The organism is Natronincola peptidivorans (genome assembly GCF_900111615.1).
Lineage (GTDB): Bacteria > Bacillota > Clostridia > Peptostreptococcales > Natronincolaceae > Natronincola_A > Natronincola_A peptidivorans.
On the sequence record NZ_FOHU01000005.1, the window covers coordinates 148,305 to 205,975 of the forward strand.

The following is a 57,671-nucleotide window of genomic DNA, read 5'->3' on the forward strand; positions in this document are numbered from 1 at the left end:
GTCAAAACATGCAGTAAGAAAAAATAATTATCAGCCTTCATTTCACTTCGTTACACTCACAATGACAAGAATCTAGAACTTTTGCTACGCCCTCAATCCTTTGATATTTACATATCTCTGCCTCTTAAATTATATTTTTTTCTCCAATGTGATGTTGTAATTATACAAATAACAGACATAAAAACTTTCTTAACGTATGTAAGTTTTTTTAGAATTTTGTTTTAATTATGAAGGATTTAATAGATAATTTGTCTAAATATGTACTTATACTATATATGCTACCACACCATGGTGTCTTAGTGGTTTAAGAGAACTTTAAGAAAAGTTAAAAATTTCTTTACATTGAAACTATTAAAATGATCTTGGGGGTTCCCTATGTCTAGAAAGCTTATTAAAACTTTTATTATTCTTTCAATATGCTCTTTTCTGTTCCTATCCGCTTGTACTTCTAGCGACCTTATATCTATGGATTCACCTAAAGCAATTGATGGGGAATTGGACTTAACTGGATGGGATTGGGAAAAGGACGGGATTCTTTCATTAGACGGTCAGTGGGAATTTTATTGGCAAGCACTTTTTACCCCAGAAGACTTTAATGCATCTTATACACCGCCAGAAAAGGAATTGATTATGCTTCCTAGGGCATGGAATAAACTTGTGATTGATGAAGGCGAGCTCTCTGGGGATGGTTACGCTACCTACCGATTGGTGATTCATCATCCAGAGGATGAGATACTAGGTATTAAGGTCCCTAGAATCTTTACTTCCTATTATCTTTGGGCCAACGGTGAGTTAATTGCCTCAGCTGGTAAGGTGGATATAGATCGTACGCAAATGGTACCTCAATATTTACCTCAAGTAAAATACATTACACCGGAAACCGATAGTATTGAGCTAGTGCTGCAAGTGGCAAATTTCAGGCATCGCAGTGGTGGCCTCTTGGAAAGCATCCAACTAGGTACCGCCTCGCAAATTAGTGAAATGCGTATGAGAAATCTTGCTCTTGAACTTTTTCTGTTTGGTAGTCTATTTATCATTGGTTTTTACCATCTTGCCCTTTTTATATTTAGAACAAAAGATAAGTCTACCCTTTACTTTGGTATATACTCCTTATTGCTCAGCACAAGAACCTTATTGGTTGGGGAAATATTTTTTATTCATATTTTCCCAAGCTTTAATTGGGAAATAGCTCATAAAATGCAAACCTTAGCTTACTATTTAGGTCTGCCTTTATTGTATTTATTCCTTGATGCTACTTTTCCTAACGACATTCCAAAGAAGTCTAATTCTTTTATACAGATTGTTGCGTCAGGTTTTGCTTTGTTGGTGTTGCTAACCCCTGTTAGAGTCTTCAGTCAATTTAATCCCCTTTATCAGATATTTTCTATTTATGGATTTGCTTATACAATCTATATTATTGTTCGTGTCTGTAATAGGAAAAGAGAAGGCTCTTACTTAATTGGAATAGGCGTCATTTTCCTTATCCTATTTACCTTGAATGATATTATTTTTCTCAGTATTCTATTAGCAGATGCAGATAATCATTTTTTGCGGAATTATATTACAAGGGGAAATCTATCTTCTTGGGGGCTGTTGATTTTTGTATTTACTCAGTCTTTAGTAGTAGCTAAGAAATTTTCTAAAAGTTTTTCTAATGTAGAACTATTGTCAATGCAGCTTCAACAGGTAAATGTAAGCTTAGAAGAAAAAGTAAGGGAAAGGACGCATGCCCTAGAGACTTCACGAGAAGAGTTAAAGGAAGCATATCAAGCTGTTTCTAGGTCAGAAAAATCCCTTAAGGACCTAGCTCAAAATGTATCTCATGATCTGAGGACACCTTTATCTGCTATCAAAGGCTATGTGAATGCTATCTTAGACGGAGTTGTAAAGGAACCACAACAACAAAAAAAATATCTTAAAAGAGTTACTGATAAGGTCAATCATTTGAACCATATGGTTGAGGAATTATTAGATTTGTCTCAATTACAATCTCGACAGCTAAAGCTGATGTTTACTGAAGTACCAGTAAAACTTTTAGTGGAAAATATTAAAGAAAGGTACAGCTTAGATATGATGAATGAGCATGTACAGTTCAATGTTAATGATCCTCCTAACTGGCAGAATACCAATGATGCTGGTATGTCTTTACATGTCATAGTGGACTGGGAAAAACTTGAGCGTATTTTTACAAATCTTTTGACTAATGCTCTAAAACATACATCCGATGGTGATACAATCCAAATAAGCTTTGACTTTACTAATGAACAAAGAGACCTCATTGTCAAGGTCTCTGATACAGGAACAGGGATTCCAAAAGAGGATTTACCCCATATCTTTGATCGTTTCTATAAGGTCTCAAAGGCACGACAAACCAATAGCAGTGGCTTAGGTCTAGCTATTGTTAAAGAAATTGTAGATTATCATGGAGGTAAAGTATGGGTTGAAAGCAAGGTTGATAAAGGAAGTGATTTTTTCTTTACACTCCCTATTTATAGGATGAAACTTGATTCAGAGGAAATTGCTGTATCCCTTGAATTGTAACCCAAGCTATTTGAAGGATCTACTACTTAGAAAATCAGTGATAAAGTCAAAGGCTTAACCCAAAGCCAGAGGACTATAATAAAATAACAAAAGAGGGTTTTGTATTTAGTCAATATGAAGGAGGTGGAACCATTGGCAGGAGAAACGATATTAGTTGTAGATGATGATAATGATATCAGAGAAATTATTACCTTGTACTTAGAAAAAGAGGGTTATCAGGTAATTACAGCTTCAGATGGTAGGCAAGCTATAACCTATGCGTTTTCAATTAACCCCGATTTAATCATTCTAGACATGATGCTTCCCGTTCTAGATGGCATAGAGGTATGCCAAGCATTGCGTAAGGAACTCTCTGTACCCATCCTTTTTTTAAGCTGTAAGTCTTCACCAAGTGATAAATCTATAGGTTTAATAGCAGGTGGTGACGATTATATGAGTAAACCCTTTGATACAATGGAGTTGCTGGCAAGGGTTAAGGCTCATCTACGCAGGAATCGAATATTAGAAAATGCAAATGATACGAATGCAAAAAACAATCTGTTATGCTATCCAAATTTAAGTATTGATTTATATAGTCATTCTGTAGCAGCAAATGGACAGGAGGTTGTTTTATCTCCGAAGGAGTTTCAATTACTGGTGCTATTAGCCAAAAACCCTAATGTGGTGTTTAGTAATGAGCACTTATTTGAATCTCTTTGGGGTGCAGGAACCTTTGGTGACCACAGGACAGTGATGGTCCATATCAGCAATATTCGAAAAAAAATAGAAAAGGATGCTAAGAATCCTATATTTATCCAAACTGTTAAAGGAGCTGGCTATAAGTTTTGTTTAGTTTCAGAATAAAAAGTCAGAATAATAAAGGGTTGAAAATAAGTTAAAATCAGCGTCAAAGGGTAAAGTGTATTTATAACATTCCTATGAAAGATTAAAAACCACTAAGTGACTATTTACTTTTGTATAGCCTCTTAGTGGTTTTTAAATTGAAAGTTCCTACGCTATATTCTGTCGTTTCTTGTTTCATCACTATAGTGATAATGTAAATCTGCTATCATCAGCTTTCTATTACTACATCTAACCCTAGAACTGCTATAACCTCTTCTTTATAGTATACTGGGGATGCTATAGTTAAAACGATTTCATAGGTATCAGTAGTTATATATAAATCTGATACAAAGGTTTTTCCTTCTAATGCACCAATAAACCATGGGCGATTTCTCAAATCTATAGGAGGTATGTCATCAAGATTACAGCCTATTCTAGTGCTGTCAGGTGTATATGTATAGAGAACTATCTTATTATTGTGCTCCTTTGACAGCTTCTTAAACAGCTTTGTATGTTCAGTACTATTTAGATTAATGATTTCATCTTTTTCTGCTAAATTCTTAATAAAGTTCATCCATTTACTTTTTATTAAATCCATCGTTTCCTTTGGAACCTTAATTTGTGAGTGTTCTTTGATAAGCTTCGTCATTGTTTCGCTCATTTTTTCAAATTTGGATGTTTGAGATGCCATTGTTTCTATAATGGATGATTGTTCTTCTATTACTGATGCTACTTCTTCTGTTCCTGCGCTAATCTCCTCAGCTGCAACAGTTACTTTATTTAGATGAGCATTCATCTTTTCTATTTCTTTTTCTTGCAGTTCAATATCTTCACAGGTTTCAATCATCGTATTGACTGTTAATTCACCTGCTGTAACCATAGATTGTCTGAGTTCATCCCCACTTGAGCAAGAACCTTTCTATAATTGTAGAGTAAATTGTTAATACCATCGGCAAGTTCATTTAGCTTTACATCCTTACTAGAAATTTTTTTACTTAAATTACCTGAGTTAACTTCTTCTATTCCTGAAACAATTTCATTGTAATTCGACCCTCTACCTACTAATCTCCCCAAACCCACCACCAAACGCCTCCTTTGGTAAAGATACTATCTCTTACTTTATATTTTAATTGTTGTTAGTTCATCTTACGTTTTATTGATTGTTTTAAATTGGAGTATTTTGCAGAATTTTCTGTAATATTTGTTATAAATACCTTTATTCTATTCAGAAATATACCGCTATTTTTTTAACAGTATTCACATCTCTATCTGCTCAAGAGTTATAGACATCAAGCAAAAAACTCTATACAATACTAAAGCACCCATTCCTCGCATATAGGTGCTATGATATCGTTGTATTTTCTAAGCCAATAGTATTTGTACGCTGTATTATTTTTAATGTGATGAAAATATTATTGCTATCCTATTATTTCCATCTGTTTCTTTTTGCTTAAGGAAGATAAGACTGATTCATAAGACATATCAATCATTTGCTTTAATATATTATCAGGTACATCTCCGTCTAGATACACTGAGTTCCAGTGTTCCTTGTTCATATAATAACCTGCTACGACATCTTTATAATCTTTTCTTAAACTTCTCCCAAATTGAGGATGGCATTTTAAGGTGATGATAGCTTTTTTGTTCTTATCTCCACCTTGCATAGCAAACATTTTTCCTCCTATAAGATATCTTGTTGCATCCCATTCAACCTTAAAATCCTTTTCTGCACCTAATTTTGATTTGCAGTATTCATCCAGCCATGGATATTTCATTGTAATCCTCCCTTTTCTTAAGAATAAGTTTTTTTCTAACTAGTAAAAATATAATACCCTACTATGGTCGTCTCATCCCTGTTTAACTATATTTTAATACCAAGCCAACTCCCATCTCCTTTATGGTAACAGCTTTCGATAAGGCTATCTTTGATTTTAAATCCGTGCAATGTCCTGCATGCATTTGATTTATATTCCTTTGTTCTATATATTCAGTAGTATATTTAAGTAATTCCTCTGTTGGGTCTAGCAAATGAAAGCCTCCAACTATATCAAAAATCCTATCCTCTTGACAAACCTTTTTTGCATATTCAATAATATTACATATCCCTGCATGTGAGCATCCTGTTATAATCACTAAGCCCTTTGTAGACTTGTAGGCCAGTGCAGAGTCGTCCAGCAAATAATCATCTACTTCTTTGGCATTATACTGAGTTTTTCCAATAGGCTTTTTATTTTCAAAATGATTCGTTCTTTCTATTTCTCCTAGAAAAACCAGCTTGTCTGTTATCCACACTGGTTCTTTGCTTAATGTCATATGAAAATGCTTTGCTAGTTTCTCCTCTGTAAGTATGGAGCCTATCTCTTCCTTGTCTGATATTTGCTTATGTTTAAATGCTAGTGGATGCGCCATAAGCTGAGGTTTATTATAATTTATATTTTCTATCGTTGCTTCTGTATAAAGCTTTATCAAATCATATAATCCCCAGGTATGATCAATATGCCCATGGGAAATCACAATAGTATCTATGTTCCTTAAGCTTATATTCATTTTTTGTGCATTTCTAATAAATGCATCAGAGTAGCCTGCATCAAATAAAATATTCATATCCTCTAATTCAATGAAATAAGAAACTCCTGGTTCACCGTAAAAATAACGATCGATCAAGGTATTGTTATCTAGTAGTATTGTCAATTTCATCTTTTGTGCTCCCTTCATTTTATCTTAGCTACCATAATTTGTGAAATACCTGCAGCAATATTCATGATGGCTGCTATCAACCCAAGATACAGGGTAAATCTCCATCGACCTTTGCTGGCCTCCCCTTCATCAAATTGTATTTTCGTATTATATACTAAACCTAACATTACTACTGCTAAAGAAAAAGGTGATAGTCCAGGGATCATGATTTCTTTAGCTAAATACAGTACAGATGTAACAATTGTAATGATAGCAGCAATCATAGTAACAATATTAATAACTTTGTGCTTCATTTTTTTCACCTCACCACATCTATTATAGAAGATATTTGTTAAAACTATCAGCTAAAGCTAGTAGCTGTGTTTAACAACATAAACACTATCAGTAAAACTGAAAAAGTACCCAAGCCTATCAAATACTAACCATTGAAAAATTTTATTTATACTATTCATCTTTCTAAATCCTTATATTTCTTATTTAACTCTGTATGGTTGTTTAAACTATACAATTCATGCTCCTGCTCTTGGAACAATACTTTGGCCTCCAATGTCAAACCAGTCTTCAATGCTACTCTTTTAGAAGGAATATTATCTGGACGTATTAAAGAGATCACTCTATTTTTTCCTAGCTGATGAAATGCATAGTTTTTACAAGCTATTGCTGATTCTGTAGCAAATCCTTGATTCCAATAGTCATCTAAAATCCTATATGCAATCTCGGTTTCCACACGATGATTAATTTTTTGATGTAATAGACCACACATACCAATAAATGTATCACTGTCCTTCAAAAACGCTGCCCAAAAACAATGGCCATATAACCCATAGCTTTCTATTATTCTATTTAATAATTCTTTTGTTTGCTTCACATCAAGTACTTCAGGGAAAAATCTCATAACATTCTCATTTGAGGATAAAAGATATAAATTATCAAAATCATCCTCATAAAAATGTCGTAGATATAATCTTTCGGTCTGTAAAAGAATATCCTTTCTATTGGTCATATCTATTGCACCTCGTCAAAATAATCATTAAATACTCTTAAGCATTAAGATCATATTTTCCTCTCTAAAATAGTCATTCTTCTTATAAAAGCTCTCAGCTAAACTGTCTTTTGCTGTTAAAAGATAAATACAGGAGATATCCTTCTTTTTTAGCTCATCATGGAGGTAATTGATTAATTCTCCACCAATACCCTTGTTTTGGTAATTGGTTTTTACACACATCTCCTTTAAATAAAACTTGTTACCATCGTGCCAATACTCCATATGTCCAAAAATAAAACCAATGATTTCTTCTCCATCTAAGTAAACATATCCTAAAAAATTAGGCGTATTGATAATATCAGAAAGCATTCTTCTTGCGGTATCATCCGTCCATTTGTCTCTCCAAGGTGCTTCATTAAATACTGAGATAAATAAGCTTATACATTGATCCAAATCTGTCTGTATAAATTCCCTTCTCATCATTTTCTTAGCTTCTTGCATAAACTACGCCTCCTTGTATATACATCAATTCACTACATAGAAGAACCTGCTTTAAATCTAGAATTGTTTGCAGGCATAAAATAATACTTTCTTCAAAATATTGTAAATTCCTCTATTTTTTTCATATTCATGAATAAAGAGATTTGTTTTCTTATCCTCCCTAAGAATCTTCAAAGTGTTTAATCCTCCATTTCTTCTATAACTATGCGGTTTATCAAATCTCCTTCCTGCTCTCATCTTGTGTTGCTAACTCCCTATATACTTCCTTTATTATTATTGCAGTGAAGGTGATAGAGAGAACTAATATCCCCATAAACATCATCACCATGGCCCATTCATCCATATTGCCATAATATCCTGATGAGTTAATCACTGAATAAATGACTAAGCCGTTTGATAGAATAAACATTAAATTGCCCCAGCTTTGCTTTCTAAATAAGCCTATGCCACTAATGCATAGTAGTATTCCCATGAGCACCTCAGCAATTAAATGAAAGTAGATAGTGATTGGCTCAGTTTCTAATTCTGGTACAGTGTCGGTGGTTAATAGCATGATCCATAAACCTATAATGCATATTCCTAATAATATTGAATAATAGCCCGTTATTTTTTTTATCATCTTATCTCTCCTCGTTTTCTTAAAATACAAGTTGTTAAAACTATTGAATCCTTTCCAGGAATTTCTTTATACTATCCCAATATAGACTATGGTATTGGATTGTATTATGAACTACCCCATCAAGAATCTCTATATCAACTTCGCCCCCCCACTTTTCTGCTAAATTGGTAGCATGTTGTGAAGGTATTACTTTATCATCTTTAGCTGCTAGCACTAACAATGGTTGCTTGATATTTGGAGCCTTCTCTATAGAATCAAATCTATTTCTCAATATCCAATCTGCTGGGATTATCCTCATCTTATTTTGAACCACCTTGATTAAGCTATCAAATGGCGTTATTAATATCACACCATGAATATCCTTCTTTTCCGCAATAGCTACGGCTACTCCAGTTCCTATGCTTCTGCCCATCACAACAATGTTTTCTTTATCGATATCCTCCCGTTTAATCATCTCATCAAAAATCACCACTGCATCCTTGTGTAAGTGTTTCTCCTTTGGCCTGCCTTCACTTAATCCATATCCTCGATAATTCACTAATAATAAAGAATAACCTGAAAAATGATCCCAATTTCTAACCATATGAGACACTTCTTCTGCATTCCCGCCATAATAAATAATCAAAGGAGATTTCTCCACTTCTTTATTCTTAACCAGCCATCCATGCAGTAATGTTTCATCATAGGAGTTTATGATAATCTCCTCTACATTTGAGCTTTCTTTAATTAACTCCTCAGAATAATCCCTAGTTATTTTTTGTGGGAAGTAAATAAAGCTCTCTTGAAAAACAAATAAAGCAATTAATACCACAATATATATTAAAATTAAATAAATAGCCAAATTAATTAACCTCTTTTCTTGACCCCTGAACATATTTTTATCCCTCAAATCACTTATTTCTTTAATGCTGTTTTACAGAAACTATATCTATTGGGAAAGGCTTTTTTTGCTAATTGTGTAATCTTGTTTAAAAAGCTTGTCTTAGCTGAAGTGTATCCATCTCTCCTTTTACTCAGTCCAGCAGAACTTCATCAAGTATATTTGTATTTAATTCTATACCTGCATTGTATATCCTCTTCTAAACTAACACAAAAAAACCGTACAAAATGTACGGTGGTGATTGAAAAAACATCTATTTTCTTTGCTTTTACATGATGGATTGCCATATTTTTTCATCTGGATTTGGAATAACAGAATGATTTAATAAGGTTCCATCCTTTTCTATCGTTTTGCAAGCTGCTTTTATGGCTGCATCAACTGCTGCAACCTCTCCTGATAAAAACAAATAGCTTTTTCCACACATCCCTCTAGCAACTCGGATTTCAATGATGGATACATGAGCTGTTTTTGCTGCTATATCCGCTGCAACAATGATGGATGCTGCAGAGAAGGTTTCAATTACTCCTAGAGCACCTGCTTCCTTTATTTCCGACATACCATACATAGCAGGAAAAATACTGTCATGGGGATTTCCTAATATAAAGCTGTCTATCAAATCTTGGTTTGATTCTTTTTTTCCATTTTCTATCGCTGTATTTACAGCGCTTAGCTTTCCAGAAATAAGTACAATATATTTTCCAGGGCAAACTGTTTGAGCCTGCAGGATCTCTACATCTGCACTTTTTACCATTTTATCTGCTGCTGTAATTCCTGTAGATACAGTTTTATATTCTATTAATCCTATCGCTTGCTTCATGCATGATCACCCCGGACACGTATATTTATTGTACTGCTATTGACATCTATTATTTCACCGTCAACACTGGCATGGATCTTTGCCCCCAGCTTCCCTTCGGGAATGTCTCCAATTAATTCTCCTGTTTTTACCTGCATCCCTCTTTGTACTATTGGTATAGCAGGCTGACCTATATGCTGTTGAAGGGGTATCCTTACAACATCTGGATTACACTGCTGAAAATCCAGTGGCGCATGTACATCATATTTCTTTAATCCTAAGGCTTCAATTAATCTTTCCTGTGGAATCAGTCTGCTATTTCTCATGAAATGAAGCTTTTCTTCATGATAATCAGATGTATGTGGCTTAATCCCCTGTTGGCTCAATTTCTTTTTAAAGGGCTCCATAAGTTTTTGTGGTGATAAGCCTTGATGACAGGCTATTTTTTCACAAACACCACATCCACAGCAAGCTAAAGTCATGGTAAAGGCTTTTGCATCCTTTGTAATACCATGTGCAATTTGATTCATAAAGCGATGGGGCTCTATACTGTGGCCTAAGAGATATCTCGGGCACAAATCGGTACACATCCTGCATTGAGAACAAACTGACATTGCTCTTTTAATATGGAAGGATGGACGTATTTTCCGTGATAATACAAGCTTATGGTTTGAAGGCAGTACAATTAAAGCCTTTGTAGTCTTGGTAACAACCTCCTGACCATGAAGGAGGGTTCCTGTCATAGGTCCCCCCATAAGAATACTATAATCCTCTGTTTTAGCTCCTCCCCCACAGGCGATGGCTTTTTCTACAGTAGTGCCTATAGGAATAGGGAGGGTACAGGGTTTTTCTACTTCTCCTACTACAGTAACATAGGTGTGGGTCACAGGTTGGTGGTAATTTAGTCCGTGATATAGGTTTAAAACAGTTTCTACATTTAGAACCATTGCTCCTACTTGGATGGGTAATCCCCCTTGGGGAACAATCTTGTTTGTTACTTCATAAATAAGATTTACTTCATCACCAGCAGGATAGATATGGGGTAAAATCTTTATCTTTAGTGAATCATAAGTAGATATTATGGCAGTTACTGCATCTAAGGCATCCTTGTAGGTGGATTTGATGGCTATAATTCCTTCCTCTGCCTCTAGGGCCACCACCATATGGGATAGGGCCTCTAATATTTCAAAGGTATATACAGCCATCAGCTGACGGTCTACTCTTAATAAGGGTTCACATTCTGCACAGTTCAAGATGACTGTTTTTACTTTATTGTTCAGTTTTACATGAGTAGGAAAACCAGCTCCTCCAGCTCCTACGATGCCACATTCAAAAGCAGTCTCTACAAGTGTTGTCCTATTCATAATATCACCTTACCCATCTCTATTTTGCTAAAACAATATCCTTTTCATCGTCTACAATACCCACAATAGCTGCATCCACGGGAGCTTCCCTCATGTCGCATCCTACCCTAGCCGCGCTTCCAAGAGCAATCAACACTATATCACCTGTCCCTGCCCCTACATTATCAATGGCCACAATCTTGCTAGCTTCTCTATGCTGCATCTTTTCCAAAGGCTCTACAATTAAAAACTTATTCCCAACCAAGTTGCTATTTTTTCTCGTGCATATTACGGTTCCAATTACCTTGCCCAAAATCACTGTTTTCCCCCCTATTAAGCTTTCATCTTTTTCTTTAACACAACATGATCCCCAGATATAATGCCCATGCCATTTGCTTCATCTGTATCAAGATGCATCTCAAGGGTGAAGCTTTCATCAACTCTTACTTGTACATCGTCAAATGTACCGCCTCTTTTTCCAACAATCTCCACAGTTACAATTTCCTGATCTCTAACACCAAACCTAAAAGCATCTTTAGGAGACATATGGATATGACGATTAGCAATGATGCAGCCCTCCTCTAAATATACAACACCCTTAGGTCCTACAATTGCAATAGGGGCGGAGGCTTTAAGATCACCAGATTCCCTTACAGGAGGGTTAATACCTAATTTTATTGCATCAGTTCTTGCCACTTCCACTTGAGTTTTAGAACGTATTGGTCCTAGTATTCGTACATTCTCTATTGCTTTAAGCTTTGTGCCAACAATAGTAACCATTTCTGCTGAGGCAAACTGCCCCCCCATTAACTCTTTTTTCTTTTTTAATTGATAATCTTCTCCGAATAGTGTATCTAAATCTTTTCTACTGATATGAATATGGCGAGCGGAAACGCCTATAGGTATTCCGCCGCTTTCTTTACTAGATAATTCTTTCATTACTGTTTTAGTAATAAGATCTATGATTTTTTCTTCCACAATGACCACACCCTATTTCATCTTAGGAAGAATTCCTTCTACATCTCCATGAGGTCTTGGAATAACATGAACAGCTACAATTTCTCCTAATCTTTCTGCTGTACTTGCTCCAGCTTCTACAGCTGCCTTTACTGCTCCTACATCTCCTCTTACCATTACACTTACTAAACCTGAGCCTATTTTTTCTGTCCCAACTAATACTACATTTGCAGCCTTTACCATAGCATCTGCTGCTTCAATTGCCGCTACCAACCCTCTAGTTTCTACCATTCCCAATGCTTGTCTTTCCATTTTAATTTCCTCCTTTAATAATGGTTTTTTTATTTCTTTAGAAGCTTTTTCTTTATTCTCTTTTTTTAATTCTTCTTTTTCTTCTGTCTTTACATTTTCTTGATTTTTTTTGGTTTTTTCAGACATTTTCTTCACCACTTTTCTATTTGTTGCTTTTGTGCACTTTTTTCTATCATTTTGATTGTCTCCTCATGAGGATTAGCAATTACTCCATGAGCGGCAACGGGATAAAGCGTATCCCTTGTCCCATGATCTATAGCTTCCTGCACAGCCGATACACTGCCTTTAATGATCATGGTTACAAGTCTTCCTCCCAATTTCTTTTCCCAGGTTACCAATTCAACATCAGAGGTTTTCAACATCCTATCTAAAGCTTCAATAGCAGCCGTCAACCCCTGAATCTCTAAAAAACCAACCGCATACATAACTTGCCCTCCTATAGACCTATAATCTTATTTAAACATAGGAAGAATTTTTTCTACTTCTGTGTTTGGTCTTGGGATTACATGGGCAGCCACCAATTCTCCTAATTTCTCTGCAGCACTAGCCCCTACATCCACCGCTGCTTTTACTGCTCCTACATCCCCTCGCACCATTACTGTTACAAGGCCAGAGCCAATTTTTTCTGTTCCAATTAAAGTTACATCCGCTGCTTTTACCATTGCATCAGCTGCCTCAATGGATGCTACTAATCCTCTAGTTTCCACCATACCTAATGCTTCCTGTGCCATTATCAACGCCTCCTAAGAATAATATTTTAAATTATATTTTTTCACCTTATTTTTTGAAACACTGTAGTTTCAGTAATTTTTCTGTATCCTTTTCTGGTCTGGCAATTACATGACTGCTTACAACGCCGGATACTTCGCTAGCAACTGTGATCCCAGCTTCTATCCCCGCCTTAACATCTTCTATACTTCCTCTAATTTTTACTATTACAATTAAGGGAACCTTTAATTTTTCTGCATTCGCAGGCTTGTTATTATCAAAAGCTTCTATGGTTATATTGCCGGCTTTGCAAGCAGCATCCGCTGCCATGAAAGCTGCCGTAAGTCCATAAACCTCTAGAAATCCTACCGCCTCACCCATTTAGGTCACTCCCTTACCTATTGTTCACATAGGCCACTTTGATTCCTTCCAGCCTCATATTGACTTCCATCGCTTCGTTAAGTTCCTCAAGAGAAAAACGATGGGTGATTAACTCTTCAACTGGAAGACCAATTTCATTTGCTCTTTTTAGGAAGTCAAAAGTGGTTGGATAATCCTGAATTGTATAAATCCAAGAGCCCACTACTGTAATTTCTTTTTGACAAATGTCCCAATGAGGATTAATGGTGCAATCTCCATTATCTACGAAAAAACCTACTTCGCAAAGTCCACCGCCACGCTTAACAAATTTCCATATATTTGAAGCTGCTTGTGGAACCCCAGTACATTGGAAGGCAAAGTCACAGCCTTTACCAGTAGTAATCTCCTTGACTGCTGAGATCAGTTCCTCAGTGCTTCTATAATTTTTAAAGTTTAGTATTTTAGTAGCTCCTAAGCCCTTTGCCATGGCTAATCTTTGGTCATCTCCATCGATGGCAATGATGTTTAATACTCCCATGGTTTTCAGTACTGCAATTAGTAGCAAGCCTATGGGGCCACAGCCTTGGACCAAAGCTGTGCTATTAAATTTTAATAATCCTGTAGTCTTGGCTCTCTCTACCGCATGGATCACAACTGCTGCTGGTTCAATTAATAGTCTTTGATTTAGATTCATATCGTTTACTTGGAAGAAGGTAGAATTTTTTCTAAGAACAATATATTCTCCAAACCAACCATTTAAATGGTACTCATCATCAGGCAATAGTCCATATACATTGGTATCCTCCAGGAGATTACTTTTACTCGGGTCTACTGCCGCGGCATCCTCTGGTGCTTTATTGATGACACTGGTAACAATTTTATCTCCAATTTTTACTGGCTTTCCAGCACTGTCAATTTTCACATTTTTGCCTAGCTTTACGATTTCTCCTGTTCCTTCATGTCCAAGGACAACTGGTATTAGGTTAAAGGGATCTCCTTTGTATTCATGGAGGTCGGTACCACATACCCCACAACCCTCTACCTTTACAAGAATTTCATCCTCTGATATGGTTGGAATAGGAAATTCCTTTACTTCTATTTTCTGTATATCTGTTAACACTGCTGCTTTGCAGGTGTTTGGTATCCTTTGATTATTGTTGATTCCTTCTTTGCTGTTAGAGGTTCCCTGCATTTCCATTAATACTTGTTTTATAATGGCTTCAATTTGCACTTGATTTGTCTCCAACTTTTTCCCTCCTTATCTTATAGATAAATTATCTGACAGTACACATCTCCTGCTTTTGGTAAAGGTTTTGGTGGAGGTTAATCCTTCCCCTGTTTTGCTAGCAATTGTGAAGCTGCAATATCCTTCGCCGCCAAAGCCTAAGGCTGCATAGGAGGGCGCGTTTTTCACGAAAATTGCTGTGTCTATTGCTTTCCCAAACCTTGTAAGATTGTCTACATTTTTTGAATGTATGTGGGCAGAATGACGATTTCCATGCTCCAGCTCCTTAGCTATATCCATAGCCTCTTGAAAATCCTCTGCCCTGATAATCCCTAGGACAGGCATCATTAGCTCCTCTACAACAAAGATATGATCTCTAGGGGATTCAAAGATGATACATCGAATATCTTCCTCAACCTCTACACCGATTCCCCGCAATATCAGCTTTGCATCCTTACCTACCCATTCTCTTCTTACCATTGGATGTCCCTTAGATGTATCTAAAAGCAGGTTAGCTAATTTCCCAACTTCCTGCCAGCTTGCTTTATAGCATCCATTTTCTTGCATATAGTAAAGGAGTTCATCAGTTATTTTATTTACTGCAATCACTTCTTTTTCAGCGATGCAAGGAAGATTGTTGTCAAAGGTTGCTCCATTTACGATATCTTCCGCTGCTTTTTTTATGTCGGCGGTTTCATCAACCACAACCGGTGGATTTCCGGCACCTGCACCGATTCCCCTTTTACCTGAGGATAATACTGCTTGTACAACTGCTGGGCCTCCGGTTGCTACTAATAAAGGGATATCTATATGATGAAAAAGTACATCTGCTGTTTTTAAGGTAGGCTTTGTAACAGAGGTAGCAATATTGGCTGGTCCCCCTACCTCCATAGATGCTTCATTCAAAAGCTTTACTGCTTGATTAGAAACCTGTATGGCTCCTGGATGAGGATTAAAGACTACAGTGTTCCCTCCTGCAATCATTCCTATGGTGTTGCATATCACGGTTTCACTGGGATTGGTAGACGGAGTAACAGCTCCAATAACACCAAAGGGCCCCTGCTCTACCAAGGTAAGGCCTCGGTCTCCTGACCATACACCTGTAGTAAGATCCTCTGTTCCTGGTGTTTTTTCTGCCACCAGCTGATGTTTCAATACTTTATGACCTACACGCCCCATCCCTGTTTCCTGTACCCCCATTTCTGCCAACAACTGGGAGTTTTCAAGGGTTTTCTTTCTAATATTGCTAATAATCTTTTCTCTAAATTCTAAAGACATTTCCCTAAGCTGTTCTTGTGTATATTTAGCTGCCCTTATGGCGTCCTCCATGTCTTCAAATATTCCAAGTTCTTTTTGGATTGGAATTTCACTGGTACTTTGCAGCTTTTTTAAGACTTCCTTTACAATTTCCTGGATTTCTCTGTCTGCCACTGCCATTTAAGCACCTCCTCTACTTGTTCTATGCCATATTCAGCCAGTAAGATATCCTGCTCTGCACTACCCCCGCTTACTCCTAGGCCCCCAATAACTTTATTTTGAGCTTTTATGGGACAGCCTCCTCCAAAGGTTACAATTTTACCTTGGTTTGTATTTTGAATCCCATATAGGGGTTCTCCTGGTTTACAAAGCTTTCCTAACTCTTTCGTAGAGATTCTTACTGCTGCAGCTGTATATGCTTTGTTTACGGCAATATCGTAGCTTGCTGGTAAAGCATGGTCCATCACATGGACCCCTATCATATTTCCCTCACTATTTGCCACAGCTACAACTACTGGCAGTCCCATTTTTTTTGCTTTTATTTCAATCTTATCCATTAGTTTTTTTGCTGTCTCTAGTGTTAATTTTATATCCTTTTGCCCTATACCATCATGATGTTGAAGTACTTCAACCACTGCTTCTTCGATGATAGATTGAAAATCAACATATCGAGCAATGGTATAGAGATAATCTGATAATCGATTCATATACTGTTTTACTCTAGGTTCTACTGCATCCCGCTTATCTACAGTGATCAAATATCGCTCTCCACGCCTTGCAACAGTCCTAGCTATGTCCAGCATGGAGGATAATACAGTTTTTCCAGGTAAAACAAATTTTTTCTGTTTAGGAAATTGTGCTTGCAGTTTATCAATTTCCTTTTCTAAATACGTAATCTCTTTTTGTTGTATTTGCCATTCTTTTTTTTCGTCATTAGCCAAATCTGCCATAAGAAGCATTAGATTATTTTGTATAAGCTTTAAGGATTGAAGCCAGGGGGCATTTTTTTCAAAGCTAATGATCCAACCTATATAACTGTTCAATTCATCTAGGGTTCCTAAAAGATGAATTTTATCATCATCCTTTGTTAGGAATTTGCCCTGTAAATTGATTGTATTTCCTTCATCTCCACTTTTTGTGTATATTTTCATAACATCACCTTGCTTTAAAAGGGATTTTTTTTACATACCGTGCTGCATTGCTTCCCAATAGTCTAAATTCTTTCTTTTCCTTAGTATTAATTAAAAAAACAGGCGTGTTCTTTTTCATATGAACACATTGAAATAGTGCATGATAACCTTTTACAGCGATCCCTGCTCCTAATAGAGAATTATGAGCTGCATTCCAACCTAAATCGAATACATCCTTGTCTTCATTATAGGCAATTTCATATAAGCAGCCTTCTTCTTCTATTCCTGCGGTAATTTCCTCAAGCAATTCTTTCTCTGGATTATATACTGCAATATGAATCATAGGTTTTCGATATTCCATGTTTATCCTCCTACATAATGCATTAAAAGTCCGGTTGCTACTGCATTTCTAGGTCCTTCCTGCTGTCGGATATTCCCTCTTCCTGATACGATTTTATAATGAGAAAGTTCTTGAAGAATCATTTCAGGTATTTCAAAATCTAAGGCAGAACCCCCCACTAATACTACATTGGGTATGGTCCTGACTTCTTGCTTGGGAGCAATTTTTTTCAATGCCCGTATAGCATTCCTTATAAAAACCTTTTTCTTTGACTCCCTGCGTATTTGAAAAATTTTCTCCATAGAAGCATCACCTTCAATAGGAATCATTTCTTCTGCCATTACAACAACCCTACCATAATACTTTGGATGCAGTGGTTCATCATAGAAGCGTATTTCACCATTTTCCATCCTGATGTGGAATAAGCTTTCTACCTTCGCCAAAGGATACTTTTTTATGGCTTCTGCTAAATATAAATCCTTTAACCCTAATTCCTCAGAAATAAGTAATGTAACCAGTTGTCCAGCTCCTGCTAGATGAATAGATTGTACCATTCCATTTTCATTTAAAAGAGCTGCGTCTGTAGACCCGCCACCTAAATCCAATATAGCTATAGGAAGCTTTGTACCGGGGGTAGTTATTGCTCCTAGTACCGCCATTACTGCTTCAACCCCAGCAATTTTTGTGTGGACCCCTGTCATTTTTTGCAGTTTCTCTGCCACTCTCATCATGGGCAGTTTGTGGGTTTTTACCATAGCTGCAATCCCTACAGCCTTTTCCATACAGGTTTCACCTGCTATGCCCCCTTGAATCTCTACAGGTACTGTTGTATCAACAGCTAATAGGTCCTGTATATAAATTTGTTCTACTCTTTGTTCTGTCAACGTGGCCAAGGTTTCCTTCATTTTGTTTAGCATATTACCTACATTGGTTCCTTGTTGGCCTTCTATGTCTTTGATTTCCTTGACCTCTTCCAGCTTTACCATGATTTTCTCTGCACCATCATCAACATTTGCTTCCACACTATGATTTGGCCCATGTATATATAGGAAACCTGCATCGATCTTTTTTTCCTTTACTTCTCCTTTAGGGGTTTTGATCACCACTGCAGAACGATTTCCTACTAGACTTTTTGCTATGGGTACAATCCTTTGGGTTTCCTCAGGTGTTAGTTGAAAAAGAGAGGCAATACCATATGGATTAGAAAGGGTTTGTATGCTTTGTCCCGGTGGTGCCACCTCCACTGATGCCATTACACCCCTAGGTATTTTTTCAATATAACCTACCTCATCAATAATAGGTAGTTTCCTTTCCAAGCGATTGTAGACAAGAACGCCTTCATCTGCCTGCAAAATAACACCTGTAATATTTATTTTATTGCGTGCTTTATTGACTTTATCAGCAATTACTTCATAGGAATACATTTTAGATGCCACTATGATATAAGGATCTTGATTCATTACACTGTCTAAATCCTCTATGAAGATAATCTTTCCCGTCCCTAATCCTATTCCCCCTGGTGTGGAAGGATTATGCCCAATCATGGTTGACTCAGTGATAATGGTTTCTGTGATGGTTTCCATAGCTGTATCTCCAATCACAGGTGCTGCTTCATTTAACAGTATAACATCTAAATCCTCCACCCTTTTTCTAGAAGAATGAAGTGCCTTCTCTAAAGCTCCAATTACGCCTATAGTATTCTCCTGTGTTCCTTTTGTTCCTGTGGTAGTTGTCTGATTGCTGCTAACAAACTGAAGGGAGCCTTTTTCAGAGATAACACCAATACAAACCTCTGTTGTGGAATTCCCAATATCCACTCCTGCAATCCATTTCATCTTGCATGCTCCTTTAGGTTTTTAAAATACCTCGTTTTTCATATACAAGTGCACTTTCTTCTATCATTTTTCCACAGTCTATCGCCCCATATTGATTTTTTAAGGTTCTAGCCATCTCTAGTAGCTCCTGCTTTGTGGCACGATAGGGTCGTAATTTATCATAGATTTCTAGTATCAGTTCATCTGGTACTTCTGTCAGCTCACTAGCACGGTTAAAGTTTTGCTGCATCTGCTGTCTCCCATGTTTTTTAGCAATGTCTCCTTGCTTTTTCAACGCTTCCTTTGATATCTTTATGTCATCAGCAGAGATTTTTCCCTTCATGATATTCTCAATGGTAATATCCTTTAATGTCTTTCCTGTTTTCGAACGTATACTTTCCTTGCTATTGTGGGATAAGGAATACATCATCCATCTTCCCCCTCTCTATTTATACATTCTTAAATTCTATGGAAGGATTCTTTCTTTTTACTTCCTCAGTTTCCTTTATATGCATTAATGCTGCTTTTACTTGATATTTTGGTCGGACCATATGATCGTTTTCAACTGCAATGGGAATAACAGGCAACCCCTTAGCATATCTGGCTGCATTTTTGCCGATTTGCCTATACAATTCTAGGGTTAATAGAGGTGCTTGAGGAAAAAGCTCTAAATTGGTTAGAGGATATAGATCCTTTTGATGAATCAAAATGGTACCCTTTGATTGAAGTCCTATTCCTATACCAGAACCACTTAGACTTGCTGCCTCTTTTCCTATAAAGGCCACATCTGAGGTCTTGTAAACTTTAATCACCCTCGGGTACATTCCTTCTTCTTCTATCCCAGCCTTGATTTCTCTAAGAACTTCTCTGTGATCCAGTCCATTGATGGTTCTTGTTATTTCCTTTAAATAACCTGGTCCTACTCCAATCACTACTTCCTTAACATCATTTCCTTTTTTTGCTTCATCCCTTCCATAGGATGCCGAATAGCCTATTGTCTTACATTCCACTTTTCTCATTTCTTCTACAACCAGCTTGGTGATTTCTTTAATGAGTTCTTCGTTGATCTTCATATACTCACCACCTTTAAAGCCCATTGAAATCGATGGTATGAGGAATTTTCTTAATTTCTTCCCATCTTTTTTTGCTTACCCGATATCCCGTGCCAGGTCCTTGATAGTCATTTTTATCGTTTATTCCGCTAATCACCTGAAAATCTTCATCTAATATAGCGGAGGTTTGTAAATAATCTCCTGTGATCCTCTGCTTTAACATCTCTAGAATACTTTCTGCCACCTCTGTATATCCAGTTTCCTCTAGTGCCTTTACAATATCAATTCCGCTGGTTCCCTTTTTCATCAGTTCATCTACAGAGGCTAAATCCTTTACTACATCACGATCCGGCATGTCCTTGCTGCCATGAGCATAAGCTGCCGCTTCAACTTCTTCATCTGTAATGGGATTTAAGGATAACCTTGCAAATACTGCCTGCAATACCTTTGCTGCTTTTCGTCGAACCTCGATCACTTCTTCCTCTGCTACTGGCTTTAATCCACCATCCACCATTAAATCTCTTTGAAGTATATTATAATCATCAAAATCTTCAGCATCAAAATTAGAGCCGGCAAAAACATTATCATAATTTGGTGTGCCGCTGTATCCTGAAAAGATAAAATCTGTTCCTGGCAAAAACTGCATCATGGTCCTTGCTGTTCTTCTTATGTCAGAATGTGAAAAGGTCTGATCATTGGAGGAAGCAACCTCTAAATCTAACATCGCTGCAATAAGATTTTCTGCCAATACCCCCCGGATGCCTGATGGTACTGAGGCTGCGATTCCGATACAACTGACGGATCCATTTTGCAAGCCTTGAACACCTGCTCCCTTGGTAACCATGATACAACGGGTTTCTAAGTAGAGCATGGATTTCCCTTCTGCATTCCCCATAAGTACTTCAGAGCCTGTTCCAGAGGTGAAACGCATCTTTAATCCTCTTGAAGCATATGCAGCAGCTAAAAATGCTTTTGAGTAGGGAGTATCATCGCCATCAATAAATACTTCTTCTGTCCCATATACGGATATTGTCTCAGCGTATGTAGTAAAACCCCTTATGCCTAATGCTAGTTCTGTGGCTTCTTCCACTGCACATTGAGTGAGGACGCCTCTTTTTCCTACCTGAGATCCAATTAAAAGGGCAATGGCGTTCATAGGGGCATAACGGGCAATAGCTACAGTAGTCTCTTCTTCTCTGAAGCCCCTCAAGGCTCCCTCCGCTGCATCTGCCGCTATTTGGGCTGGATGATCCTTCATGTTTGTAATATGGGCTTGATTTGAAGGGGTTTTCCGAACCCGCATCTTTTGCATAGCCATCATCATTTCTACTACGTTTAGATGGTTTACCACTTCTATGATTTTTGCTGGTGTTAAACCCTTTACTATATCGATAACTTCTTTTCTAGATACATGGATATCCACCATTTTCCTAGCAATATCCAAGGAATCTAAAGACATTGATTGTTGAGAGGAAGCGATATCAATGGTATAATCTGCAATAAATTGATCAATAAAGTCAAAGTCTTCTCTTTTTTTTCCATCCATCTCTATAATCATGCCCCGTTGAACCTTTATAGAAGGCGTTGGGTCATAAGGACTCTCCATTGCTACAAATCCTTTTTCCGGCCACTCATCGATAAATCCATCTTTATTTACAGGACGTTGGTCCAAAATTTCAAATCGTTTTGATCGTTTCATGGACCTTACCTCACTTTCTATTGCATACCCATTTGTTCAATTACTCTTTTTGTAACCTCTGCAACTACTTTTGCTACATCGCTATCCTGTACCTGTGGTGCTGCAACACTTCTATTGCTTCCTGCTTCCGAAGCTACAGCGTTACATCCTGTGGTACATTGCTCTCCACCAATTTCGTTACAGATCTCAGCAGGATGTCTTCCAGCTAATCCAAATTGCTTTCTTAATTCATATAAACGCTCCACCTGTGCCCCTGACAGCTCCTTAGGCCCACCTAATTGTGTTGAAATGCATAGAAGCTTTGCATAAAACTCTAAGGACTCCATCTTGTGGTATGCAGTTGTTAAATCTGCTCCATAGCTTAAGGCACCATGGTTCTCAAGTAATACAGCATCATAATGCTGTAGATATTTTGAAACTGCATCAGGGATCTCCTCGGTGGAAGGTGTTCCATACTCGGCAATCGGTACACAACCAAGGGCGATCACTGCTTCTGGCATAATTGGTTTAGTTAGTGGAATGCCAGCTATAGCAAAGCTAGTAGCATAAGGAGGATGAGCATGAACCACTGAGTTTACATCAGCTCTTTCCTTATATACACGTATATGCATTTTGATCTCAGAAGAAGGTCGATATTTACCATTTGCCGCCAGAACCTTTCCATCCATATCTACTTTGCAGATCATATCCGGAGTCATAAAACCTTTACTAATTCCCGTAGGTGTAGCTAAGATTTCTTTATCATTTATTTTTACTGTGATATTGCCATCATTAGCAGCTACAAATCCACTATTATACATTCGCTTCCCTATTTCACAAATCTGTTTTTTCACTTCGTATTCTGAAAACATTATTATCCATCTCCTTTTTGTTTTTCTTTTTATATCTTTGTATATCTGTATATTATCATTTTAATTAAGAGAAGTCAACAAAAACACAAATGATTTAACTGCTTTATAATGTCTTTTTTATTTGTTTCTAATTCAATCTATAGGTACATATATACTAATATTCTTGGTTAAAGTGATAATAAATTGATTGTAGAATTCCTATAATTTATGGTATAATTAAAACAACATTTATAAAGCAAAACAAAGAAAAATAAATTTTATTACATGCTAAAGGAGGAAAATTCATGTGGGATCAGAAGACAGTTAACTTAGCCTTTGACTTTGGAGCTTCTAGCGGAAGATTAATGATGAGTTCCTATGATGGAGATAAGATTGTGTTAGAGGAGGTACATAGGTTCCCCAATGAGCCAGTCTATCTTAATGACAATTATTATTGGGACTTTCTTCGTTTGTTTCATGAAATGAAGACTGGATTAAAAAAAGCCGCTGCTTTGAATGTAAAAATCTCTAGTATAGGAATAGATACATGGGGAGTAGATTACGGTCTTTTAAATGAAGAGGATGAGCTAATAGGGAATCCTTTTAATTATAGAGACAATCGTACAGATGGGATTCTGGAAAAAATCGAGAGTACTGTTCCATATTCTGAAATTTATAATATAACAGGCATTCAGCATCTCTCCTTTAACACCTTATATCAACTATATCATGATGTTCACTACAGAAGCTCTATGATGTCCAATGCCAAAACGCTGCTATTCATACCTGATCTATTTAACTTCTTTTTGACAGGTAATAAATTTAGTGAATATACAATTGCATCTACCTCCCAGATGCTGGATTGTAAAGAGCTTACATGGTCATTTGATTTATTAAATATGCTGAAGATTCCGACTGATGTTTTACAACCTATTATCCACCCAGGAGAAATATATGGATACCTGCAGGATTCTGTCGCTAAAGAGGTAGGTTTAGAGGCTGGTATTCCTATAGTTGCCATTGGTTCCCATGATACTGCATCTGCCGTTGCTGGGATCCCTCTAAAAGATTCTAATCAAGTGTATTTAAGCTGTGGAACCTGGTCCCTGCTAGGTATGGAATTAGATGAGCCTATTATTAATGAAACAGCCCTGAAGTACAATTTTACTAATGAAGGCGGTGTTTCAAATCGTATCCGCTTCCTTAAAAACATCAATGGCCTATGGCTTATTCAACAGCTAAAGAAAAACTGGCAGCACTTAAATATTGATTACCCACAAATCAGTAAGGAAGCCTTGGAGGCCGTCAAAAATCATTTCGTCATCGACACCAATGACAAACGCTTTTTAGCACCTTTAAATATGGCTGAGGAGATCCAAAAGTATTGTAAAGAAACAAATCAGGGGGTTCCAGAGACTGTTGGGGAAATCGCCCGAGCTGCATATAATGGTTTAGTTAATCAATATAAGCAAACAGTTGAACAGCTGGAGGAGGTAACTGGCGTCAGCGTTGACGGCATTCATATGGTAGGTGGAGGAATTCAGGATGAGTTTTTATGTCAGCTTACTGCTAATGTCCTTAATAAAAAAGTAACTGCCGGACCTATAGAATCCTCTGTTTTTGGAAATGTGATTCTTCAGCTGATGGCTATTGACAAAATCAAGTCATTGGAAGAAGGCCGAGATATTATTGCTAAATCATTTGAAATAAAGGAATATACCCCTTAAAGGAGAAGTATAGCAAAAGCGTTTAAAGAACTTTTAAAATGATGCATTATAGGATATAATTAAAAACAACTTTTTATAGAGTAGAAAGGAAGTTTAACATGTTAGCTGTTGAACGAAGAAAAAATATCATGGCAATGCTGCAGGAAAATCATGTAGTAGTTGTGCCGGAATTAAGCAAATTGTTAAATGTAACTGAGGAAACCATAAGAAGGGATTTAGAAAAATTAGAGAAGGAAGGCTTTTTAAAAAGGACCCACGGTGGTGCCGTATTAAATGAAAGCTCTGGTATAGACCTGCCCTTTTCCCTGCGGGAAATAACCAATGTTGAGGGAAAAGAAGCCATTGGCAACAAAGTGGCAGAGTTTATCCATGATGGGGATACCATCATGCTGGATTCTAGTTCTACAGCATTGCAAATAGCAAAGTATATTAAACAGAAAAAAAACATTACTGTTATAACCAACTCTGTCAACATTCTTTTAGAGCTAACGAATGTAAAAGAATGTAAAGTTATTTCTACTGGAGGTATATTAAGACCTCATTCTTTATCTTTTGTTGGTCACTTAACAGAAAGCGCTTTAGGAAAATATCATGTAGACAAAGCATTTATCTCCTGTAAAGGTATTGATATGAAAAAGGGTATCTCAGAATCCAATGAAATGGAGTCAGAAGTAAAGAAAAAAATGGTACAAAATGCAGAAAAAGTTTTTCTTGTGGTGGATTCAACTAAATTTGATAAAACCTCCTTTGTAAAGCTATTGCAGTTATCAGAAATAGATGCGATTGTTACTGATGAAAGCCCTTCTGATCCATGGGAAAAATATTTGCAGAATGCAGGAATAGAAGTGATTTATAGTAAGTGTTTATAAGAGAGCTCTATAAAACCTATATGCCGTAAAACAAAAGCAAAAACTCCTTTTAGGAATTCAATTCAAAAGAATTTAGTTCCAAAAGGAGTTTTTCTATATATTAAAGGGGGGGAGATAGCAAAGTTACTAAGGTAATTGCTTTTACTCTAGGTAAAATACTTCTTTTAAAAATTGAATAGGTTCTTCTTCTTGAAAATCAAAAGATCCCTCCACCATTTTACTGGTGATTGCATTCCATCTTTGACATGATTCACTATTATCTATATATTTAAATGCTTTTTCTACATCATCACATTCAAAGCAGTAAAAAAACTGATTACCATTCTGAAAAATTGAATAATTCCTTATTCCAGCTTTACTATGTTCTTGCATAATCTCATCCCATGGATCTAAATGCATTTTTACATACTCATCCAGGCATTCTTCTTTAACCTTCCATGTCCAAGCATATTTATTACTCTTCTTCATTTTATACCACCTCATAAAAAGATTTTTTGAATTCTCTTTTTAACAATAGCATTATATTTGTCTCTGCATATTACATTTTAAATTTTTTTATCATGCCACTAAGCTCTTCAGCCATGTTAGTAAGTACAGAAGCAGAGGAAAGTATCTCCTCTAGGCTGGCAGTTTGTTCTTCTACGGATGCCGCCACCTCTTGACTGCTGGCTGATGTTTGTTGTGTGATATCATTAATTCCATTACTCAATTCATTCACTTTTTCTATTTCTAAAGCCATTTTTTCGATTTCATGACTTATTTCTCTTATCTGATTATCTACATCCTCACTGGTCCCTACTATGGCTTCAAAGGCTTCTCTTGCCTTCAATGCAATATCATTTCCTTCTTTAGCCTCTTTTACACCATCTACCATACTGCTTGCAACCTGCTGTGATTTACTCTGTACTTCTACCAGCATTTCATGGATTTCTTGAACTGCCTCTGTAGAGTCTTCAGCAAGCTTCCTTACTTCATCAGCAACAACTGCAAAGCCCTTACCATGCTCTCCTGCCCTAGCTGCCTCAATAGCAGCATTTAACGCAAGTAGATTAATCTGAGATGCTATATTCTCAATGGTGTTTAAAGCTCCACTTATTTGATTAGAGCGTTGGCCTAGAATTTCTGTTACTGATTGGGTAGAGAGGATTTTTTCTTCAATAACCTCTAGCTGTTGAAGAAGTTCTTCCATTTTACTATTACCAATTTCTGCTGCCTCCGTAGCCTTCACAGAAGCATTCAGAACAATTACACTTTGATTCCCTACATTATCATTACTTTGAAACAATTGGTTTGCAGCAGCAACAGTTTTTTCAGATTGTTGAGCTTGCTCCATAGCTCCCGATGAAACTTGACTAATACTAGTAGCAATTTGTTCACTGGCAGCTGTTGTCTGTTTTGCACTTTCCTGTAAAAATGTAGCAGATTCAGCTACCTTTTGACCATTTTCACGAATACTTCCAATCAATAGTCTAAGATTTTCACCCATTTTATTAAATGCCTGTGCTAATACTGCAACATCATCATTGGAATTGATGGTTACTGCTTCTACCTTTAAATTTCCCTCAGCAATATTCTCAGCATATTGGGCAAGTTTCCCTATTGTACCCGTAATTTTTTTAGTAAAAATAAAAGCACCGCCTATGCTTAATATTCCTATAATCAAGATCGCAACTATTATTAACAACCCTGCTCGATTTACTCTTTGATTAAGGTCGTCTTTCATTATCTGATATTCATTAAGCTCTGCGGCTATAAATTGTTCAATACTGTCCTTCAAAAAACCTCTTACTCTTCTTTCCTCATCATTTTGCGCTACTACCTGACTCATATCCCTATTATCAGCAGCTTCAACCGATTGGTCGATAATACCTCTATAGGTGATATAGTATCTTTCCACAGTATTTTTTATGCTTATTCCGTCTTCACTTACAGCATAACTATCTAATTCTGTGATGTTATTCATCATATTGTCTAGGATTCCATAAATATTTTCCCTGTCTTGCGGTTCTCTATCAAATGCATAATCAGATAACAGTTCTGGAACAATATCTGCTCTATTTCTTACATCATTGGCAATCATAATGGTTTCTACCATGGTATCTAATGTATCCATTTGATTTCTTAGCATAAAATATGATGTGATACTAATGCTGCCCATCAACAATACAATCACGATAAACCCTAACATTAGCTTGCCTTTTAGGTTTAAACCCCTTTTTTTTGCAAAAGTAAAAACATTTTTGTTCTTCATTGGTCCACCTCCCAAAAACTCTTGAAAGTTTTTATCCATGCTTTGCCATTTTAACTTGGTAGACCTATAATGATGGATTTAGCCATGCATGAATTTTCATCATTATGTAAATTGTTAGTGTTTGTTATGAAATGCCTATTGGAAAGAAATGATTTCCAATAGGCATTTCTATAACTGTGTTTTCTATCATTAACCATATTGCTCTTTTATAAAAGAGCAATATGCATATTTAAACTGTAAATGAATACTGACTCTTAATATACATCCTTCCACTCATTGATATTGTCTGCATCAAATCTGAATGGGTCTCCCAGCATAACTTCTGTTCCACCATCACTAGCTTCAATAACTTCTTTTGCTCCAAGATGCCCAGCATCAAAAGTATCTCCCACTGCACCTGTGATAGTACCTTCTACCAATGCATAGGAAGCATAACCTCCAAGATATCCAAGATCAATTGGATTCCACAGGTACATCCATTCACAAACACCATTTTCAATATAGGCAGCCATTTCACTTGGTAATCCAAGACCAGTTAAATGAACCTCTCCTTGTAAACCTTGATCAGTTAATACTCTACCTGCTGCTGCAATACCTACGGTAGTAGGAGCAATGATTCCCTTTAGGTTAGGGAAAGATTGTAATAATGCTTCTGTCTCAGAAACACTTTTATCTCTTAGGTCATCACCATAAGCAACTCTTACTAGCTCCATATTGTCATACTTAGGATCTTCAAGCTCTGTCTTCATCCACTCAATCCAAAGATTTTGGTTTGCAGCTTGAGAAGTAGCACTAAGAACAGCAATTTCACCTTCTCCGCCAATCATGTCATAGACAGCCTCGATTTGAACACGACCAATTCTTTCAGGATCTGCTTGGTTAATATGGACCATACGACTATCTGGATTTGTAGTTGAATCCAGTGTTAGTACTGTAATACCTTGATTCATTGCTCGTGTAAGGACTGGCTGTAAAGCATCATAATCGTTTGCTGCTAGAGCAATAGAATCTACCTGCTGTGCTATAAGTTCTTCTATCATTTGAATTTGCGCCTCAGCAGTTGGCTGATCAGGAGCTCTTAAAATTGCTTCATGTCCTAATTCTTCGATAGCTGTTTTAAATCCTTCCATCATCTTTTCACCAAAAGGATTCCCTGTGTTTTTAAAGATGATAGCATGTCTTTGCTTTGCTTCTGTAGCATCCCCTGCTTCTACAGGAGCCTCTTGACCACCTGTCTCCTCTGGAGCACTTTGACTACACCCTGTAAAAACCGTCAACACCATTACAAGACAAATCAGTATCGCTAACATTTTTTTCATTTTCTTTCCTCCCTTTTTTTTATTGCTTTTATTATATACTAAGCAGCTTTTACTGCTGTATATACATCGTTAGGTTTCCATCTTGTGTCTATTGTTATTGTTATTATGCTTCTTTAGCTTTTTTTCTTTTCTTAAACTTTATATTTGGAATCATAACAGAGAATATCAACAGCATCCCTATAATAATCAGCAACACCTGTGCAGATGTATTAATAAGACCTAATCCATAACGAAGAAATCCAATAATAAAGATGGATAGAATGGTACCAATCATCCTGCCTTTCCCTCCAGCTGTGCTGACACCGCCTAAAACAACCATTGCAATTACATCTAGTTCATATCCCATGGCAACATTAGGCCTTGTACTGCCCATTCTTGAGGTAAGAAACAAGGCTGTTACACTGGCCATTAATCCAGCTAAAGTAAAGACGATAATCTTAATTTTATCCACTTCTACACCAGAGAATCTACTGGCAGTATCATTATTCCCTATGGCAAAAACCCGTCTTCCAAAGGTGGTTTTATGTAACAGCAAGCCATAGATCACAGCACAGATGGCAAAGGCAATGAGCATAAAGGGAATCTTTCCTACATAGCCCCATCCAAGGTAGCTAAACCACATTGGAAAGCCTCCTGAAGCTTGATTTTCAAGTATAACATAGGCAATGCCACGATAAATTGTCATGGTAGCTAATGTCACAATAACTGCTGATAACTCTTTATATTTGGTAATTAGAAACCCATTGATAAAACCACAGGTTGCTCCTACCAAAAGACAAATCATCATAGCTAGTCCCATTGGTAATCCTGCATTATATAAAACCGCCATAACAACTGCAGATAATGCAACAGTAGAACCAACTGATATATCAATATCCCCCATGATAATTACAAAAGCCATGGGAAGTACTATAAATGCTTTATCAAGAAATGCCATAGTTGCATTTAGTAAATTGTTTGTATTCAAGTAGTAAGGAGAAAAATTAGCATTCATAATGTTAATCAATATAAAAATCAAGACAAGCATCCATTCCCATTGGAGGAAAAAGCTTTTTATATCAAATTGTTTTTTATTGGTTATAATTCTTTTTTCCATAGCTTATATATTCCTCCTCACAAGATTTTTTCTTTCAGCATTTCTCTTTACTAATACATTGATCAATACAGCGCCAAGGATGATAAATCCTTGTATTGCCTGCTGCCAGAATGGTGATATCAGCAATAGAGGAAGGGCATTATGTAAAATCCCTAAAAGCAGCGACCCTAAAATAATCCCGGAAATTTTCCCTGATCCCCCTGCAATACTAACTCCTCCTAAAACACAGGCAGCTATAACATTCAGTTCATAACCCATTGCTGTATCCCCTTGAGCTGATGCAAATTTAGAAACCCACAGCACCCCAGATAGTCCAGCAAGAGATCCCATAATACCATAAACCATGATTAAAATTTTATCAATGTTGATACCGCTGATTTTAGCAGAATCAGGATTACTTCCTACAGCATAGATTTGTCTTCCTGTTCTGGTATGATTAATAAAATAGTAGAAAATTATATAGATTACAATTGCTATAAAAACTAATGTATTAATCCCCATAACCTTACTGGTTGATATGGATTGAAAACTATCCGGCATTTGATGCGCACTTACCCAGCTCCCTCCACTTACCATGAAGGTAAGACCTCTAAATACATTCATCATACCTAATGAGGCAATGATTGGAAGAATCCCTGCCTTGCCAACCAGTACGCCTACTATTAATCCACAAACTGTTCCCACCAAGATTCCTATTAGAATTACCAAAATCGGATGCATATCAGGATTGGCGCTTACAGTTAAGGCTGAAATCATTCCAGACAAAGCTAATGTAGCACCAATAGACAAGTCAATTCCTCTAGTAATAATAACAAGCATCATACCTACTGCAAGAATACTCAAGATGGCTGTGTTTGTAATCATATTGGTGAGATTACTAACGGTTAAAAATCTAGGATTTCTTATCTGTACTGCAACCGTTAGAATTATAATAAATACCAGTAAACCCAGCTCTCTAAATTTTGAAATATTCTCAGCTTTCATCATGTTTTGTATATTTCTTTTAAGCATAAACGGCCCCCATCTCTTATACTTTATCCTACAGCGATCCTACATCCTCTGTAGTCTTGTTCACCATAGCTGCTTTAAGAATAGTTTCTTGGGTTACATCCTTATTATCTAGAATGCCAGTTACTCTACCTTCCTTCATGACAACGATTTTATCGCTCATTCCAAGTACCTCAGGCATTTCAGAGGAGACCATAACAACTCCGTAGCCCTGAGATGCCAATTCACCCATTATTTCATAAATAGCAGCTTTTGCACCTACATCAACTCCTTTAGTAGGTTCATCTAAAATGATAATTTTCAGATCAGCTGTAAGAAGCTTAGCAACAACTACCTTCTGCTGATTTCCACCGGATAATGAGCTTGCTAAATCAAAAATACTGTTAGCCTTTACATTCACCTTTTCCGCCAGAGTTTTCGCTACTTCATCTTCCTTACTTTCTAGCAGCCAACCTTTTTTTGAATATTTTTCCAAAGTTGGAAGGGTAATATTTCTACCTATTCCCCATTGCAGCATTAATCCCTGTTGCTGGCGATCTTCAGGTAGGTAGCCTATACCAAGTTGAATTGAGTCCTTCGGACTTTTAATAGTAACCTCCTGCCCCTCCACATACACCTTACCCTGATTATAGGGCATTATTCCGAAAATAGCCTGACATACCTCTGTCCTGCCTGCACCAACTAGTCCCGTTAAGGCAAGTATTTCACCTTCATGAAGGGTAAAGGAAACATCCGCAAAATGACCGGTTTTCCCAAGACCTTCAAGCCTCAGTATTTCCTTACCTATTTTCGCTTCTATTTTTGGAAACAATTGGGTAACCTCACGCCCTACCATAGCTACAATAAAGTCTTCCTTAGATACTTCATTGATTCCCCATGTTCCAATGTATTTACCATCTCTAAAAACAGTAACTTTACTGGCCAGTCTATACATATCTTCAAATCTATGAGAAATGAAGATAATAGAAGCTCCATCATCCCTAAGCTTCTCTGTGATCCTATACAACTCTTCACTTTCCCTATTTGTAAGAGCTGCAGTAGGTTCATCCATAATGATAATTTTTGCCTTAGTAGATAACGCTTTTGCAATCTCTACTATCTGTTGCTGTGCAACACTTAAAGTTCCCATCTGTGATCTAGGGTCAATGCTTGATCCCAGTTCTTCTAAAAGCTCTTTTGCTTCTGCATGCATTTGCTTCCACAAAATTCTCTTGGTTGTTTTATCTACCTTTTCATGTCCCATAAAAATGTTTTCTGTAACAGTCAAATCAGGGTAGCAGGTAACATGCTGATAAATAGCTGCGATACCTAGCTTTTGAGCATCTCTAGGGTTATCAAAGGTCACTTCTTCTCCATTTAAAAGCATTTTGCCCTCATCAGGGGAATGAACCCCAGTGATGATCTTTATAAAAGTGGATTTACCCGCTCCATTTTCTCCCATTAAAGCATGGATTTCCCCTGGCTTTAATTGAAAGTGAACGTTATCCAAGGCTTTTACACCAGGAAATATTTTTGTAATTCCATTGAGTTCAAGTACATAATTAGACACTTTCTATGCCTCCATTCTTTTCTCTTTAACTCACAGTGAGGATTGATTCATAATTGTATTTTAAGAGTCTGTAAATTATAAAGAGCAGGCAGGTTCTCCTTCTTCCTCACCTCTAGCATGATCCCTATCTAGTAAAACCTCTTTTTCATAAGCTTTAACTTCCTGCAGCCAAGCCTCTCTAACCGGTACGTTTTTCTTTAAGCAGTAATAATCCCAAACTGCTCCAAAAGGATAAGACTTTATCTCCTCTAATAAAGCTAGTCTAGTAGTAAAATCTCCGCTTAATTCAGCTTCTTTTAAAGTGTTTGTCGGCTCCAGCATTGCTCTCATCAGTGCCTTGATTGTATTTCTTGTTCCAATTACCCAAGCTGCTATTCGGTTAATGCTTGCATCGAAAAAGTCTAAGGCTATGTAGGTTTTATCGAACAAATCATTTACTACTAACTCTCTAGCGATTTCCATCAACTCATCATCCATAATGACTACATGATCACTATCCCATCTCACAGGTCTGCTGACATGTAATAATAACTTGTCTAAAAATAGAGCCATGGATGAAATTTTATTAGAAACCGTCTCTGTTGGATGGAAATGTCCAACATCTAAGCAAAGAACCTTATTATTCTTCAAGCTGTATCCCATATAGAATTCATGGGAGCCTACTACATAACTCTCTGAACCTATGCCGAAAAGCTTACTCTCCACTGCATCCACATTGTAATTCTCATCTAATTTTTCTTCAAATATTGTATCTAAGGATTCCTGTAACCTCTTTCTTGGTCCTAATTTATCAATAGTTATATCTTTAAATCCATCTGGTACCCATATGTTGGTAACACAAGGAATACCTAGCTCTTTACCAAAGTATTCACCTATTCTCCTGGAGGCTTTGCAATGCTCTACCCAAAACTCTCTTATTTCTTTCTTGGGATGACTTAATGTTAACCCTTCATCAGAAAATTCATGAGAAAAACAAGTTGGGTTAAAGTCTAAACCTAGCCCGTGTTTTTTTGCCCATTCTACCCAGTTTTGAAAATGATGAGGCTTCAGCTGGTTTCTATCAACTTTTTCACCTGCAGTTTCAGCATAGATGGCATGTAGATTTACTTTATGAGTGCCTGGAATTAGAGATAATGCCTTTTCAAGGTCTGCTCTTAACTCATCAGCATTTCTTGCTCTTCCAGGATGATTTCCAGTTGTTTGAATTCCTCCCGTCAGTTCACCATCTGCATTTTCAAACCCTCTTACATCATCTCCCTGCCAACAATGGATAGATATCCTTATTCGTTCCAATGTTTCTAAAACCTTTTCAGTATCTATTCCAATTTTTGCATATAACTCTTTTGCCTGCTGATATGCTTCTTCAATCCTTCTAATATCTGTAGTTGTCATTTTGTACCTCCTTTATATGACCCATGCTTAAATTCATTAATGGGATTGTAGGTTATATTCTTTATGGAAATCGATTTCATAAAGAGTAAAAAAATATGAAATCGATTTCCATTGCGACAAATTTTTTACGTGCTCTCACGTATAACCAATTCTCCTTTAATAGCTATGTTTTTATTGATATCATCTCTTTGCTCTATTTTATCTATCAGAAGATCTATGGTTGTTTTAGATATCTCTTTTATAGGCTGCTTATAGGTAGTCAGGGTTGGCTGTATGATTGTGCTTAGCTCAATATCATCATACCCCGCCACTGCTATGTCTTGAGGAATTTTCATTCCTTTATTGAGAAAATACTTCATTGTACCAATAGCCAATAAATCTGTACAGGCTACTATAGCAGACGGCTTGCGATCTAGGCTCCAAAAGTATTCACCAGCAATATACCCATCTTCTATTTCAAAATTTCCTTCAAACACTAATTCATTTTCTAGTGGTAGATTTCCATCAGCCAAAGCAGCTTTGTATCCTTCATAACGGTCAACAGCTACTTTGTAACTTTCTTTGGGCTTAATAAATCCAATTTTTTTATGCCCTTTCTCTATCAAATGAGCTACAACTTCCTTAATCCCATTAAAACCATCTGCATACACAAAGGCAGCATCTCTATGGTTTCCTATGTTGTCCATGAAGACAGTAGGTGTTTGTTTTGATATTTCCAAGAAGTAGTCACCCATTTTATTGTCTTCTTTATAACTAAATATGATTAATCCGTCAACACCTCTATGGATTAAATCTTCTACATACTTCTTTTTAAGCTCTTCTCCCGTACTGGCACTGCTGATGATAACATAATAATCCTGTTTTTTCGCTTCCCATTCCAGCTCTTGGATAAACCTATAGTAAAAGGGATTCGAGAAGCTTGGTATTACGATTCCAATCATCTTTGAACGTTTTGTTCTCAAGCCTTGTGCCATTAGACTAGGTTGATAGGATAGCTCCTTCATAGCTTTTATAATTTTTAATTCTGTCTCTTTATTTACCGGTGCTGTTTTGTTTAAGACACGAGACACAGTAGTTTTTGAAACACCTGCTAGCTTCGCTACGTCATTAATTGTTGCCACTTCTTCGCCTCCATGAAATCGATTTCTATTTCATTATATATAATTATTTTTGTAATTGCAATAGGTATTTGTGAAAAATTACAAATTTTTTATTAATTAAATTTTTCGAGGATTTTGGAAGTTTTATCAACATCTTAAAGCCGCTTTGCAAAAAAGCGGCTTTTCATAATTACACTCTTTTATGAAAAAACATTTCTTATATCTTAAATTTACTTATTAAAACCTGTAGCTCCTCTGCAATTTTTGATAATTCTTCACTGGCATTTGCTATTTCTTCGATAGATGCTGCTTGTTCCTCCATGGATGCAGAGGCCTCTTGAGTGCCTGCTGCGTTTTCCTCTGCAATAGCTGATAGATTTTGCATCAGATCCACTAGATTACTCTTATTAGAATTCATACTTTCTGCTGATTCGTTGAGTTTTTCTATGATGGTTTTTGTTGCGTCAATAGAAGAGGCAATCATTTCAAATTTTTCTTCAGTTTGTTTGACACTCTCATTTTGTGACTCTACTATATGTTTTGTCTCACTCATAGTTTTTACCGCGCCATGAGATTTTGATTTTAATTCTTCAATCACTTGTTTTATTTCTTCTGTGAAATTACTTGTTTCCTCAGCTAGCTTTCTGATTTCTTCTGCAACCACTGCAAAGCCTCTCCCAGCTTCTCCTGCTCTCGCAGCTTCTATTGCGGCATTTAATGCCAATAGGTTCGTCTGATCAGATATGCTGTGGATCATACTACTGGCTTTTTCAATCTTTTCTGCACTTTCATTATTGCTTACGATTACCTCATAGACCTCATTAGATGCTTTGCTGCTTTCCTTTGTCTTATTTATAAGTCCCTTCAGTATATGAAAGCCTTCTTCTTTTTGCTTGTCTATTTCTTTTATTGCTTCATTTAGTTCTTCTGTATATTCTCCATTATTTTGTAGTAATTGTCCCATTTCCTCTACATTTCCAGCTGATACCTCTGTATCTTTAGCTTGTTCATTTGCTCCTTTAGCAATCTCTTCTATGGTTCTTGCAACTTCCTCTGATGCGATTGCTGATTGCTGGGATGTGGCAGTAAGCTCTTCTGATGATGCAGCTATTTGCTCTGAAGCATTCATAGTATTATGTATAAAACTTCTTACATTATCCTCCATAACCTTTAGTGCATTTGTCATTATTCCAATTTCATCTCTTCTGTCCATATATTTTATAACTTCAGCTTCTTTATTGAATCGAAAATCTAGATTTCCCTGTTTCTCCACAACTGCTGTTAATGCAGAGATGGGATTAGCAATTGTATTGCCGATGAGGTAACTCATTATTGTAGCGATTAGCAGAATCAAAACTACTAAACCAGCAAATAATTTCATTGCTGCATCTCGTCCTTCTCTTACTATATTGTTTACTGCTTCTATAGGCTTTCCTACAAAATATACTCCAATGATATTTCCATTGGTATCAAGCATTGGTATATATTTTGTGATATATGCTCCACCCAAGATATCTGCCTCTCCAATGTATTCTTTTCCCTCTACCATTGCCTTATAGGCATTACCTTCTTGATCAAGAACTGTTCCAACAGCACGCCTTCCTTCTTCATTTATTATGCTTGTTATAACTCTTTCGAAATCACTTCCTGCTCTTTTAAAAATAGTAGCAACCATATCCATGTCACCTGAAAACTGATCTAGCTGACGATATCTTTCTGCAATACTCTCTCCTCTAGCATCTACTAATTCCCCTTGTGAATTAAGATTTAAAATGCCAAATTCTTCCCTTATCATACTAATAAAAACATTTCCTGCACCATCAAGCTGTTCATCGTACAAGGTTTCGATGATTTCATTGGTTGTTTTAGTACTATTCCACAGTCCTATCCCTACAGCTGCTACTGATGAGACAACCACCAATAACGATATAAGTAATATTAGCTTTGATTTTATACTTTTCATTGCACATGCCCCCTTTATATAATTTTTTTTATGTATCTAGCTTCTTTGATTGATAAGTGAATGAAGAAGACACTGCATTTCTGCATTTTTCTACATTATTCGACAATTATCTATTCAAATCCTCCTTCTAGATTCTATGTTTGATGTAATAATTAAATATTTATATATTAATATTTACCCATTTTTTACTATAAACAGCATAATTTCGAAAGTTTATTTTTTAACAATTTTTGTTTTTTAGCAAAAATAATATATTTTTACCCAGAAAACTGTTATCTGTCCCTTGAATACAAAAAAAAGAAACATGTTTCTAAAAATGCTTATGAAATAGCATTTACTACGCTTTCGTTGGGTGAAACGACTGCGACAATTGTATTATAAATTAAAACTACCCGATGGGCGGGTAGTTTTGATTAGATTGCCTTTACTCTTGTTGTAGTAATTTTGCCTTCCACTTTATTTAAATTTTTAATCTTTAAAGTTGGATCCGTTACTCCACATTCATCCATGATCCCCTCTAGTATTTTGAACTCTTTTCTTCTTATTACAACCTCTATTTTGTATCTTCTATGACCATTATTTCCTCTAGCTAAATAATTATTGACTGTATAGCCTTCTTCTCTGAGCATTTCTGCTATTTGGATCATCTTACTTTTATTATTTAGAAATATATCTACTTCCAAAATACCTAAGGCAAGACGATCTTCTATTTTGTTACCGATGAAAACTCCTAGTGTTTTTCCAAGGGCATATGCAAACACAAAATGAATTCCATTTGAATTGGCTACCTTGCTGACAACCGTGGCAAAAATTACAGCATCTGCAAATACTAAAAAATACACTGGATTCATAATCTTCTTTGCCAGCAATATGCTCTTTAATGTTGCAAAAATATTGGTAAGGGCTGTTATTAAAAACAATCCGATAATGGTTAATACTATATGTTGTGTCATTTAAGCACCTCCTTTTTAATTTCTCATTGTCTTTTAATATAATTTTAGACTATCTGTTAGTATATTTTTACTTCCTTGTAATTATTACATAAAAAAAAGCTAACATAATAGCATGTTAGCAAACAATCAGGATTTTTAAGAACTTCATCATTAAAACTTAAACCATTCCACGGGATATGCAGCTTATATTATTTGAAAATAATAGAAAGCATCTAAATAAAATTGTGAGGAATAATCATGTAATTATTTATTTTAATAATTCATATTGAAAATTCAAGAATAGAATAAATCTACTTTCATTATTAGATATTTTGAGAATTTCTAACATACACTAAGGAAGGCATCTAAATCTTTATATACCTTAGGGGCGAAATGAAAAGCATCTTCATAATCATTTTGAAACTAACGATAAAACTATTGTAAATAATAATTTGATTGTATCTTAACCTTCTTTGTCTAACTAATAAACTAACTTTCCAAGTATATCATATTATGAAAAAATATGCAATTATTTTTACTTAGTTAACTACCCTAGGTTTACACAAGTTCAAAGAGACAGGTGCATTGATTTATATCTAATCAATGCACCTGCCTCTAAAAGCCTTATATATCTCTCCATCATTCGAATGAATTTATTCTGACATTATTGTAACGCCAATAAGTCCTGGTCCAGTATGTACTCCTGCAACTGGGCTTATATCACTAAAACCCACTTCTATAATATTGGCGAGCTTTAGAACCTTTTCATAAAGCTCTAATGCTTCTTCCTTAGCTCCACCATGAAGCACCCAAACCTTTGCTCTTTTTTCTTCAAGGGATTCTTTTACTATATCAAGAATCTTTGAAATACTTTGCTTTCGACCTCTTACCTTGGTATAGGTATAATAAATCCCCTCTTTGTTAATTGAGATAATAGGTTTTAAGTTTAATAGTTCTCCTATATTTCCTGAAACCTTTCCAATTCTTCCACCCTTAATAAGGTATTTCAGGGTATCCAATACATAATAAACTTTTATTCTATCTCTAATATTAGGTAGTTCTTCTACTATTTCATCAAAATTTTTACCAGCATTAATCATTTCTCCGCATTCTAATATTATAGCTCCTGCTGCAAGTGTCAATGCCTTTGAATCAAAAATCTCAAACTTCATTTCTGGATGATTCTCACTAACTAGTCTGATACTATTGTGGGTGCCTGATAACCCACTGGAAATTGTTACAGCTATTACATGAGTATAGCCTTCCTTCTTAAGCTTTACAAAAAGACTGTCAATCTCTCCCATAGTGGGAAGTGAAGTTGTTGGAACCTCAACTTCCATGTTGTTATATACTTCTTCTGGTGTTATGTCGACTCTATCAGTATATTCCCTATCCTTATACACAATTTTTAAAGGAAGGACATGGATGTTATACTTCTTAATTTCCTCATGATTTAAATCACTTGTACTATCAGTAACCAATGCAATCTTGTTCAAAGGAATTCCTCCGTTCTTTAGTAATTTAGAAACTTTTCTATATTATACCATACTTTTGCAAATATCTTGTAAAATAGTAGTATTTCTATTTACTAATTATGTAGTTTTATTTCCTTTCGATTGCTTTCATCATTCTTTGGTTAGTTCCAACATCAATTCACTGCACATTTCCTTGGTTTCAAGATTAATATGTTGCATTTCTATCTCTTCTTCAGGCGAGAACCCACTCCAATAGCCTGGAACTTGATGGGTAAACCCACATATTGGACACTTATAAAAGACCATTTCCATATGCTTTTCCTCCAATTTTATAATATGTGATTAGTGTATTATTTTTCTCCAAAATATGTCAAGTATAAATATATGATTATGTGCCTTCAATCACTTTTTCTTCTTTTAAAAATGCAGATAAAGGGCGGAGAACCGATGTAGAGGATTTACTTTATATATTTGATGTTTTTTTTACATCACTAAAGAAATCATTGAGGGTCACAATGATTGAGTTTGCCTGACAAAATACTTCTATCATCAAGTACCGCAAAAAGTTCGGTAAGGACGATTTGATGGCTCAGGCGGTGTAGCATAATCAGTCTGTTGAGATGTGTGAGCGTAAGGATTTGAGAGAACATCAAGAAGTTCCTCCATCACACGATAATCCCCTTGCTTCACTGCTGCTTCTAAAGCCGCTTCTACACGGTGATTTCGAGGGATGAGAGCAGGATTAGAATTCTTCATCAGATCCTGGTAGGAAGCTTGTGATTCCTGCTGTCTGCTTAATCTCCTCTGCCATAGCTGATGCCACTGAGTAAACTCTGGAGCTTTAAACAACGTCGTATCCTCCAGCGTGTCAAAGGTTAATGCTCGAAAGGTATTGGTATAGTCGGCACCATGCTTCTCCATCATGCTGAGAAGATTCTCAATCAGAGATTCATCCTGGGGTTCTTGGTTAAATAATCCTATTTTTCTCCTCATACCCTCCAGCCAATTGCATTTATACAGATCAGGAAACTCCGAAATAGCATTCTGAGCCAGTTCCACAGCCTTATTTTGATTGTCGTGTAGTAATGGTACTAGGGTTTCAGCAAATCGGGCTAGGTTCCACGCAGCAATATGAGGTTGATTGCCATAGGCATACCGTCCTTGCGTATCAATGGAGCTAAATACCGTTTTAGGATCATAGGTGTCCATGAAGGCGCAAGGGCCATAGTCAATGGTTTCACCGCTAAGGGCCATGTTGTCGGTGTTCATTACTCCGTGAATAAAACCTACCAACTGCCATTTGGCTATCAGCACTGCTTGACGTTTAATCACTTCCTGAAGTAAAAAAAGATAGGGGTTTTCCATAGTATCCATCTTTGAGAAATGTCGTTGTAGGGTATAATCAGCTAACTGCCGCAGGTCCTCAACAGTACCCCATTTTGAAGCATATTCAAAGGTTCCAACCCGTAAATGGCTAGCAGCTACACGGGTCAAAATTGCACCAAGGAGCTGAGTTTCACGGATTATTGCCTCACCGGTTGTTACCACCGCCAGACTGCGGGTTGTCGCAATACCAAGGGCATCCATTGCTTCGCTAATGATGTATTCCCGCAGCATCGGTCCAAGAGAAGCGCGCCCATCACCGCGACGGGAATATGGTGTTGGACCTGAACCCTTGAGCTGAATATCAAATCTTTTGCCTGAAGGTGTAATCTGTTCACCAATCAACATCGCCCGACCATCCCCTAGCATCGTAAAATGACCAAATTGATGTCCTGCATAAGCCTGCGCTAGAGGTAATGCGCCATCGGGAATCCGATTTCCAGCAAGCACCGCTACACCATTATCCCTTCGAAGTGCTTGAATCTCTAATCCTAAAGAGATTGCCAGCTTATCATTGAGGATAACCAACTTCGGCGAAGGTACAGAGGTTGGGTTGAGAGTGGTAAAAAATATTTTTGGCAAACCAGCATAACTATTATCAAAGTTCCACCCTGTTTCTATTATCTCTTCTCTTGGTGTCATGGTATCTTCCTTTCTTATTAATATGCATCCCATTTTTGGGATTGCATTAGTAGTATAAATTCTACAGTATATAGCAATCTACTTATCATAATTCTTACCCACTTCATTTAAACTTATCTAGTAGTATTTCCTTTATCTTTTATCTCTACTAATTCTAAACTTAACATATACTGGAAGCCATCTGCCACAATCTAATGTCTATATGCTAAGATGATTGTCCCCATCTATACGATGGAGAGATATTAGAATAATATAAAGAGAGGTATCCATATAACGGACGTCATCGACATTGGTGATTGCTCTATAACATTAATATAGTTGAGACAAAGTAAATTAGCAGATACCTTTTCAATTAGAAGGATACATTGATTAGAGCGACGTTAAAAATCAAGAACTTAAGGTCCTAGGTTTTTAACGCTTGGACCTTAAGTTCTTTTTTAACATGAGGTTAATACCTTATTTAGAAACCACCGAAGAATGCTCTTCCTCCAAACAGTACAATTAGCAGCAAGAAGAAGAATAGCAAGCTGTCTCCTGTTTTAAATATACCGCAGTTGCAGAATATAATCACTAATAGAAGGAAGAAAAATAATAAACTACTTTGTCCTCCAAATAAGCCTCCAAAAAAGTCTTTTTTAACCGTATCAGCCATATTGTTCACCTACCTATTAATATTTGACTATCTCTAGCCCTAATATAGAGTATGCAATTTACAATGAAAGGGTGATGGTTAAAACAAAATGTGTAACTCATGAGGGTCAAGCTTGAATTATTTGCATAGCTTTATCAGTTGCATTTTTTCCATTTACTAAAAAGAATGGACTATTCTCAGTGAAGACAATTTGTGTTCTATTAGTATCCATCAAACTACCTCTGGATTAAATAAAGTTTTGATTTTACAAGTAATCCCATGGTTATTTTGTTCTATGCAAAGAAGTTTTTGTAAAAAAAAGATAGGTTATGTTATCTGTTTTATTGGAAATAATAATTTTGTGGGAGAGCATTAGAAAAAAATAATTAGAGGAGGTTTTTTCACAAATGGTAAATTCGTATTTTATGCCATCAGTAAATCACTATGGTCGAGGCGCTGCTGAAATGGTAGGTCCTGAAATTTCTAACAGAGGATATAAAAAGGCTTTAATCGTAACTGATTCTTTCCTAGAAAAAGCAGTAGCACCAGACATTGCTTCCTATTTAAAGCAATCTGGAATTGACAGTGTGGTTTTCGGTGGATCTCAACCAAACCCAACTGACAATAATGTTCATGACGGCCTTAAAATATTCCAAAAGGAAGGCTGCGATTGTATTGTATCTCTAGGGGGCGGATCTTCCCATGACTGTGCTAAAGGTATAGGTTTAGTAGCCGGCGGTGGTGGACACATCCGAGACTACGAGGGCGTAAACAAAAGCACCCAAAAAAGTGCTCCTTTGTTTGCAATTAACACAACAGCAGGGACTGCATCTGAGATAACTCGTTTCTGTATTATTACTAACACAGATACAAAGGTTAAAATGGCCATCGTTGACTGGAGATGTACACCAATAGCCTCCTTTAATGATTCCTTGTTAATGGCAAAAAAACCTCCAGGCTTAACGGCAGCTACTGGAATGGATGCTTTAACCCATGCCATAGAAGCCTATGTATCTACAGCTGCTACCCCTGTTACTGATTCTGCTGCTTTAATGACGATAAAATTAGTTTCTACTAACCTAAGGGCTGCCGTTGCCAACGGTGACAACATGGTAGCAAGAGATAACATGATGTACGCTCAGTTATTAGGTGGAATGGCATTTAACAACGCCATCCTTGGATACGTTCATGCTATGGCACATCAATTAGGTGGATTCTATGATCTTCCTCATGGTGTATGTAATGCTATTCTTTTACCAGCAGTTCAACGTTTTAATCTAATTGCTGCTCCAGAAAGAATGGCTGATATAGCCGTTGCAATGGGTGAAAACATTAATGGATTATCTATAAGAGAAGCTGCTGATGTAGCAATTGATGCTATCCAGCAATTATCAGAGGATATCGGAATCCCATCAGGATTAAAGGAACTGGGGGTTAAAGAGGAAGATTTAGAAGTAATGGCTAAAAATGCTATGAAGGATGCTTGTGGAGCAACAAACCCAAGAGTTCCTACCCTAGAAGATGTAATCAATATCTTCAAATCAGCTATGTAATTTAGTCATTTAAGGCAATAACAAAGCCTACTGGATTTAATATAATATAATCACGTGAAAGAAGAAAATCCTATTGAATAAAATATCAATAGGATTTTCTCTTAACCAAAGAATATTTATTTGTATCATTCTTGGCAAAAACATCAAAAAAATCATTTTTAAAAAACATTTCCTCTCATCAAGCCCCACCTACTGGAGGAAATAAGGATACTGTATTGCCATCTTGTAGGACATGTTCCGTATCTGCATCACGGCCGTCTACAAGACAAATATGTACTTCTTCCAAAGGAATATTGTATTTTTTAATGACATCAATTACTCTGCTTTGGTTCTCTAATTCGGCTTTTTCGCTTTCAAAACGTCCTTCTCTTAAACTAGCAAACAATTTAACATCTACTTGCATCGGTATATACCTCCTATTCAATGAATCTTTCTATCAACTACTGGCCTTATTATTTGCTTATTAGACATCTGCTAAAATTGTAAAACTTGATCAAGTTCTTCATTAGTAATATCCCATACAGCATCATGGGGTGGAATGGATTCAGCTACAAATTCAGGCAGCCTATCATCCTTGCTTGTGAAGCCCGCTGCCTTATTAAAGGCTATTTCTGTTTTAAGGACTGATCTTCCCAAATCAAACCAATCTTCTACTGACCAGTTAGTACCATACTGAGCATTGACCATGTCTATAATGGCATGGGATGCCGGTTCAGAATCAAGCACAGCAAATGCAACAAATAAGCACAGGCCAGAGCTGTCAATAGATGCAGTTGCAATTTGTAGGTTTCTTGATAGTTCGATTTGTCCTTCTTTATTCAGTGGATCAATATTTCCTCCTACCTTCAATATATTTGTTGCAACAGCGTAGCCTGCAGTGTGATCAGCACCCATAGTTGTAGTTGCATAGGTTACCCCTATACCTTTGACAGCTCTAGGGTCATATGCTGGTATAGTCTGACCTTTTACAGTTGGTATCCTTGTTACACCAAAAGCCTTTCCAGTAAAATTAGGTCCATTTCCTAGGATTCGGCCAAGATGGCTTCCCTCTTTGATTTCTTCAACAAATTTTATGATACCTTCACCGTCTCCCCATGGAAGCAGGCCTGCCTCCATTGCCACCATCATGGTTCCCGCTGTGTCAATTGTATCAAGTCCTATATCATCGCACATTTGATCGATTCTAGCTATAATATCTAGGTCATCAACCAAGCAGCCTGCCCCAAAACCCCAAATCGTTTCATACTCGAAACCAGCTGTCAGATATTTGCCATCCTTATCATTATAGGTCTGGGAGCATCGGATGATACAGCCTACATGACATCCATGTGTAGGATCTCCATTTCTACTTACAATCGTATCATACATTTTCTCTCCACATATCTTTTCCGCCCCATCAAACCTTCCCATTCGGAAATTCTTAGTGGGAAGTCCCCCTGCTTCATTTAGAATATTCACCAGTACATTGGTACCATATTTAGGAAGAGCATCTCCACTTACTGGATGTTCAAGCAAAGCTTTATTAAAGATTCGTGCTGCATCTTTAAATTTCTCCTTATCCTTCATCTCGATCCCTGCTCCATCATTGTCATCTAGGGTAATAAATTTTATTCTTTTAGAACCCATTACAGCTCCAAGACCGCCTCGTCCTGCACTTCGGATATGTCCCTTAGGATCTTTGACAGAGATATTTGCAGTAGACAGCTTATACTCTCCTGCTTGCCCTATAGTCATAACTCCAGTATTTTCTCCATATCTTGCTGTCATTGTATGGATTACCTCGTAATTCCCTTTTCCTAAGAGTTCCGTTTCCTCTTTAATCTCTACTCCATCCTTATGAACATGGATACAGTACCATTTATCCTCTTCAGGGATTCCTTCCACAATTAGAGCCTTCACACCCAATTTTGCAAACCTTTGAGCAGCTGTGCCGCCAGCATTACTTTCTTTAATGCCCCCTGTTAATGGACTCTTTGCCCCCACAGAAAGCCTTCCTGAATTAGCAACCATGGTGCCAGCAAATAATCCCGGCGCGAATACTAATTTGTTTTTACTTCCTAGTGGATTACATGTAGGGTCTACTTCCTTAGCTACAATTGCTGAAGTCAACCCACGTCCTCCCAGAAGTCTCCATTCTTCAGGTACTTCTTCCTGAGTAAAACTAAGATTTGACATGTTTACACGGTAAATTTTCAATCATCTAACCTCCATAGATCATTTTGAGGAATTGCATTCCTAGTACATATAGTTTCCTATGAAATCTTGAATTATTCTAAGATGAGTTCCGAAAGTTACAAGCATTGCTAAGAGGTTTCTTAAGTAATATAAAACCAGGCTGTTGTATTAGAGATATATCGTGATACACTCTAAGGAAAAGCCTGGTATTTACTGAAAAGTTGAAAATAAGTGTATTTCATGTACTTTATAGAGTTATTATTTTTTTACGGAAATCTTTTTAAATCTCCTCTTCTAAAGGTCCATTCGGGAGTTTTGATATCTTCTCCCTGAATACTTAAAGAGTACCAAGGACTCAATGCTATATTATTAGGATTTACTAATATCTGTGTTTCTTGAGCTGGCATATAGCTCTGAGCCAATAAAAACAGCTTTTCTCCCGTAGCTTCATTCAATGCCATATCCACAACAATTACTGCGTGTCCGGGGCTGCCTCCCTGAATAAAAATATCGCCAATCTCTATATCATCTAGGTTTACGTCTATTAGCTCTTTTTCAAGTGAAATGGTTCCCGCATAAGCAAAAATGATATCCATATAGCGCCTAAAATCCTGATAAGTATTGGAGGGTTCAGCTCTCTTCTGCCAGTAACTGCAGTTTCCATCTACAACGATTCTATAGCCCTCCATCCATTTGCTGTAATCTACCCTAAAGCCATTGGTAAAATTGAAATGGATTTCATCATAACGGCCAATGCCATACAAATATTCTCCCCTTAGACGCATTATGGCATCTGCGCACTGCTGCAAATCTCGGTCCCCGATTTCCATATCTACTACAGCTATGTAGATGTTTTTCTTATTCTTCACTGATCCATCATGATATAGTACTGGTGAGCCATGGGGCTTTAATGGCAACCTTCTCAAATATTCAGCAAATGAGCCCTCTTTTACAGCAATCCGCTGAAAATCTTTTGGTGTCAGGATTCTTGTCTCAATATCTTTCCCTTCTTCTTCAATAAGACTTTGTTTTTGGAGCTCCACCTCAGGTATCGTATGTGCATCCACCTGTTCTTTTTCCTCTTGGACCTCCTTTCCTTCAAGCTGTTGATTGCTGCAGGCAATGAAATGCATTACTAGTATTAAAATAATTAAACATTTGAAAACAATGCTAAAGAATCTTTTCATATTTCACCTCATATTCCTTGGTTTTACCTTACCCTTTTATCTTAATGTCAGATTCATAAAAAAGACAATTTTTTCTAACTATATCTTATATTAATATCCTATTTTTGTAAATTTATTAAATGTCAGTAGTGCAGTATCTTCTACCTTATGACAGGATGCAAAAAAATCCCCTCAATTTTCTGAAGGGATTTAATAAAAGTAGCTTACTAGAATGCTTCCTTTTCTATTTTGATGGCATATTGATGCCATCATTAGCTGCATTTAAGACAATTGTATTTCCTGAGGATTCACCTAATGCTTGTAATATTCTAAGCTGTAATAAAGCAGGATTGTTCTCAAGCATTTTAGCGCTATTTGCAAGATTTCTAAGAGCTGCAGCTTCTCCCCTTGCTCTTTCCAAACGAGCCTGTCCATCTTTTTGGGCCTGTAGTACTTGAGTAAATACTTTCTTCATTTCTCCTACAAGGGTAATGTCTTTAATATCAGCAGAATGTAATCTTATACCTATTTTTTCTGCTTTTAAAGCTGCTTTCTCTAAAATGACAGTATTAATATTGTTTCTTTTTTCAAAAACCTCACTTAACTCTAATGTAGTAATTACTTCCCGCAAAGACAACTGCAGCATCAAATACAATGATTCGTAATAATTAATTGTTTTGTTCACAGCTGCTATAGGATCTATGATTTCATAAATAGCAGCGACATTAACCTTGATGGGGGCTCCATCATTTGTAAGGATTTCCTGTCCACTAATATTTATGGAGTTTGGCCTAGTATCTATTTTTTCAATGACTGTATTGATGTGAAAGCAGAAATACTGCCCTGGTTTTAATAGCCCCATTAATTCACCCTTTTTATATTTTAAGCCCCTTTCATATTCAAATATTGTTACTATGCTAAAAGCCTTCTTGCTTACTACAATGATTAAAAGAATGCAAGCAAAAAATAGTACAAAACCGGATAGTCCCACAATAATATTTTCCAATTTTTTCTCCTCTTTTTTGTATTTTCTGCCTTAATAGAGCCATCGATAAACAACGGAGGCTTTAACCTGCAAGGCTTTTTATCGATTTTTGACCCTATTAAAACAGAATTTGGGATTCGAACCCTGACCATGACATAGTCCGCCATAAAGAAGCCATACACGCAGAACTATATGGGCTACGCTGCTATAGCTGCACAAGCTTCTTCCCTTTATTATAAACAATGCCCTCCGATATAGTATAGTAACAATGTTTTCTAATAATATTAATATTTTTACAGTATTAGAAGATTGTTGAAATTTATCAATCTCCTTCCCCCCCCCATAACAGCGTTTTTATACGTGAAAATAGCAGTCCTATTTCTTCATCCTTGTATGATCTTCTGTCGCTATCTCAAATAATCAAGCAATACTAATAATCAGTCATAGCATTAGCTAAGGATATAATGTAAAAATATTTTTACGTTTCTCTAACTAACTCTAGCATCAATTCACTACACATTTCTTCCGTTAGGCTTTACAAGATTATAACAAGCTTCAAACTATTTTGCTATGTTTTACTTTTTTCATTATTATAATTAAAATCTAATCCATTCACAGCCTACATCTATTATAAATATCCTAAACTCTATCGATGCGTCACAGTAATATGTTTCGGTGATCTTCCTGGCAATAAATTATCCTGCAAAAAAATTTGGAGTTATGTAGGATAAAATAGAAAAATGTAGAATTTTTATTATATACTTAGTTACAGAAAATCAATATATTAAAAGTAGGTAATTACTAATGAAGCCAAATAAAAAACTCTTTATAATTTTTCTAATCTGTGTACTAGTAATATTAATCTCTAGTTGTGCACAACAAATGAATCAAGATCAGATCCCTATGGCAAATATGGGGTATCTTGATCTTTTATCATGGGATTTTGAAGAGAATGACATTATTAAGCTGCAGGGGCATTGGAAGTTTTATTGGGAACAGCTAATTGAGTCAGATGATTTTCCCCAAGACAGCACCTCAAGTATGCAGTATATTCAGGTGCCTGCTACATGGAACAATTATACTGTTGAAGATATAAGCCTTACAGGAGATGGATTTGCAACCTACAAATTACGTATTGCCACCAAACATAGAAATGAATCACTGGGTCTGGAAATTCCTAAAATATCGACGGCCTATAGACTTTGGGTAAATAATGAATTATTGGCTGCTAGCGGTAACCTAGGAATGACCTCTGATAGTTCTATTCCTAAATTTCAACCAAGTATGGTATTCTTTGATTCCAAATCGGGAGATTTAGAATTAATTATTCAAGTATCAAACTTTCATCATCAACATGGAGGAATACTTAAAAACTTTAGATTAGGGCTTGCAGATCAAATGAAATTAAGAGAAAACTGGCACTTAGCTTTTGATGTCTTTGTTTTTGGCAGTCTTTTTGTTGTAGGTATTTATCACTTAATATTCTATTTTTATAGAAGAAAGGAAAAATCTAATCTTTTTTTTGGGTCTTTTTGTATCATGATAGGAATTAGAACCCTTTTTATTGGTACAATGTTTGTTTTTCAATTATTTCCTCATTTGAACTGGGAGATGGCTTTAAAGATAGAATACCTAACCTTTTATCTTGGCACCCCATTATTTATTTTATATTTGAAATCCATTCTATTTCAAGAAATTTCAATGAAAGCTATTCATCTATCGATAGCATCTTCCTTAATCTTTAGTCTTTTAGTGTTATTTAACCCAGTTAAAATCTATGCTCAATATAACATTATCTATCAGTTTTTTGCATTTTTAATTATTTTTTACTTAATTTATGCTCTGGTGCTGGCTTATTTAAGGAAAAGAGAGGGAGCTGTTGCTATAGGCTTAGCTGTGATTTTTTTTGTTGGCACTGTAATAAATGATATTCTTTATGAAAGCTCGTTAATCTATTTTAGCAAAAGCTTTGTTACAACCAGTCTTTCTTCTGTAGGTTTTTTGGTTTTTGTATTTTCACAATCCATCATTTTGTCTAGGAAGTTTACCCATGCCTTCTCAAGGATTGAAGAAATGACAGCCAATCTTCAGCAATTAAATGAGAGCTTGGAAGATAAAGTGTTAGAAAGAACCATTGCCTTAGAAAGCTCTAATAGGAAGTTGGAGGAAGCATATCAAGATTTATCAGAGATGGAACAATCCCGAACGAATTTGCTAACCAACATATCCCATGACTTACGCAGCCCAATGGCCTCTGTATTAGGATACATTAACGCCATTTTGGATGGAATTGTTGAACAACCGGAACAGCAAATAAGATATTTGCATCGAATAAAAGAAAGGATACATGGGTTAAACCATTTAACTCAAGAGCTTTTCGATTTAACACAGCTAGAATCTAGAAAACTGAAGCTGAAAACTCAAGTAATGTCAATAGAGCTTTTAATGCAGAAAGTCCACGAAAAATATAATCTTGACATACAAAGGGCTGGAATATGCTTTCATCTAATCTCACCAGATATGAATTCTTCCTTTCCCCATCCTCTCTCTGTGGAGGTAGACGTAGATCGAATGGATAGAGCTTTTTCCAACATCATCTATAATGCCATCAAGCATATCCCTGAGGGAGGGACAATTACTATGAGTTATTATCTAAATAATAGAGACATACCTAGTGAGGTTATTATAAAGATTGCGGATAATGGTTCTGGAATTCCTGCAGAAGATCTTCCTTACGTATTTGATCGTTTTTTTACCGGCTCAAAATCAAGATCTTCTAGTGGCGGTAGTGGATTGGGTTTATCCATTACAAAAGAAATTGTTGAATATCATAATGGTCGGATTTGGGCGACCAGTAAGCCTGGAGAGGAAACAGCATTTTATCTGTCCTTGCCATTATTTAATTATCATCATGCTTGATATCCTTTCTTTCACATATTTGATGGCATGTCTTTAATAATTGATATAGCTCGTTGAATAACTCTCATATTTAGCTTATCGATTGATTTTTCAATTTGAAGCTTTTGTGAATTGCATAAAAAGAGTTATTAAGTATCTGATTAAGGGCTGTAATTGTTACAGCCTTACTTTCTAAAGGGTCTGTAACCTATGTTTCAAATATCCTTTGACAATTTCTAAAAAGAGGCGTATAATAACTATATGCCCCCCCTGTGGAGGGGGGATTTATTAGAGGAGGAGATATAGATGAAAAAATATATGAAAACAAATCGGGCATACACACCCATTAGAAAATATGGCTGGATATTTACTGTATTAGTAGCCTTGGGTGGTTTATGGGTACCTAAACTAGGGCTAGCAGTAGTGCTAATTATGGCTGGATTAACTGCAACGGCCTTTTTCTCAGGACGTTACTGGTGTGGTAACTTTTGCCCTCATGGTAGTTTATTTGATGTGATCATGCTGCCGATTAGTCAAAATAGGAAAATTCCTAAATTTTTGAAGTCTAAAGCAATGATTAGTTTATTTTTTGTATTCTTTATGTTTAACTTTATGCGCAGAATTATAGCAGTCATACCATCTTGGGGAAGCTACGACTTCTTAGATCAATTGGGAATGGTTTTCTCAACTACTTATCTAATGGTTATGATTGTAGGCGGATTGTTGGCCATAACGGTGAATCCAAGAACCTGGTGTCAGTTTTGTCCTATGGGAACCCTACAAAAGCTTTCTTATAAACTAGGAACATTGATAGGTGCAACTAAAAATAGAGAGAAAAAAGTGACGATATCAGATCAAAGTAAGTGTGTCAGCTGTGGTAAATGCGAAAAAGTCTGTCCTCTTCAGTTAGCACCTTATTTAGATTTCTCAGGTGAAAATCAGTTTAACAATGTGGATTGTATTAAATGCGGTGTTTGTACACAAAATTGTCCAATCAATCTTTTATCGCTAGCTACAGAAGAAGAAGCATTAACGTTAAAGGAAAAAAGTAAAGTTAGAGGTGAATAGGAGGCAGAATATGATGTTTACGATCGTATTATATATATTAGCCTTAGTTTTACTAATTGTATCTTTTATCAAAGATACAGGTAAAACAAAAATGGCCTTAAAGAAGGCCTGGAAGTCTTTTGAAAATATTCTACCTCAGTTTATTGTGATATTAATCATAGTAGGGATCATGCTTGCAGCCATTAGTCCAGAAGTGATCTCCAGATTAATTGGAAATCAATCTGGTTGGACAGGTATGTTAATTGCTGCAGTGATTGGTGCAATCACCTTGGTGCCAGGGTTTGTAGCATTCCCCTTGGCTGCAGCTCTTTTAAATGGTGGGGCAGGATTAATGCAAATTGCTGTATTCATCTCCACTTTGATGATGGTAGGGATTGTCACAATACCGGTGGAAATTAGTTACTTTGGTAAAAAAGCAACATTTTTAAGAAATGGAATGGCCTTTTTATTCTCATTTGTTGTTGCGCTTGTGATTGGAGTGATCTTAAGATGATGAAATTATTAAAAAGATATCGAATTGCTTTAGTATTAGCTGTATTGAACCTATTACTACTTGTTATTTTTCCAACAATTGGACGGTCATCTATTGAATTGACCCGAAATAATGTCAGGGAAATGTTGATGGTCATTCCACCTATTTTTATGCTGCTTGGTCTTCTAGATGTTTGGGTCAAAAGAGAGACAATGATCAAGCTTATGGGAGATAACTCTGGATTTAGTGGTGCTGTTATTGCCTTTCTAATGGGGTCAGCCGCTGCGGGTCCATTATATGCTGCATTCCCTATAGCGGGGATTTTGCTTAAAAAAGGAAGTAAGCTGTCAAATGTTCTTATTTTTATTGGGGCATGGTCAACCACTAAAATCCCATTGTTATTATTTGAAGCATCATCTTTAGGATGGGAATTTATGGTCACTAGATTTGCAGTCAACCTAGTTGGTATTGGTACGATCGCATTTGTAATAGAAAAGTTTTTGGCTGTTGAAGACAAAAAAGCAATCTATAAAAAAGCAGCCACAATGAATTAAGAAAAACAAGTTACAGTGACAGGTATTGCAGGATGCTTTGTCATTGTTCAAAGAGCACGGCTTCTAGACCTAAAAGCAGATTGTCAAAACCTATGATTTTGTGGAAGTCACTTTCATATAGTGCAGCAATTTTGCCACCCAGTTGTAAACATGGGTGGCAAAATTGTATGTTTTTTAGTTTTATAACCTCTGAATCTTTTCTAAATCCTGGATAGTTTAATGATGTTCTGTGCAATACTGTTAGAAAGGTTTACTTATCCGTAGAGCAATATCCCCTCCTGGGCTATTTGTCACTCTATGGATGGAGTATACTTTCGTTGATTGAAATTGCTTTGTTTATGTATCACCACTTGTTGAAATGTATCCTGTCCTCTACTTTTATATGATGCTGTTTGATTTGTTTTGCATTCTGGTTTGGGTATCCAAGGGCTATATAACATGGTATTTCATAGTCAGAGGGCACCTTCATGACCTCTTTTATATGCTTTATCTCTTCATCAAAAGGTATTCTTGTTACACCATATATCCCTTCAGCTACAGCAGCAAGAAGAATATTCTCAATACACATCCATATAGATGCAAATCCGTTAAGAGATGACAAGCAACCCGGTTTCAATAGAGGTTCCCTCTGCCTGAAGAAGGGTAATATAAGGCAACCGGACGTTAAAAGCATGTTATATTGTTTTGGAATAGCGTCGAAATACATTTTCCGTTGACACTGATCCTGTGCCCAATTATCCAAATCATCTGCAATTTCACTTTCAGATGTGTTTCTCTCAACTTTATCTATGAGCTTCAACCTGGAGGTTTTATCATTTACAATAACAAATTCCCATTCTCTCATATGATTATTAGTTGGAGCCCGCATTCCTGCATCTAGAATTCTCTTAATAATATCAATTTTAACTTCTTTATCTTCAAAATCCCGTACCGTTCTCCTTAAACAAATAGCCTCATAAATATCCATACTTATACCTCCATAAAAATTATACTTCAAAGTTGGTATTACTCAAATTATGATAATAATTTCCCCATCTTGATGTAAACTTCAATACAGAATAGTCGGGATCAGATACACCAAGAGGATAGTATATTTCAAAGCCTTCTCTCCACAAGCGTTTTCTTGTCTCAGAGTCAGTCAATACTTCCATATCTCCTACTAACATTAATCCCCTAAAACTTTTCTCATCATTAAAATAAATGCAGGCTTTTGAGTTTTTCATTAACTGTGATACTCTTTTTGATGAGGTATTTGTACTTAACCATATTGTTTTCAATCCTTCAGTCTCCATTTTTAGCATTGCCTTTATGTTTGGATACCCATCTTCACCACTGGTACCTAGTGTTACAGTATTACAGTTTTCCACAAGTGTAAGTGCCGACTTAAGTACATCCTCTTTGTGTGAACTTAACATTTTACTGGTATTTTCAAGAGAATTGCTATTCGTCATTTCTATTACCCCCTCAATTTATATTCAATTCTTATTCAATTTTTTTCCGAATCTAGAAGGTTATTAAATATCCGTTCCAAGAATGCTTCAAACTCCTCAATTTCTACAGTTTTGAAATTCTTATAAAACAACTCTGTCATATCAAGTGAAACTTTTTCATAAGCAGTTTTCATTTTTTTGTTTTCTTCCGTAAGTTGTACTAATACCTTGCGCCTATCAGTGCTGGAATATATACGTAAGAGATGTCCTGATTCCTCCAACCTGTCTAACATACGGGTAAGAGTAGATTTACCCAATGCTGTTTGCTTGGATAATTCTTGTATTGAGATATTATCATTCTGCCAAAGAGCAAAAAGAATACGACCCTGTGCAGGATTAATCTCAGTTATATTGTACTCTTTCAGCTTTTTTGCAAATATCCGTCCAGCTAATTGATGAATTTTTGAAATTAAATAACCACCTTGCCTTATTTTTCTCATAATCTCTCCTTTTCACTGTATACTATAATAAAAACAAATAATGTTGTAAGTAGTATAATTGTATATACAACTTTTGTCAAGATGTTTTGAACTTTTTGCTTTTCTATATTTTTTTCGCTTTTAGTTATTTAATTGCTCTGTTATATAAGATAATTGTTAACATTATCCTACTGAAAACAAATCCTTTATAGCATTTCCCCATTTTTCTGCATAAATAGAGATAATATAGGTACACTCATTAACATTTATTACTACTATCCTAGAAAGTAACCCCAAGTGTATAATGAAACAATAAACTATATATGCTTTTTAGCAGCCCCATGTTTAATAGAATATTGAAGATGAGAAGAATTGTATAAGATAATTAGAAAGGTGATTCATTTGACATTTTTAAAAACCATAGGGAGAACTTCCCTAACAATCTTTAGAAATATTTTGCTGGGAATCGGGCTAGTTCTTATACCAATTTTAAGTGGACTGATCATGAGTATTATGCAGTCATTGGTCTTTGTTCCCGAGGATTTTATTATGTGGTCTGTAGGAAATTCAGTTCCTAGCTTGGCTCTAATTTTTTTCATCATTATGGCTTCAATCTTGGTTTATTACATTAATACAAAAAAGCATTCTCCTGAAGAGAAGTTATTTATAACAGTCTTTAGATTTGTGAGAAGACATAGAAAAGCCACTATTGCTGCCCTTCTAGGATTCTCTATAATCATAGGATATTATATGTTTACAAATGTTAGTGTCATTTCCAATGACAGGATCGTTACCCACAGTTTCTTTCATCCCCAAGGTAAGGAATATTCCTATACCGATATAGAAGCCCTTCACACTGGACTATACAATAAAACCGTGCCTTTTACCTCCCATCAAAAAGGGGAGTTCTATTATATCATTGAACTAAAGGATGGTAAAAAGATTAACCTTGAACATGTGGGCGGTGTTAAAAATCATGAGGATAGCTGGCTAACCTTTATGAAATTAGACCAGATCTTTACAAAATTGGACGTAACGAAAAACATTGATGCTGAAGATGTAGATTTCTATTTAAATAGTTTGGATCCCCTATATAGAAACAGAATACAAAGTATCTTTAGTAATGTAAAATAGCTTAAACACAAGGATAATAGCTCCTTGTGTTTTTAGTGTTTGCAGAAAAAATCGATGGACCAGGTCCATCGATTTATCATATTTTAGTTTAGGAAAATCCCCTAAACTTATATCGTTTAGGGGTACATATAACTCACTTTAGTATTTTCTTGAAAACTCTTAAAATCTATGGTTTCAACTTATCTACCTTCTCTTAAAGCAACTGTTTTTACATGGGATGGGAGAAGCTTTTCCTCCCAGAGCTTGCTACCCCTAACTTTCCTTATCTTACTTGTATTTTCAATTGTTGACCTGGAAATATTGTATTATTTGGATTAAATTCATTTATGCTAGCGATGATTTCCACTGTAGTGTTATAGCTTTGAGAGATCTTCCATAGAGAATCTCCAGCCCTGACTACATAATTAATCATACTGTTGGGTTCCATTGGGATGATTAACCTCTGCCCAATCATAAGGTCATCAGCAGGATTGATTTGATTTACTTCTGAAATTGCGTTAATGGTTGTATGATATAGTTGTGCAATCTTCCACAGACTATCCCCTGATTTTACAGTATAAATAACTTGTGGTTTCTTCTGATCAACTTCATTATTAGATGAAGTAGGCATCTGTAATCTTTTCCCTATTTCTAAATAATGATTTACATCAAGATTATTTAACGCTGCAATCACTTCTACTGTAGTTCCATGCCTTTGGGCAATTTCCCACAGACTGTCTCCCGCTGCTACAGTATAGATATTTCCTTGTTTGTCCTCCCCTATAACTGGTTCTGCAGTTGCAGTCTTTGGAATAATCAGTACTTTACCAATGTTAAGTTCATTGGCAGGGTTGAAGTTATTTTCTTTAGAGATAGCATCTACCGTCACACCATAGGCTTGACTGATTTTCCAAAGAGTATCCCCCTGCACTACTATATGAAGGATGGCTGGTTCTTCTTGTGATTCTATCTTATCTAACGATAAATCTGTTGACTTTACAAATAACTGCCTTCCTAGAGGCGAAAGAACCCGATACCAATTTCCCTCTTCTTTTATAATCCTTAAAGGTGTTCCTAATGTTGCATTTTCAATAGTATTACTATGGTTTATAGGTTCCTTAAGCAAATTGACTTCTTGTTGAGAAGCATATCCCCATTTCATAGGAATTTGGTCAATATTTGTTAATTCAACTTTGCCTACTGAAATTAATCCTGGTACCTCACCAGCTACTAAAACTGTGTAGGACCCACTACCGCCGTACATATATTGCCCACCTTCTAGAATAGGGAAGGTTTCACCAGTCTTGGCAATATATCTTGATCCCATTGGATAAACACTCATGACTGTATCTTCTATCACTCTTACCCATTGAGCATCTTCTGAAACAGTTGGTCGATGACCATCCTTTATGGTAACCATTTCCGACTCATAGATTATATCGCCACTTGTTCCTGTAGCATCAAAAACCGTTACCTTTAAATAATAGGTTCCATTCATTAAGTCTCCACCATAAGGGTCCTTTCCACTCCAATTAAAAGAATGAGTCCCTTCAGAGAGCTTTTGGTAGGAGAT

58 protein-coding genes (1 of these 58 only partly in view) are annotated in these 57,671 nt (G+C 36.3%); 10 read left to right on the forward strand and 48 right to left on the reverse strand.

Features of this window, described 5'->3' with window-relative positions; all coding sequences use genetic code 11:
• Positions 1–375 precede the first annotated feature (375 nt).
• Together BMX10_RS07905 and BMX10_RS07910 are read left to right on the forward strand one after the other, a co-directional pair.
• Positions 376–2,541, forward strand: a complete 2,166-nt coding sequence (locus BMX10_RS07905; protein WP_090442006.1) for a sensor histidine kinase — start codon at positions 376–378, stop codon at positions 2,539–2,541.
• 132 nt (positions 2,542–2,673) lie between these two features.
• Entirely contained in the window at positions 2,674–3,384 is a 711-nt protein-coding gene (locus BMX10_RS07910) for a response regulator transcription factor (RefSeq protein ID WP_090442009.1), read from the forward strand.
• A 208-nt stretch (positions 3,385–3,592) separates the two neighbouring features.
• On the opposite strand, the gene BMX10_RS07915 is transcribed toward BMX10_RS07910, so the two are convergent.
• From BMX10_RS07915 to BMX10_RS08045, 26 genes are all read right to left on the reverse strand, one after another.
• Entirely contained in the window at positions 3,593–4,243 is a 651-nt protein-coding gene (locus tag BMX10_RS07915) for a PDC sensor domain-containing protein (protein WP_090442012.1), read from the reverse strand.
• Positions 4,222–4,443, reverse strand: coding sequence for a hypothetical protein (locus tag BMX10_RS07920; RefSeq protein ID WP_208976128.1), 222 nt, complete (start codon positions 4,441–4,443; stop codon positions 4,222–4,224). The genes BMX10_RS07915 and BMX10_RS07920 overlap by 22 nt, the downstream gene beginning before the upstream one ends.
• A 338-nt stretch (positions 4,444–4,781) precedes the next feature.
• Positions 4,782–5,138 (reverse strand): MmcQ/YjbR family DNA-binding protein, encoded by a 357-nt coding sequence (locus BMX10_RS07925; RefSeq protein WP_090442018.1) that lies wholly within the window; start codon positions 5,136–5,138, stop codon positions 4,782–4,784.
• Between the two features lie 82 nt (positions 5,139–5,220).
• The gene (locus tag BMX10_RS07930) at positions 5,221–6,060 is read right to left on the reverse strand and encodes an MBL fold metallo-hydrolase (RefSeq protein ID WP_090442211.1); all 840 of its coding nucleotides are present in this window, start codon (positions 6,058–6,060) and stop codon (positions 5,221–5,223) included.
• 14 nt (positions 6,061–6,074) lie between these two features.
• Complete coding sequence (locus tag BMX10_RS07935) at positions 6,075–6,353, reverse strand: hypothetical protein (protein WP_090442021.1); 279 nt, start codon at positions 6,351–6,353, stop codon at positions 6,075–6,077.
• Between the two features lie 155 nt (positions 6,354–6,508).
• Positions 6,509–7,063, reverse strand: coding sequence for a GNAT family N-acetyltransferase (locus BMX10_RS07940; RefSeq protein WP_090442025.1), 555 nt, complete (start codon positions 7,061–7,063; stop codon positions 6,509–6,511).
• A gap of 27 nt (positions 7,064–7,090) precedes the next feature.
• Entirely contained in the window at positions 7,091–7,546 is a 456-nt protein-coding gene (locus tag BMX10_RS07945; RefSeq protein WP_090442028.1) for a GNAT family N-acetyltransferase, read from the reverse strand.
• Between the two features lie 214 nt (positions 7,547–7,760).
• On the reverse strand, positions 7,761–8,165 hold the full coding sequence (locus BMX10_RS07955; protein WP_090442036.1) for a DUF8058 family membrane protein: 405 nt from the start codon (positions 8,163–8,165) through the stop codon (positions 7,761–7,763).
• A gap of 40 nt (positions 8,166–8,205) precedes the next feature.
• Positions 8,206–9,006 (reverse strand): alpha/beta hydrolase, encoded by an 801-nt coding sequence (locus BMX10_RS07960; RefSeq protein WP_170834738.1) that lies wholly within the window; start codon positions 9,004–9,006, stop codon positions 8,206–8,208.
• Between the two features lie 307 nt (positions 9,007–9,313).
• Complete coding sequence (locus tag BMX10_RS07965) at positions 9,314–9,862, reverse strand: BMC domain-containing protein (RefSeq protein WP_090442042.1); 549 nt, start codon at positions 9,860–9,862, stop codon at positions 9,314–9,316.
• On the reverse strand, positions 9,859–11,205 hold the full coding sequence (locus tag BMX10_RS07970; protein ID WP_090442045.1) for a 4Fe-4S dicluster domain-containing protein: 1,347 nt from the start codon (positions 11,203–11,205) through the stop codon (positions 9,859–9,861). The genes BMX10_RS07965 and BMX10_RS07970 overlap by 4 nt, the downstream gene beginning before the upstream one ends.
• Before the next feature lie 19 nt (positions 11,206–11,224).
• A complete protein-coding gene (locus BMX10_RS07975; RefSeq protein ID WP_090442048.1) occupies positions 11,225–11,503 on the reverse strand; it encodes a EutN/CcmL family microcompartment protein in 279 nt (92 codons plus the stop codon).
• A gap of 14 nt (positions 11,504–11,517) precedes the next feature.
• On the reverse strand, positions 11,518–12,162 hold the full coding sequence (locus BMX10_RS07980; RefSeq protein WP_090442051.1) for a phosphate propanoyltransferase: 645 nt from the start codon (positions 12,160–12,162) through the stop codon (positions 11,518–11,520).
• Between the two features lie 12 nt (positions 12,163–12,174).
• Entirely contained in the window at positions 12,175–12,453 is a 279-nt protein-coding gene (locus tag BMX10_RS07985) for a BMC domain-containing protein (RefSeq protein ID WP_139176406.1), read from the reverse strand.
• 131 nt (positions 12,454–12,584) lie between these two features.
• Positions 12,585–12,878, reverse strand: a complete 294-nt coding sequence (locus BMX10_RS07990; protein WP_090442055.1) for a BMC domain-containing protein — start codon at positions 12,876–12,878, stop codon at positions 12,585–12,587.
• Positions 12,879–12,905: 27 nt separating this feature from the next.
• Positions 12,906–13,184: a BMC domain-containing protein gene (locus tag BMX10_RS07995; protein WP_170834739.1), complete on the reverse strand. Its 279-nt coding sequence runs from the start codon at positions 13,182–13,184 to the stop codon at positions 12,906–12,908.
• Between the two features lie 46 nt (positions 13,185–13,230).
• Positions 13,231–13,542 carry a BMC domain-containing protein gene (locus tag BMX10_RS08000; RefSeq protein ID WP_090442061.1) on the reverse strand — a complete coding sequence of 104 codons (312 nt, stop codon included), beginning with the start codon at positions 13,540–13,542 and terminating at the stop codon, positions 13,231–13,233.
• A gap of 13 nt (positions 13,543–13,555) precedes the next feature.
• A complete protein-coding gene (locus BMX10_RS08005) occupies positions 13,556–14,767 on the reverse strand; it encodes a zinc-dependent alcohol dehydrogenase (protein WP_244272668.1) in 1,212 nt (403 codons plus the stop codon).
• Positions 14,768–14,779: 12 nt separating this feature from the next.
• The gene (locus tag BMX10_RS08010; protein ID WP_090442064.1) at positions 14,780–16,183 is read right to left on the reverse strand and encodes an aldehyde dehydrogenase family protein; all 1,404 of its coding nucleotides are present in this window, start codon (positions 16,181–16,183) and stop codon (positions 14,780–14,782) included.
• Complete coding sequence (locus tag BMX10_RS08015) at positions 16,147–17,154, reverse strand: cob(I)yrinic acid a,c-diamide adenosyltransferase (protein WP_090442066.1); 1,008 nt, start codon at positions 17,152–17,154, stop codon at positions 16,147–16,149. Before BMX10_RS08015 ends, BMX10_RS08010 begins: the two co-directional genes overlap by 37 nt.
• A 4-nt stretch (positions 17,155–17,158) precedes the next feature.
• The gene (locus tag BMX10_RS08020) at positions 17,159–17,494 is read right to left on the reverse strand and encodes a glycerol dehydratase reactivase beta/small subunit family protein (protein ID WP_090442071.1); all 336 of its coding nucleotides are present in this window, start codon (positions 17,492–17,494) and stop codon (positions 17,159–17,161) included.
• Between the two features lie 2 nt (positions 17,495–17,496).
• Positions 17,497–19,308 (reverse strand): diol dehydratase reactivase subunit alpha, encoded by a 1,812-nt coding sequence (locus tag BMX10_RS08025; protein WP_090442074.1) that lies wholly within the window; start codon positions 19,306–19,308, stop codon positions 17,497–17,499.
• Between the two features lie 13 nt (positions 19,309–19,321).
• Positions 19,322–19,717 (reverse strand): diol dehydratase small subunit, encoded by a 396-nt coding sequence (locus BMX10_RS08030; protein ID WP_090442077.1) that lies wholly within the window; start codon positions 19,715–19,717, stop codon positions 19,322–19,324.
• Between the two features lie 19 nt (positions 19,718–19,736).
• On the reverse strand, positions 19,737–20,360 hold the full coding sequence (locus BMX10_RS08035; RefSeq protein WP_090442080.1) for a propanediol/glycerol family dehydratase medium subunit: 624 nt from the start codon (positions 20,358–20,360) through the stop codon (positions 19,737–19,739).
• A 13-nt stretch (positions 20,361–20,373) separates the two neighbouring features.
• Positions 20,374–22,038, reverse strand: coding sequence for a propanediol/glycerol family dehydratase large subunit (locus BMX10_RS08040; RefSeq protein WP_090442083.1), 1,665 nt, complete (start codon positions 22,036–22,038; stop codon positions 20,374–20,376).
• Positions 22,039–22,055: 17 nt separating this feature from the next.
• Entirely contained in the window at positions 22,056–22,889 is an 834-nt protein-coding gene (locus BMX10_RS08045; protein ID WP_090442085.1) for a class II aldolase/adducin family protein, read from the reverse strand.
• A gap of 284 nt (positions 22,890–23,173) precedes the next feature.
• On the opposite strand from BMX10_RS08045, the gene BMX10_RS08050 reads away from it, so the two are divergent.
• A complete protein-coding gene (locus tag BMX10_RS08050) occupies positions 23,174–24,595 on the forward strand; it encodes a rhamnulokinase (RefSeq protein WP_090442088.1) in 1,422 nt (473 codons plus the stop codon).
• Positions 24,596–24,693: 98 nt separating this feature from the next.
• Positions 24,694–25,464 carry a DeoR/GlpR family DNA-binding transcription regulator gene (locus tag BMX10_RS08055; protein WP_090442091.1) on the forward strand — a complete coding sequence of 257 codons (771 nt, stop codon included), beginning with the start codon at positions 24,694–24,696 and terminating at the stop codon, positions 25,462–25,464.
• A 141-nt stretch (positions 25,465–25,605) separates the two neighbouring features.
• Here the strand turns inward: BMX10_RS08055 and BMX10_RS08060 are convergent, their stop codons facing one another.
• From BMX10_RS08060 to BMX10_RS08120, 14 genes are all read right to left on the reverse strand, one after another.
• Positions 25,606–25,932 carry an L-rhamnose mutarotase gene (locus BMX10_RS08060; RefSeq protein WP_090442094.1) on the reverse strand — a complete coding sequence of 109 codons (327 nt, stop codon included), beginning with the start codon at positions 25,930–25,932 and terminating at the stop codon, positions 25,606–25,608.
• Between the two features lie 70 nt (positions 25,933–26,002).
• Complete coding sequence (locus BMX10_RS08065; RefSeq protein WP_170834740.1) at positions 26,003–27,715, reverse strand: methyl-accepting chemotaxis protein; 1,713 nt, start codon at positions 27,713–27,715, stop codon at positions 26,003–26,005.
• 254 nt (positions 27,716–27,969) lie between these two features.
• Positions 27,970–29,034 carry a rhamnose ABC transporter substrate-binding protein gene (gene rhaS / locus BMX10_RS08070; protein WP_090442100.1) on the reverse strand — a complete coding sequence of 355 codons (1,065 nt, stop codon included), beginning with the start codon at positions 29,032–29,034 and terminating at the stop codon, positions 27,970–27,972.
• A gap of 103 nt (positions 29,035–29,137) precedes the next feature.
• Complete coding sequence (locus BMX10_RS08075; protein WP_090442103.1) at positions 29,138–30,130, reverse strand: ABC transporter permease; 993 nt, start codon at positions 30,128–30,130, stop codon at positions 29,138–29,140.
• 3 nt (positions 30,131–30,133) lie between these two features.
• Positions 30,134–31,141, reverse strand: a complete 1,008-nt coding sequence (locus tag BMX10_RS08080; protein WP_090442106.1) for an ABC transporter permease — start codon at positions 31,139–31,141, stop codon at positions 30,134–30,136.
• Between the two features lie 28 nt (positions 31,142–31,169).
• A complete protein-coding gene (locus tag BMX10_RS08085; protein ID WP_090442109.1) occupies positions 31,170–32,687 on the reverse strand; it encodes a sugar ABC transporter ATP-binding protein in 1,518 nt (505 codons plus the stop codon).
• A 75-nt stretch (positions 32,688–32,762) separates the two neighbouring features.
• Positions 32,763–34,079 (reverse strand): L-rhamnose isomerase, encoded by a 1,317-nt coding sequence (gene rhaA, locus BMX10_RS08090; RefSeq protein WP_090442112.1) that lies wholly within the window; start codon positions 34,077–34,079, stop codon positions 32,763–32,765.
• A 125-nt stretch (positions 34,080–34,204) separates the two neighbouring features.
• Positions 34,205–35,200: a LacI family DNA-binding transcriptional regulator gene (locus BMX10_RS08095; RefSeq protein WP_090442114.1), complete on the reverse strand. Its 996-nt coding sequence runs from the start codon at positions 35,198–35,200 to the stop codon at positions 34,205–34,207.
• A gap of 196 nt (positions 35,201–35,396) precedes the next feature.
• Positions 35,397–37,142, reverse strand: a complete 1,746-nt coding sequence (locus tag BMX10_RS08100) for a methyl-accepting chemotaxis protein (protein ID WP_244272669.1) — start codon at positions 37,140–37,142, stop codon at positions 35,397–35,399.
• Positions 37,143–37,555: 413 nt separating this feature from the next.
• Entirely contained in the window at positions 37,556–38,095 is a 540-nt protein-coding gene (locus BMX10_RS08105; protein WP_090442117.1) for a DUF5698 domain-containing protein, read from the reverse strand.
• 632 nt (positions 38,096–38,727) lie between these two features.
• Positions 38,728–39,570, reverse strand: coding sequence for a DegV family protein (locus BMX10_RS08110; protein WP_090442121.1), 843 nt, complete (start codon positions 39,568–39,570; stop codon positions 38,728–38,730).
• Positions 39,571–39,699: 129 nt separating this feature from the next.
• Positions 39,700–39,861 carry a hypothetical protein gene (locus BMX10_RS17990; protein ID WP_170834741.1) on the reverse strand — a complete coding sequence of 54 codons (162 nt, stop codon included), beginning with the start codon at positions 39,859–39,861 and terminating at the stop codon, positions 39,700–39,702.
• 237 nt (positions 39,862–40,098) lie between these two features.
• Complete coding sequence (locus tag BMX10_RS08115; protein WP_090442124.1) at positions 40,099–41,574, reverse strand: protein adenylyltransferase SelO; 1,476 nt, start codon at positions 41,572–41,574, stop codon at positions 40,099–40,101.
• A gap of 460 nt (positions 41,575–42,034) precedes the next feature.
• The gene (locus BMX10_RS08120; protein ID WP_090442127.1) at positions 42,035–42,226 is read right to left on the reverse strand and encodes a hypothetical protein; all 192 of its coding nucleotides are present in this window, start codon (positions 42,224–42,226) and stop codon (positions 42,035–42,037) included.
• A 386-nt stretch (positions 42,227–42,612) separates the two neighbouring features.
• On the opposite strand from BMX10_RS08120, the gene BMX10_RS08125 reads away from it, so the two are divergent.
• Entirely contained in the window at positions 42,613–43,758 is a 1,146-nt protein-coding gene (locus BMX10_RS08125; RefSeq protein WP_090442130.1) for an iron-containing alcohol dehydrogenase, read from the forward strand.
• A 178-nt stretch (positions 43,759–43,936) separates the two neighbouring features.
• On the opposite strand, the gene BMX10_RS08130 is transcribed toward BMX10_RS08125, so the two are convergent.
• The 4 genes from BMX10_RS08130 to BMX10_RS08145 form a co-directional block, all read right to left on the reverse strand.
• Positions 43,937–44,161 (reverse strand): MoaD/ThiS family protein, encoded by a 225-nt coding sequence (locus BMX10_RS08130; protein ID WP_090442132.1) that lies wholly within the window; start codon positions 44,159–44,161, stop codon positions 43,937–43,939.
• Positions 44,162–44,232: 71 nt separating this feature from the next.
• Positions 44,233–45,954: an aldehyde ferredoxin oxidoreductase family protein gene (locus BMX10_RS08135; protein WP_090442134.1), complete on the reverse strand. Its 1,722-nt coding sequence runs from the start codon at positions 45,952–45,954 to the stop codon at positions 44,233–44,235.
• A 245-nt stretch (positions 45,955–46,199) separates the two neighbouring features.
• Entirely contained in the window at positions 46,200–47,120 is a 921-nt protein-coding gene (locus BMX10_RS08140; RefSeq protein ID WP_090442137.1) for a DUF4846 domain-containing protein, read from the reverse strand.
• A 223-nt stretch (positions 47,121–47,343) separates the two neighbouring features.
• Positions 47,344–48,105: a slipin family protein gene (locus BMX10_RS08145; RefSeq protein WP_090442140.1), complete on the reverse strand. Its 762-nt coding sequence runs from the start codon at positions 48,103–48,105 to the stop codon at positions 47,344–47,346.
• Between the two features lie 783 nt (positions 48,106–48,888).
• Here BMX10_RS08145 and BMX10_RS08150 point away from each other — a divergent pair.
• From BMX10_RS08150 to BMX10_RS08165, 4 genes are all read left to right on the forward strand, one after another.
• A complete protein-coding gene (locus BMX10_RS08150) occupies positions 48,889–51,003 on the forward strand; it encodes a sensor histidine kinase (RefSeq protein ID WP_090442143.1) in 2,115 nt (704 codons plus the stop codon).
• 285 nt (positions 51,004–51,288) lie between these two features.
• On the forward strand, positions 51,289–52,050 hold the full coding sequence (locus BMX10_RS08155; RefSeq protein WP_090442145.1) for a 4Fe-4S binding protein: 762 nt from the start codon (positions 51,289–51,291) through the stop codon (positions 52,048–52,050).
• A gap of 13 nt (positions 52,051–52,063) precedes the next feature.
• The gene (locus BMX10_RS08160; protein ID WP_090442220.1) at positions 52,064–52,543 is read left to right on the forward strand and encodes a permease; all 480 of its coding nucleotides are present in this window, start codon (positions 52,064–52,066) and stop codon (positions 52,541–52,543) included.
• Positions 52,540–53,076, forward strand: coding sequence for a permease (locus BMX10_RS08165; RefSeq protein WP_090442148.1), 537 nt, complete (start codon positions 52,540–52,542; stop codon positions 53,074–53,076). Before BMX10_RS08160 ends, BMX10_RS08165 begins: the two co-directional genes overlap by 4 nt.
• Before the next feature lie 343 nt (positions 53,077–53,419).
• Here the strand turns inward: BMX10_RS08165 and BMX10_RS08170 are convergent, their stop codons facing one another.
• From BMX10_RS08170 to BMX10_RS08180, 3 genes are read right to left on the reverse strand one after another with little or no spacing between them, the layout of a single operon-like run.
• A complete protein-coding gene (locus tag BMX10_RS08170; protein ID WP_090442151.1) occupies positions 53,420–54,043 on the reverse strand; it encodes a nitroreductase family protein in 624 nt (207 codons plus the stop codon).
• A gap of 19 nt (positions 54,044–54,062) precedes the next feature.
• Positions 54,063–54,527, reverse strand: a complete 465-nt coding sequence (locus tag BMX10_RS08175) for a pyridoxamine 5'-phosphate oxidase family protein (RefSeq protein ID WP_244272670.1) — start codon at positions 54,525–54,527, stop codon at positions 54,063–54,065.
• A gap of 35 nt (positions 54,528–54,562) precedes the next feature.
• Positions 54,563–55,006: a MarR family winged helix-turn-helix transcriptional regulator gene (locus tag BMX10_RS08180; protein WP_090442155.1), complete on the reverse strand. Its 444-nt coding sequence runs from the start codon at positions 55,004–55,006 to the stop codon at positions 54,563–54,565.
• Between the two features lie 351 nt (positions 55,007–55,357).
• Here BMX10_RS08180 and BMX10_RS08185 point away from each other — a divergent pair, with 351 nt between their 5' ends.
• The gene (locus BMX10_RS08185) at positions 55,358–56,119 is read left to right on the forward strand and encodes an MFS transporter (protein ID WP_090442157.1); all 762 of its coding nucleotides are present in this window, start codon (positions 55,358–55,360) and stop codon (positions 56,117–56,119) included.
• 262 nt (positions 56,120–56,381) lie between these two features.
• On the opposite strand, the gene BMX10_RS08190 is transcribed toward BMX10_RS08185, so the two are convergent.
• A protein-coding gene (locus BMX10_RS08190) for a LysM peptidoglycan-binding domain-containing protein (RefSeq protein ID WP_170834742.1) crosses the window boundary here: on the reverse strand, positions 56,382–57,671 show its 3' portion. 969 nt of this gene lie beyond the right edge of the window; 1,290 of the gene's 2,259 nt are visible here — the last part of the coding sequence; its start codon lies beyond the right edge, outside the window — the gene reads right to left on this strand; it ends in the stop codon at positions 56,382–56,384.

Bases quoted from the DNA above. Each gene is read 5' to 3' on its own strand.
- BMX10_RS08120 (WP_090442127.1), bottom strand. From the start codon at position 42,226: ATGGCTGATACGGTTAAAAAAGACTTTTTTGGAGGCTTATTTGGAGGA.
- BMX10_RS07965 (WP_090442042.1), bottom strand. From the start codon at position 9,862: ATGAAGCAAGCGATAGGATTAATAGAATATAAAACTGTATCTACAGGA.
- BMX10_RS08020 (WP_090442071.1), bottom strand. From the start codon at position 17,494: ATGGAATATCGAAAACCTATGATTCATATTGCAGTATATAATCCAGAG.
- BMX10_RS08105 (WP_090442117.1), bottom strand. From the start codon at position 38,095: ATGACACAACATATAGTATTAACCATTATCGGATTGTTTTTAATAACA.
- BMX10_RS08075 (WP_090442103.1), bottom strand. From the start codon at position 30,130: ATGGAAAAAAGAATTATAACCAATAAAAAACAATTTGATATAAAAAGC.
- BMX10_RS08125 (WP_090442130.1), top strand. From the start codon at position 42,613: ATGGTAAATTCGTATTTTATGCCATCAGTAAATCACTATGGTCGAGGC.
- BMX10_RS07985 (WP_139176406.1), bottom strand. From the start codon at position 12,453: ATGGAAAGACAAGCATTGGGAATGGTAGAAACTAGAGGGTTGGTAGCG.
- BMX10_RS08015 (WP_090442066.1), bottom strand. From the start codon at position 17,154: ATGAAAATATACACAAAAAGTGGAGATGAAGGAAATACAATCAATTTA.
- BMX10_RS17990 (WP_170834741.1), bottom strand. From the start codon at position 39,861: ATGGAAATGGTCTTTTATAAGTGTCCAATATGTGGGTTTACCCATCAA.
- BMX10_RS07945 (WP_090442028.1), bottom strand. From the start codon at position 7,546: ATGCAAGAAGCTAAGAAAATGATGAGAAGGGAATTTATACAGACAGAT.
- BMX10_RS07935 (WP_090442021.1), bottom strand. From the start codon at position 6,353: ATGAAGCACAAAGTTATTAATATTGTTACTATGATTGCTGCTATCATT.
- BMX10_RS08035 (WP_090442080.1), bottom strand. From the start codon at position 20,360: ATGAAGATCAACGAAGAACTCATTAAAGAAATCACCAAGCTGGTTGTA.
- BMX10_RS08060 (WP_090442094.1), bottom strand. From the start codon at position 25,932: ATGAAGAAGAGTAATAAATATGCTTGGACATGGAAGGTTAAAGAAGAA.
- BMX10_RS07915 (WP_090442012.1), bottom strand. From the start codon at position 4,243: ATGGTTACAGCAGGTGAATTAACAGTCAATACGATGATTGAAACCTGT.
- BMX10_RS07970 (WP_090442045.1), bottom strand. From the start codon at position 11,205: ATGAATAGGACAACACTTGTAGAGACTGCTTTTGAATGTGGCATCGTA.
- BMX10_RS07995 (WP_170834739.1), bottom strand. From the start codon at position 13,184: ATGGCACAGGAAGCATTAGGTATGGTGGAAACTAGAGGATTAGTAGCA.
- BMX10_RS08080 (WP_090442106.1), bottom strand. From the start codon at position 31,141: ATGCTTAAAAGAAATATACAAAACATGATGAAAGCTGAGAATATTTCA.
- BMX10_RS08160 (WP_090442220.1), top strand. From the start codon at position 52,064: ATGTTTACGATCGTATTATATATATTAGCCTTAGTTTTACTAATTGTA.
- BMX10_RS08100 (WP_244272669.1), bottom strand. From the start codon at position 37,142: ATGAAAAGTATAAAATCAAAGCTAATATTACTTATATCGTTATTGGTG.
- BMX10_RS07955 (WP_090442036.1), bottom strand. From the start codon at position 8,165: ATGATAAAAAAAATAACGGGCTATTATTCAATATTATTAGGAATATGC.
- BMX10_RS08115 (WP_090442124.1), bottom strand. From the start codon at position 41,574: ATGACACCAAGAGAAGAGATAATAGAAACAGGGTGGAACTTTGATAAT.
- BMX10_RS08155 (WP_090442145.1), top strand. From the start codon at position 51,289: ATGAAAAAATATATGAAAACAAATCGGGCATACACACCCATTAGAAAA.
- BMX10_RS08045 (WP_090442085.1), bottom strand. From the start codon at position 22,889: ATGTTTTCAGAATACGAAGTGAAAAAACAGATTTGTGAAATAGGGAAG.
- BMX10_RS08180 (WP_090442155.1), bottom strand. From the start codon at position 55,006: ATGAGAAAAATAAGGCAAGGTGGTTATTTAATTTCAAAAATTCATCAA.
- BMX10_RS08150 (WP_090442143.1), top strand. From the start codon at position 48,889: ATGAAGCCAAATAAAAAACTCTTTATAATTTTTCTAATCTGTGTACTA.
- BMX10_RS07990 (WP_090442055.1), bottom strand. From the start codon at position 12,878: ATGTATGCGGTTGGTTTTTTAGAGATTCAGGGGTTGACGGCTGCTATT.
- BMX10_RS08010 (WP_090442064.1), bottom strand. From the start codon at position 16,183: ATGGCAGTGGCAGACAGAGAAATCCAGGAAATTGTAAAGGAAGTCTTA.
- BMX10_RS08040 (WP_090442083.1), bottom strand. From the start codon at position 22,038: ATGAAACGATCAAAACGATTTGAAATTTTGGACCAACGTCCTGTAAAT.
- BMX10_RS08050 (WP_090442088.1), top strand. From the start codon at position 23,174: ATGTGGGATCAGAAGACAGTTAACTTAGCCTTTGACTTTGGAGCTTCT.
- BMX10_RS08030 (WP_090442077.1), bottom strand. From the start codon at position 19,717: ATGATGTATTCCTTATCCCACAATAGCAAGGAAAGTATACGTTCGAAA.
- BMX10_RS08065 (WP_170834740.1), bottom strand. From the start codon at position 27,715: ATGAAGAACAAAAATGTTTTTACTTTTGCAAAAAAAAGGGGTTTAAAC.
- BMX10_RS08025 (WP_090442074.1), bottom strand. From the start codon at position 19,308: ATGAAATGGATTGCAGGAGTGGATATTGGGAATTCCACAACAGAGGTT.
- rhaS (WP_090442100.1), bottom strand. From the start codon at position 29,034: ATGAAAAAAATGTTAGCGATACTGATTTGTCTTGTAATGGTGTTGACG.
- BMX10_RS08140 (WP_090442137.1), bottom strand. From the start codon at position 47,120: ATGAAAAGATTCTTTAGCATTGTTTTCAAATGTTTAATTATTTTAATA.
- BMX10_RS08055 (WP_090442091.1), top strand. From the start codon at position 24,694: ATGTTAGCTGTTGAACGAAGAAAAAATATCATGGCAATGCTGCAGGAA.
- BMX10_RS07930 (WP_090442211.1), bottom strand. From the start codon at position 6,060: ATGAAATTGACAATACTACTAGATAACAATACCTTGATCGATCGTTAT.
- BMX10_RS08165 (WP_090442148.1), top strand. From the start codon at position 52,540: ATGATGAAATTATTAAAAAGATATCGAATTGCTTTAGTATTAGCTGTA.
- BMX10_RS08175 (WP_244272670.1), bottom strand. From the start codon at position 54,527: ATGACGAATAGCAATTCTCTTGAAAATACCAGTAAAATGTTAAGTTCA.
- BMX10_RS07905 (WP_090442006.1), top strand. From the start codon at position 376: ATGTCTAGAAAGCTTATTAAAACTTTTATTATTCTTTCAATATGCTCT.
- BMX10_RS08170 (WP_090442151.1), bottom strand. From the start codon at position 54,043: ATGGATATTTATGAGGCTATTTGTTTAAGGAGAACGGTACGGGATTTT.
- BMX10_RS08000 (WP_090442061.1), bottom strand. From the start codon at position 13,542: ATGGGTGAGGCGGTAGGATTTCTAGAGGTTTATGGACTTACGGCAGCT.
- rhaA (WP_090442112.1), bottom strand. From the start codon at position 34,079: ATGACAACTACAGATATTAGAAGGATTGAAGAAGCATATCAGCAGGCA.
- BMX10_RS07940 (WP_090442025.1), bottom strand. From the start codon at position 7,063: ATGACCAATAGAAAGGATATTCTTTTACAGACCGAAAGATTATATCTA.
- BMX10_RS07925 (WP_090442018.1), bottom strand. From the start codon at position 5,138: ATGAAATATCCATGGCTGGATGAATACTGCAAATCAAAATTAGGTGCA.
- BMX10_RS08130 (WP_090442132.1), bottom strand. From the start codon at position 44,161: ATGCAAGTAGATGTTAAATTGTTTGCTAGTTTAAGAGAAGGACGTTTT.